This window comes from Pseudomonas sp. P1.8 (genome assembly GCF_001269805.1).
In the GTDB taxonomy this organism is placed as follows: Bacteria; Pseudomonadota; Gammaproteobacteria; order Pseudomonadales; family Pseudomonadaceae; genus Aquipseudomonas.
In genome coordinates, this window is record NZ_LHVM01000006.1 from 57,672 (window position 1) to 115,342 (window position 57,671).

The 57,671-nt window shown below is 57.5% G+C and carries 47 protein-coding genes, 3 tRNA genes, 1 other RNA gene and 3 pseudogenes (2 of these 54 cut by a window edge); 33 read left to right on the forward strand and 21 right to left on the reverse strand.

Annotated elements, in window-relative coordinates; translation table 11 throughout:
- Positions 1–1,598, forward strand: partial view of a BREX-1 system phosphatase PglZ type B gene (pglZ, locus tag AD668_RS02735; protein ID WP_053154305.1) — the 3' portion only. The gene continues 724 nt to the left of window position 1, outside the view; only the last 1,598 of its 2,322 coding nucleotides appear in the window; the start codon falls outside the window, past its left edge; the stop codon is at positions 1,596–1,598.
- On the forward strand, positions 1,595–3,646 hold the full coding sequence (brxL, locus tag AD668_RS02740) for a protease Lon-related BREX system protein BrxL (protein WP_218187249.1): 2,052 nt from the start codon (positions 1,595–1,597) through the stop codon (positions 3,644–3,646). Before pglZ ends, brxL begins: the two co-directional genes overlap by 4 nt.
- Positions 3,647–3,707: 61 nt before the next feature.
- Here the strand turns inward: brxL and AD668_RS28505 are convergent.
- From AD668_RS28505 to AD668_RS02800, 16 genes and pseudogenes are all read right to left on the reverse strand, one after another.
- Positions 3,708–3,950: pseudogene (locus AD668_RS28505) on the reverse strand (JAB domain-containing protein); the annotation flags it as partial.
- Between the two features lie 105 nt (positions 3,951–4,055).
- The gene (locus AD668_RS29825; RefSeq protein ID WP_082344414.1) at positions 4,056–4,325 is read right to left on the reverse strand and encodes a hypothetical protein; all 270 of its coding nucleotides are present in this window, start codon (positions 4,323–4,325) and stop codon (positions 4,056–4,058) included.
- Positions 4,322–5,302, reverse strand: a complete 981-nt coding sequence (locus AD668_RS02745; protein ID WP_053154903.1) for an integrase domain-containing protein — start codon at positions 5,300–5,302, stop codon at positions 4,322–4,324. The genes AD668_RS29825 and AD668_RS02745 overlap by 4 nt, the downstream gene beginning before the upstream one ends.
- Positions 5,280–5,639: a hypothetical protein gene (locus AD668_RS02750; RefSeq protein WP_053154308.1), complete on the reverse strand. Its 360-nt coding sequence runs from the start codon at positions 5,637–5,639 to the stop codon at positions 5,280–5,282. Before AD668_RS02750 ends, AD668_RS02745 begins: the two co-directional genes overlap by 23 nt.
- Positions 5,623–7,023 carry a YfjI family protein gene (locus tag AD668_RS02755; RefSeq protein WP_053154311.1) on the reverse strand — a complete coding sequence of 467 codons (1,401 nt, stop codon included), beginning with the start codon at positions 7,021–7,023 and terminating at the stop codon, positions 5,623–5,625. The genes AD668_RS02750 and AD668_RS02755 overlap by 17 nt, the downstream gene beginning before the upstream one ends.
- A 1,033-nt stretch (positions 7,024–8,056) precedes the next feature.
- Positions 8,057–8,376: pseudogene (locus tag AD668_RS28520) on the reverse strand (tyrosine-type recombinase/integrase); the annotation flags it as partial.
- Between the two features lie 19 nt (positions 8,377–8,395).
- The gene (locus AD668_RS02760; protein ID WP_053154315.1) at positions 8,396–9,751 is read right to left on the reverse strand and encodes an McrC family protein; all 1,356 of its coding nucleotides are present in this window, start codon (positions 9,749–9,751) and stop codon (positions 8,396–8,398) included.
- A 14-nt stretch (positions 9,752–9,765) separates the two neighbouring features.
- A complete protein-coding gene (locus AD668_RS02765) occupies positions 9,766–12,147 on the reverse strand; it encodes an McrB family protein (RefSeq protein WP_053154316.1) in 2,382 nt (793 codons plus the stop codon).
- A 402-nt stretch (positions 12,148–12,549) separates the two neighbouring features.
- Positions 12,550–13,806, reverse strand: coding sequence for an integrase domain-containing protein (locus AD668_RS02770; RefSeq protein ID WP_053154319.1), 1,257 nt, complete (start codon positions 13,804–13,806; stop codon positions 12,550–12,552).
- A 187-nt stretch (positions 13,807–13,993) separates the two neighbouring features.
- Positions 13,994–14,387, reverse strand: a transfer-messenger RNA (tmRNA) gene (gene ssrA / locus AD668_RS28525).
- Positions 14,388–14,484: 97 nt separating this feature from the next.
- On the reverse strand, positions 14,485–14,757 hold the full coding sequence (locus AD668_RS02775) for a hypothetical protein (protein WP_053154905.1): 273 nt from the start codon (positions 14,755–14,757) through the stop codon (positions 14,485–14,487).
- 200 nt (positions 14,758–14,957) lie between these two features.
- Positions 14,958–17,768: an FAD-binding and (Fe-S)-binding domain-containing protein gene (locus AD668_RS02780; RefSeq protein ID WP_053154323.1), complete on the reverse strand. Its 2,811-nt coding sequence runs from the start codon at positions 17,766–17,768 to the stop codon at positions 14,958–14,960.
- The gene (locus tag AD668_RS02785; protein WP_053154326.1) at positions 17,765–18,436 is read right to left on the reverse strand and encodes a lactate utilization protein; all 672 of its coding nucleotides are present in this window, start codon (positions 18,434–18,436) and stop codon (positions 17,765–17,767) included. The genes AD668_RS02780 and AD668_RS02785 overlap by 4 nt, the downstream gene beginning before the upstream one ends.
- Positions 18,436–19,890 (reverse strand): LutB/LldF family L-lactate oxidation iron-sulfur protein, encoded by a 1,455-nt coding sequence (locus AD668_RS02790; protein WP_053154329.1) that lies wholly within the window; start codon positions 19,888–19,890, stop codon positions 18,436–18,438. Before AD668_RS02790 ends, AD668_RS02785 begins: the two co-directional genes overlap by 1 nt.
- Positions 19,887–20,711, reverse strand: coding sequence for a (Fe-S)-binding protein (locus tag AD668_RS02795; RefSeq protein ID WP_053154332.1), 825 nt, complete (start codon positions 20,709–20,711; stop codon positions 19,887–19,889). The genes AD668_RS02790 and AD668_RS02795 overlap by 4 nt, the downstream gene beginning before the upstream one ends.
- A gap of 150 nt (positions 20,712–20,861) precedes the next feature.
- Positions 20,862–22,556 carry a lactate permease LctP family transporter gene (locus AD668_RS02800; RefSeq protein WP_053154335.1) on the reverse strand — a complete coding sequence of 565 codons (1,695 nt, stop codon included), beginning with the start codon at positions 22,554–22,556 and terminating at the stop codon, positions 20,862–20,864.
- 263 nt (positions 22,557–22,819) lie between these two features.
- Between AD668_RS02800 and AD668_RS02805 the strand changes: the two genes are divergently transcribed.
- The gene (locus AD668_RS02805; protein ID WP_053154340.1) at positions 22,820–23,587 is read left to right on the forward strand and encodes a GntR family transcriptional regulator; all 768 of its coding nucleotides are present in this window, start codon (positions 22,820–22,822) and stop codon (positions 23,585–23,587) included.
- Positions 23,588–23,702: 115 nt separating this feature from the next.
- Here the strand turns inward: AD668_RS02805 and smpB are convergent, their stop codons facing one another.
- A complete protein-coding gene (gene smpB, locus AD668_RS02810) occupies positions 23,703–24,185 on the reverse strand; it encodes an SsrA-binding protein SmpB (protein ID WP_007973144.1) in 483 nt (160 codons plus the stop codon).
- Between the two features lie 118 nt (positions 24,186–24,303).
- Between smpB and AD668_RS02815 the strand changes: the two genes are divergently transcribed.
- From AD668_RS02815 to AD668_RS02825, 3 genes are read left to right on the forward strand one after another with little or no spacing between them, the layout of a single operon-like run.
- Positions 24,304–25,707, forward strand: coding sequence for a sodium-dependent transporter (locus AD668_RS02815; protein WP_053154342.1), 1,404 nt, complete (start codon positions 24,304–24,306; stop codon positions 25,705–25,707).
- A 7-nt stretch (positions 25,708–25,714) separates the two neighbouring features.
- Positions 25,715–26,149: a type II toxin-antitoxin system RatA family toxin gene (locus AD668_RS02820; protein ID WP_053154345.1), complete on the forward strand. Its 435-nt coding sequence runs from the start codon at positions 25,715–25,717 to the stop codon at positions 26,147–26,149.
- The gene (locus AD668_RS02825) at positions 26,142–26,456 is read left to right on the forward strand and encodes an RnfH family protein (protein ID WP_053154348.1); all 315 of its coding nucleotides are present in this window, start codon (positions 26,142–26,144) and stop codon (positions 26,454–26,456) included. The genes AD668_RS02820 and AD668_RS02825 overlap by 8 nt, the downstream gene beginning before the upstream one ends.
- Positions 26,457–26,516: 60 nt before the next feature.
- Here AD668_RS02825 and AD668_RS02830 read toward each other — a convergent pair whose 3' ends face one another.
- Positions 26,517–27,044 (reverse strand): outer membrane protein assembly factor BamE, encoded by a 528-nt coding sequence (locus AD668_RS02830; RefSeq protein ID WP_053154352.1) that lies wholly within the window; start codon positions 27,042–27,044, stop codon positions 26,517–26,519.
- A 97-nt stretch (positions 27,045–27,141) separates the two neighbouring features.
- On the opposite strand from AD668_RS02830, the gene fur reads away from it, so the two are divergent.
- Complete coding sequence (fur, locus tag AD668_RS02835) at positions 27,142–27,546, forward strand: ferric iron uptake transcriptional regulator (RefSeq protein WP_003197684.1); 405 nt, start codon at positions 27,142–27,144, stop codon at positions 27,544–27,546.
- A 99-nt stretch (positions 27,547–27,645) separates the two neighbouring features.
- Here fur and recN read toward each other — a convergent pair whose 3' ends face one another.
- Positions 27,646–29,319, reverse strand: a complete 1,674-nt coding sequence (gene recN, locus AD668_RS02840) for a DNA repair protein RecN (protein ID WP_053154357.1) — start codon at positions 29,317–29,319, stop codon at positions 27,646–27,648.
- A 240-nt stretch (positions 29,320–29,559) separates the two neighbouring features.
- Between recN and grpE the strand changes: the two genes are divergently transcribed.
- The 8 genes and pseudogenes from grpE to AD668_RS29830 all read left to right on the forward strand — a co-directional run.
- Positions 29,560–30,126 (forward strand): nucleotide exchange factor GrpE, encoded by a 567-nt coding sequence (gene grpE, locus AD668_RS02845; RefSeq protein WP_053154361.1) that lies wholly within the window; start codon positions 29,560–29,562, stop codon positions 30,124–30,126.
- A 102-nt stretch (positions 30,127–30,228) separates the two neighbouring features.
- Complete coding sequence (dnaK, locus tag AD668_RS02850; RefSeq protein ID WP_053154364.1) at positions 30,229–32,145, forward strand: molecular chaperone DnaK; 1,917 nt, start codon at positions 30,229–30,231, stop codon at positions 32,143–32,145.
- Between the two features lie 295 nt (positions 32,146–32,440).
- Positions 32,441–33,565, forward strand: a complete 1,125-nt coding sequence (gene dnaJ, locus AD668_RS02855; RefSeq protein ID WP_053154367.1) for a molecular chaperone DnaJ — start codon at positions 32,441–32,443, stop codon at positions 33,563–33,565.
- A 10-nt stretch (positions 33,566–33,575) separates the two neighbouring features.
- Complete coding sequence (dapB, locus tag AD668_RS02860; RefSeq protein ID WP_053154370.1) at positions 33,576–34,379, forward strand: 4-hydroxy-tetrahydrodipicolinate reductase; 804 nt, start codon at positions 33,576–33,578, stop codon at positions 34,377–34,379.
- A 259-nt stretch (positions 34,380–34,638) separates the two neighbouring features.
- A complete protein-coding gene (gene carA / locus AD668_RS02865; protein WP_007988689.1) occupies positions 34,639–35,775 on the forward strand; it encodes a glutamine-hydrolyzing carbamoyl-phosphate synthase small subunit in 1,137 nt (378 codons plus the stop codon).
- 117 nt (positions 35,776–35,892) lie between these two features.
- Positions 35,893–39,114: a carbamoyl-phosphate synthase large subunit gene (gene carB / locus AD668_RS02870; protein WP_053154374.1), complete on the forward strand. Its 3,222-nt coding sequence runs from the start codon at positions 35,893–35,895 to the stop codon at positions 39,112–39,114.
- Between the two features lie 2 nt (positions 39,115–39,116).
- The gene (gene greA, locus AD668_RS02875) at positions 39,117–39,593 is read left to right on the forward strand and encodes a transcription elongation factor GreA (protein WP_053154907.1); all 477 of its coding nucleotides are present in this window, start codon (positions 39,117–39,119) and stop codon (positions 39,591–39,593) included.
- Between the two features lie 48 nt (positions 39,594–39,641).
- Positions 39,642–39,847 (forward strand): annotated as a pseudogene (locus tag AD668_RS29830) (MFS transporter); the annotation flags it as partial.
- Positions 39,848–39,889: 42 nt separating this feature from the next.
- Here AD668_RS29830 and AD668_RS02880 read toward each other — a convergent pair.
- A complete protein-coding gene (locus tag AD668_RS02880) occupies positions 39,890–40,198 on the reverse strand; it encodes a YhbY family RNA-binding protein (RefSeq protein ID WP_007942889.1) in 309 nt (102 codons plus the stop codon).
- A gap of 101 nt (positions 40,199–40,299) precedes the next feature.
- Here AD668_RS02880 and rlmE point away from each other — a divergent pair, with 101 nt between their 5' ends.
- The 17 genes from rlmE (at position 40,300) to AD668_RS02965 (ending at position 56,307) form a co-directional block, all read left to right on the forward strand.
- Positions 40,300–40,929, forward strand: a complete 630-nt coding sequence (gene rlmE / locus AD668_RS02885; RefSeq protein ID WP_053154377.1) for a 23S rRNA (uridine(2552)-2'-O)-methyltransferase RlmE — start codon at positions 40,300–40,302, stop codon at positions 40,927–40,929.
- A gap of 201 nt (positions 40,930–41,130) precedes the next feature.
- Positions 41,131–43,041, forward strand: a complete 1,911-nt coding sequence (gene ftsH / locus AD668_RS02890) for an ATP-dependent zinc metalloprotease FtsH (protein WP_053154380.1) — start codon at positions 41,131–41,133, stop codon at positions 43,039–43,041.
- A gap of 8 nt (positions 43,042–43,049) precedes the next feature.
- Positions 43,050–43,901, forward strand: coding sequence for a dihydropteroate synthase (gene folP / locus AD668_RS02895; RefSeq protein WP_053154383.1), 852 nt, complete (start codon positions 43,050–43,052; stop codon positions 43,899–43,901).
- A 16-nt stretch (positions 43,902–43,917) separates the two neighbouring features.
- Complete coding sequence (gene glmM, locus AD668_RS02900) at positions 43,918–45,255, forward strand: phosphoglucosamine mutase (RefSeq protein WP_053154386.1); 1,338 nt, start codon at positions 43,918–43,920, stop codon at positions 45,253–45,255.
- A gap of 66 nt (positions 45,256–45,321) precedes the next feature.
- Positions 45,322–46,077, forward strand: coding sequence for a triose-phosphate isomerase (gene tpiA, locus AD668_RS02905; protein ID WP_053154389.1), 756 nt, complete (start codon positions 45,322–45,324; stop codon positions 46,075–46,077).
- 4 nt (positions 46,078–46,081) lie between these two features.
- Positions 46,082–46,465 carry a preprotein translocase subunit SecG gene (gene secG / locus AD668_RS02910; protein WP_017336473.1) on the forward strand — a complete coding sequence of 128 codons (384 nt, stop codon included), beginning with the start codon at positions 46,082–46,084 and terminating at the stop codon, positions 46,463–46,465.
- A 22-nt stretch (positions 46,466–46,487) separates the two neighbouring features.
- A tRNA-Leu gene (locus tag AD668_RS02915) sits at positions 46,488–46,573 on the forward strand.
- Positions 46,574–46,670: 97 nt separating this feature from the next.
- Positions 46,671–46,747, forward strand: a tRNA-Met gene (locus AD668_RS02920).
- A 138-nt stretch (positions 46,748–46,885) separates the two neighbouring features.
- Complete coding sequence (gene rimP / locus AD668_RS02925; protein WP_038843818.1) at positions 46,886–47,344, forward strand: ribosome maturation factor RimP; 459 nt, start codon at positions 46,886–46,888, stop codon at positions 47,342–47,344.
- Positions 47,345–47,403: 59 nt separating this feature from the next.
- A complete protein-coding gene (gene nusA, locus AD668_RS02930; RefSeq protein WP_020796534.1) occupies positions 47,404–48,885 on the forward strand; it encodes a transcription termination factor NusA in 1,482 nt (493 codons plus the stop codon).
- Positions 48,886–48,912: 27 nt separating this feature from the next.
- Positions 48,913–51,438: a translation initiation factor IF-2 gene (gene infB / locus AD668_RS02935; RefSeq protein ID WP_053154392.1), complete on the forward strand. Its 2,526-nt coding sequence runs from the start codon at positions 48,913–48,915 to the stop codon at positions 51,436–51,438.
- Positions 51,439–51,597: 159 nt separating this feature from the next.
- A complete protein-coding gene (rbfA, locus tag AD668_RS02940) occupies positions 51,598–51,999 on the forward strand; it encodes a 30S ribosome-binding factor RbfA (protein ID WP_053154395.1) in 402 nt (133 codons plus the stop codon).
- 3 nt (positions 52,000–52,002) lie between these two features.
- Entirely contained in the window at positions 52,003–52,920 is a 918-nt protein-coding gene (gene truB / locus AD668_RS02945; RefSeq protein WP_053154398.1) for a tRNA pseudouridine(55) synthase TruB, read from the forward strand.
- Positions 52,921–53,062: 142 nt separating this feature from the next.
- Positions 53,063–53,332 carry a 30S ribosomal protein S15 gene (gene rpsO, locus AD668_RS02950; protein WP_011332409.1) on the forward strand — a complete coding sequence of 90 codons (270 nt, stop codon included), beginning with the start codon at positions 53,063–53,065 and terminating at the stop codon, positions 53,330–53,332.
- A gap of 206 nt (positions 53,333–53,538) precedes the next feature.
- Positions 53,539–55,644: a polyribonucleotide nucleotidyltransferase gene (gene pnp / locus AD668_RS02955; protein ID WP_007915263.1), complete on the forward strand. Its 2,106-nt coding sequence runs from the start codon at positions 53,539–53,541 to the stop codon at positions 55,642–55,644.
- Positions 55,645–55,793: 149 nt separating this feature from the next.
- Positions 55,794–55,869 (forward strand) — tRNA-Thr (locus tag AD668_RS02960).
- Between the two features lie 132 nt (positions 55,870–56,001).
- Positions 56,002–56,307: a DUF6388 family protein gene (locus AD668_RS02965; protein ID WP_053154402.1), complete on the forward strand. Its 306-nt coding sequence runs from the start codon at positions 56,002–56,004 to the stop codon at positions 56,305–56,307.
- Positions 56,308–56,389: 82 nt separating this feature from the next.
- Here the strand turns inward: AD668_RS02965 and nadC are convergent, their stop codons facing one another.
- The gene (nadC, locus tag AD668_RS02970) at positions 56,390–57,238 is read right to left on the reverse strand and encodes a carboxylating nicotinate-nucleotide diphosphorylase (protein ID WP_053154405.1); all 849 of its coding nucleotides are present in this window, start codon (positions 57,236–57,238) and stop codon (positions 56,390–56,392) included.
- A gap of 222 nt (positions 57,239–57,460) precedes the next feature.
- Here nadC and ampD point away from each other — a divergent pair, with 222 nt between their 5' ends.
- Positions 57,461–57,671, forward strand: the 5' end (the start) of a protein-coding gene (gene ampD, locus AD668_RS02975) for a 1,6-anhydro-N-acetylmuramyl-L-alanine amidase AmpD (protein WP_053154408.1). Its footprint extends 350 nt past the window's final position; 211 of the gene's 561 nt are visible here — the first part of the coding sequence; the start codon lies at positions 57,461–57,463; its stop codon lies beyond the right edge, outside the window.

The window sequence follows — 57,671 nt, forward strand, 5'->3', positions numbered from 1 at the left end:
GTGGGCGGCTGGGGGCCTGGGCGAGGGTTTGGGAGCGCTTTGCCGAAAATACTGCGGCTTATTCTCGTTTGCCAACCTTATTAATGCGCTGTCAGCCTGATTTGGCAGCTGATGTGTCGAGTTTCCCAAACTATAACCACCAGCAAGAAGCTGAGTTGTTGAAACAGCTCAAGTCACTAGTTGGGCAAGGATCGTCTGTGTTACGTCAGCGTCTAATCACGCTTGAACAACATCATGGCGTGCGCCGGAGTTGGGTATGGGCAGAAATGGGGTTAGCGCCTGTGGCTCGGCTGCTTGAACCTCTGGTGTTGATTGCCGGGCTGGTTGGCGATAGCGGTCTTTCAGGAACAAGTCCTGAAGAGATGGCTGAGCATTACCGCCACCATTACTGGAAGGTTGATGATGCGTTGCTACGCGCCTTGGCAATGGCTCGTGAGCCTTCGTTGCAGGCTGTGGTGCAAGAGTTGCTGAATAACCTGTATACCCCTTGGTTGCATGAGACAGCGCTCAACTTTCAGCAATTAGTGAGGCTTAAAGGGTATCCCGGTAGTCGAGGGGTTAACGAAGCAGTTGCGGCCTACCAGACTGCTGGTGAGGTTGTGTTCTTCGTTGATGGTCTGCGCTACGACGTGGCACAGCGCTTTGCCTTGCAGTTACAGGCGCTGGGAGAGGTTAGGCACGGCTATAACTGGTCGGCATTGCCCTCGGTCACGGCTACAGCAAAAGCAGCGATCTTGCCAATTCACCAACAGCTTACAGGGCGAGACACTGACAGCGATTTTCAGCCCAGCCTGAAAAACGAAGACAAGCCCTTTAGTGGATATTACTTGCGCAAGCTTATGGAAGAGAGTGGTTGGCAGGTGCTTGCAGCTGATGAAAACGGTGATCCTAAAGGGCGTGCCTGGGTGCAGACTGGCAATATCGACGAAGCTGGACACACTGATAAACTACGTTTGGCTGGCCGCATTGATTCACTCCTGCAGGATGTGTACTTGCGGGTGCAGGAGTTGTTGCAAGCAGGTTGGCGAAAAGTACGAATCGTTACTGACCATGGGTGGTTGCTGACACCCCTGCCGATGAGCAAAGTTGACCTGCCCAAGCATCTCACCGAGATCCGCTGGGCACGTTGCGCGGAAATCAAAGATACCGTGCAGACAGGTCTGCCTACGGTCAATTGGTATTGGAGTCCTGCACAAACGATTGCAGTTGCGCCTGGCGCCAGTGCATTCCTGGCTGGTCGTTACTACGACCATGGCGGTCTGAGCCTACAGGAGTGTCTGACCCCGATTTTGGAAGTGATCAATACCGTAGCCCCAGCCAAGAACCTCGCTCTGGCGACGATTACCAAGGTTCAGTGGTTGGGACTGACTTGCCGAGTTGAAGTGCAGAGTAGCGCTGAAAATCTCCAAGTGGATTTGCGCAGCAGTCCCGCTGATGCGGCGAGCTCGATTGTGCGGTCCAAGGCTCTGAAGGGGGGTAAATGCAGCTTACTGGTGGAGGACGATGAGCAGGTAGGTGCAGCATCTGTGGTGGTGGTTCTGGATGAGGCCGGTAATGTATTGGCACGACAGGCGACTTTGGTGGGAGATGAAGCGTGATTGAACTAGATGTCCTCGACTCGAAGGCCGCGACAGCTTTCGAGGGTTATATCGTGCGCAAAGACCTCGTCCGTACCTTTGCCCGCCAATTTCCGGTGCCTACTTACGTGGTTGAATTTCTGCTGGGGCGTTATTGCGCCAGTACTGATCCGGAGGAGATCGAGGAAGGCATCGAAATCGTTGAACGGCAACTCTCCTCGCGTACCGTCAAGGCTGGCGAAGAGGAGCTGTTCAAAGCTCGTGCCTATAAGAATGGAACGGTTAAGCTGATTGACTTGGTCAGTGCCCGCTTTAGTCAGAAGGACAATGGCTATCTGGTGAGTCTGCCCAGCGTACAACTTAACAATGTGCGTATCGCAGACAAGCTTGTGGATGACAATGAGCGTCTGTTGACCGGTGGCTTTTACGCTGAAATCACGCTGGAGTATGACGCAGCCATTGCAGAAGAGCGAGGCAATCCATTCGGTGTTCAGGATCTGCGGCCAATTCAACTCTCCAAGCGTGATGTGTTGGACAGCCTGGGTGAGGCGCGCAAGGTATTCAGCAGTGCTGAGTGGAAAGATTTCCTTTTACGCTCCATTGGTCTTGAGCCGGATAATCTGAATCCGCGGGCGAAAGATGCTTTGTTATTGCGCATGGTTCCTTTTGTAGAGCGCAATTACAACTTGGTTGAGCTGGGTCCTCGTGGAACGGGTAAAAGCCACCTATTTCAACAAGTTTCGCCTTACGCTCACCTGATCTCTGGGGGGAAGGCGACCATTGCCAAAATGTTCGTCAACAATGCTAGCGGCCAGCGCGGCCTGGTTTGCCAATACGACGTAGTCTGCTTTGACGAGATCAGCGGTATTTCCTTCGACTCGAAGGAAGGTATCAATATCATGAAGGGCTATATGGAGTCTGGTGAGTTCAGCCGCGGCAAGGAAAGCATTCGCGCTAATGGTTCACTGGTGTTCGTGGGCAACTTCGATGTCGATGTCGAGCATCAGCAACGTGTCGGACATCTGTTCGGCCCGTTGCCTCCGGAGATGCGTGACGATACCGCCTGGATGGACCGGATTCATTGCTTTCTGCCAGGTTGGGACGTACCAAAGATGAATCGTGAGTTGACCACCGATCATTTCGGCCTGGTCAGCGATTTCTTCTCCGAGTGCCTGAGCCGTTTGCGCTATGAGAGCCGGGTCAGTGTCATGCAAAACCGAGTGCACTTGGGCGGGGCGCTTAGCGGCCGCGACACCAATGCAGTGAACAAGACGGTCTCCGGTCTGCTCAAGCTGCTCTATCCTGATGCCTCCTTGGAGGTTTCGGATGAAGATCTTGAGTGGGCCGTTCGGCTGGCGCTTGAGGTGCGTCGCCGGGTCAAGGAGCAGCAAAAACGTATAGGTTCGGCCGAATTTAGGAACACCCACTTCAGCTATTTCATCGGTGACGATGGTGTAGAGAAATTTGTGGCCACTCCAGAACTGCGCGCCGATAACGAGATTGGCGGTGATCCCCTAGAGCCTGGTCAGATCTGGACCATCAGCGAAGGTGGTGCCGACGTTGACGATAACGTCGGACTCTATCGAATTGAAGTCAATGAAGGGCCAGGTTCAGGAGTAAAAATTCTCAATAACCCGGTGCCCGCGTCCTTTAAGGAGTCGGTACGTTACGCAGAGCAGAACTTGTACGCTAGGGCTGGTCAGTTAATAGGTGATCGTGATCCTCGTGCTCACGAGTTCACCATCCAGCTACGTGCCTTCGATGCTGCAAAGCGCGGATCAAAGTTGGGCATCGCGGCACTGATTGCCATGTGTAGCGGACTGCTGAAAAAGTCCGTGCGCGGCGGGCTTATTGTGGTTGGCGAGATCAATCTGGGTGGATCCATCGAGCCTGTCCATAACCCGGTGACTATTGCTGAGTTGGCGGTTGAAAAGGGCGCAAGCACACTGCTTATGCCTGTCACCTGTCGTCGCCAACTGCACGATCTTTCTGATGATATGGCGACCAAAATCGACATTCAGTTTTATCAGGACGCGCGAGATGCTTTCTTAAAGGCCATAGTCGAGTAATTGCGTGGATGGACGAGTTTGCTCTCTCAAATAAAAAGGAAGTTTTGGTGATTTTTAATCCCTATAGATAACCTCGCTCTGCCAGCGATACGCAGCCGTCACTTCCCACCATCACATGATCCAATATTTGGGTGCCGACCATGTTGAGGGCATTCTTGAGGGTTGAGGTCAGCGTGCGGTCGGCATGGCTGGGTTCGGGGTCTCCGGAGGGGTGGTTGTGCATTAAGATCACGGCTGCTGCGTTATGTTCCAGTGCTATCTTGACCACTTCCCGTGGGTACACGTTGGCACCATCCAATATACCTGGCGTATTTTTACCTTCAAAACTAATCCAAAGGGATGGAGGGGATGACCGCCCGGAAATTGTTGAGATAGATGAAGTCTGCCTACTCACGATTCGAGCGTCAGATCAGCAACTGCTTTTTTTCCCTAATCGCTTCCAGACCAATGAAGCGGTGAGTCGATAGTAATACCGGGTGGCGGCGGAATGGTCTTTCAAGTGCTGAGTGAGAAACCAACGCACATGCTTGAGCCGCCAACTCCAGGGATTATCTCGTTGCCATCGCTTTTGAATGGCCGCTTGCATGACTCGAGCTTGCCGTAGGTGACGATGCTGCGTGACCTTCGAACCAGTCAGAACGCCGCTCAGGAAAAGCGCCATATCGAAGGGAGTGGTCACGCTCGACCTCCAATGTATGCCGAAACGACATTGATCCGGTTATGCCCGAGCTCAAGGCTGATTTGTAGGCGCGCCTGTCGATCCAGGTCGGGGTCAATGCGATAGCAGTGGCCACCATTGACCGGTGCAGCGTGGCCGGTGAGTTGTTCGTAACGCTCGCAGGCGTAAGCTGCTCGCAGTTCATGAAAGCCCTTCAGTCCTTGTTCAAAGAGTATTCCGCGGGCGGGACGCACGGTCTGTTGCAGGAACGCGGCGTAGCTTTCGTCTCGGGCCAGCAAGTTACGACTATGGGGCGGCGACGCATGACGAGCCAACTGCAGCGCCGCCTTGAACTCTTCATTGGCCACAACCCATCGCGGGGCTGATGCCCCTGAGCGGCCGCCTTTGGTGCCGTCCTGGATGTTGATGCGACCTAAGTGTTCGGCTTCTCGTTGCAGTCGTGGCAGGTCAGCCAGGATCGCTTCGCGCAGGCGCATACCGGTTGTTCGGGCCAACATCACAATCGCGGCCACCCGTTCGTATTGCTGTTCGCCGAGCACCTCGAGTACTCGCTGCATTTGTTGGTGGTCTTGGCCATCCGGTGCACGGGTGCGTACGTTCGAGCGCTGTTGTCCCAACGCCTGACTCGGGCTGGCGATCCTCACGTCCTGATCACCACGCAGCGCAGCGAGGGTGCGGTTGACGCTGCTCAGGCGGTTCTGCGCGGTGGCGATGCAGAGTTCACCTTGCTGGATCTGCTGGTGCAGGTAAGCGGCGTAGTCTTGCAGCGTCCGGTGATCGATCCGGCGCGCATCGTTGTAACCGGGGCCGTCCTCTGACCGACACCAACGCACAAACGCTTGCCAGCGATCGCTATGCGCTCTGACCGTGGCAAAGTGGCCACCGGCAAACAGATCCTTGAGCGCTTGTGGGCCGGCGTAGCTCAGCTGGCGGCCATAGCCAAAGTTGCGACCATCACGCCGACCGACCAGTGCCATCGTCATCACCGTTTTCGTTTGTTTGCAGAAAGAGCAGCAGGGCTTTCCAGTGGGGGCTGAGCCTGTCCACCTGCTGCCAGTGTGTCGGGCGGACCAGGAGGGCGTTCTCCTGGTGTTCCAGCAGTGCCCCTTCCTCACGCAGTTGTTCGATCAGCAGGGCTATGTCGGCGGGAGCAATTGGTGGTGTGGCGACAGCGGCGACAGTGGCGACAACCCGCGCCATTCCTGGCCTGGCGTGTGGCGACAAGGTGGCGACAGAAGCGGCGACACGCCGTGTTTCTGATTGCGATTGATGTTGCGCCTGGTAGCAGCGCACCGCGTCATTGAGGCGAAACATGGCGGACCTCGAACGTTTTGGCATCGCGACTGTTCAGCCAGTTATGCGTGATCAGCTCGACGAGCAGTGTGGCGGTGTGATGGCTGCTCTTGCGGGCAAAGCGAGGGCCGTTGCGATTCAGGTCGCGGATGGTGAATTGGGTCCAGCCTTTTTGCGTCAGCCAGCGCAGCAGTCGATCCGCTTCCTCACGTAAAGTGTTGATTGGCTCTTGTTCGGTCAGGCGTTGGATTTCCGCCAGGTAGTAATCCATCAGTGTTGAGGCGCGTTGAATATGGGCCTCACTCACTACATTCGCATCTTCAATTACCGCGAGCACACCGGCGATGCGCAGCACATTGGCCGCCGCTTTTCCTGCGACGGATTGGACTCCTGCCAGCTCACCGAATTCGCCAGACTGGCATTCGATGGTGTCGTGAATATCAATCCAGGCAGTGCGAGCGCTGGGCGTCAGTTCCAGCCTGGCGGGGTTAAGTGAACCGTCTTTGTACAGCGACAGTGGCTTATCCAGCAGGGCGGTGATGCGCGTTTGGTAGCGCTGGACTTTGGCATCTCGCGTCAGGTCGACTGCCTTGTACAAGCGCTGACCGACCAGACGTTCGGGCCAGCTGATCAGGCAGCGGCCCAGGATGCCTTGGCCTTTGATCACCGAGTCTTTGAGTAGCTGGTTGGCCAAGTAAGGCTGCAACATCAAATGCAGGCTGAGGCGGCGGTCGTAGGCGCGGAGGCTTTCTCCGGCCATAGAGCGCGCCCGGTCGATCGGACTGCCATCCCACAGTGTCGACAAGGTGGTGATCGCCTTGAGCAGATTCTCTTTGCTCATGGTGCTGCTGCCCAAGAACTGGCCACCTTCATCATTGAACAAGCCCATGCTGGGCAAGCCATTGCACAGACTTTTGACCAGGGCCTCAATGGTGGGCTCGGCAATGATTAGTCTCGGCGGTACGGGCTCGGACAGCTCACCGCCTTTCGCCTCTGCACGCTCCGTTGAGGTTTTGGGTTTGGCCATGAGGCTGGTAGCGGCGCGATAGGCTTTGAGCTTTTCCGCATACAGGGTCCACTGCTGTCGTTCCCAGTCGCGCGCCGCCTTCAGTGCCAGATGATCCACCGCGCTTTTGCGATCACCCGAGGACGCCACCGTCAGTAGGTAGAGGGACAATGGATAGGTTCGGCCATCGAGTTCGACATTGGCATGACCCTGACTCACCAGGGCAGCGCTGGCCAGCACCGATTGCGCGGCCATGGCGCAGGGCACGCCGATCACCTCGGCCAGTCGTTCGACCGCAGGGCCCAACAATTCCCCCAGTGCTTCGACCGGGTAGGACAGTGGCGCCTGCTGATATTCCAGCAACGGTTGTGGTGGCTCGAACGCTTCGCACAGTTGCATCGCAACTCTCCTGAGATTATCGACTTCGTCCTCACTCATCCCGCCACGGTTGTTGAGTGTTATCAGGGATCTAGGCCCCTGCGACCTGTGAGGGTTGTCCACTAACGCGGGACTGGCGGCTCCTTACGACCGGGAGCTTGGGCATCTCATGATCTGGCCTCCTGGGCACTTCCGAAGAAGTGGGCGGGTGGAGGCTGCACTGGCTGACGAAACCGGTGCCGCGAGATCCTGAGTCAGGTGAAGGCAGTGAGGCGATGATTGGGGCATGCCTGACTGTCAGTCAGGTGCAGTCCATTCCGTGGGCTGCGGCACCATCATCGGCATCGCTGTGGCGAGTGAGCATTCGTTCGGTGTTTGTCACGCCGATTGTCACGAGGGGGAAAGCCGCAAAGCCCCATGCGAGCGGGGCTGCAGCAGTGGTAGGAGCGCCCGTCTCTTTAGGGGGCAAAGAGACGGGCAACAGGTTGGCGCAAGAAATGGCCAAGCGGATAAGTTGCTGCAGAGCAGCCAGGGAGAGTATGAGCTGCCGCAGTGGGCATTCTGGAAGAAGTGGCATCCATCACATCGCTGTGACCGTGCGAGCCGCCGGACGCTAATCGCACTTGGGGGGAACCACCACGATGTGGCGTAGCCTCAAAGGTTCTGGCTACCTGGGTGCTGTCGAGGACAGCGCTGGTACGGTTTTGGTTTAGCGCTCGTTCTGCTAGCGGTCAACAGTATTTTGGGGGTGACTCTTGCGCCATTTGGTAGCGCTGGAAGACCTTGGAGGCCGGTGGTTTTCCATGGCCGGGTGGTCGTTGGTCGGTTTTTAATGTGAGCCCATGCGAGTGGGAATGCGGAGCCTTCCCGCTCGCGTGGGCTTGGCCGAGAAAGTCCCAAGAGAGAGGCTTGCAGCGGCGACAGTCGCCACCTCTGTCGCCATGTTGCAGACCACGTATTACGCGGGCTGTCGCCAGTGTCGCCGCTGTCGCCAAATAAACCATCACTCCATCTGGGGTGTCATTTTCGGTCACCGGCGGCGTTCGGTGAGCGCTCACCGTATCGGCACGACATTGCAGTTCCTGGTGTCATTGATGGCGGCTGTCGACAGACTGCCCGTTGCTGCTTTTTGGATGTGCTCACTACACCAAGCCATCATCGGACGCCGACGTTCAATTTAGTCAGCTCGGCTGTAAGCGCTTTGGACTTCGTCCTTGTCGACATGCGCCAGCGCGACCTCGATCAGCTCCGGATCCCACCCATGCTCGTTCAGGATGGTGCTGGCCATGGAGCGTATGTCGAGGCTGAACAACCGGCCTCGAAGCCCATGCGTTTCACGGCCATGTTGGCGGTCTGGCTATTGCTGCTCTGGCGATCTACGAGTGGACAGTTGTCAGTCTAATACCGGCAGCTCAAGTCCGGAGGTAATTTCCCTTTGCGTGCCCTTGAAAACTGCAGTAAACGGAGCACTGCCCGGAACCAAAAGCTGGCGTGACTTCAGGCAAAAGGGTAGTACCCACAGCCGCAGACCGTCTACCTTGGGGAACTCGAATACTGAGAGCGGCAGGTCGAATGCGGCCGTCTTAGGGTAAATCAGCACCACATCCCCCTTTCCGTTCAGATAGCTCTGTCCGTAGGCCTGTAATTGGTAGAAATCGCCTTGCGCGAGGCCGTATTTGTTCGTGCCATTCGCTTTCAGCCCATCCAAAAGTTTCCATTTTGTGTCGAGAACCAGCAGATCCTTGTTGGTATCCCGAATCAACAGGTCTGGCTTTAGGCAAAACCAGTTCTGCTCTCGATGGCGAACCAGGTGATGACTGCGTGCTTGGGTTTTCAAGACAAGCGGTCGCGCCAGTTGTTTCGCGAGATGCTTGGAGACGAACGCTTCGAACACTGCCTCCATTGGAAACAGGAGTGATGGAGCATTGTGACCGCCGCCGCCAGTCAAGGGCGACTGCTCTTCTAGAATCAATCTCGCCCAAGCCAGCGCATCGCTGTAGTAGCCCATGCCCCGGTCAAGCCGCACCCGCTGGAAATCGATCCGTGGCTGCATTGACATCGGGACCTCTGCAAACACGAACTCCAACTCACAGGCCAATTGCTGATGAGTCTGAGAGGCCGACAGCATTAGTACTCGTCGCAATGCGGTGTGCAGCAAGCGGTTTTCCGGGCGATCGATCGAAAACTCGTCGTGCTCTGTGAAGAAACGGTCTGCCCGATATAGGTTTTGCCGCAGATGCGATGCCATCATCAGCTTGCCGCGAAGTGCAAACAGGTTGTCCTGCCGACAGGAATAGTTGCTGCGTAACCCTCGTTTGACGATGTGCTCAACCGAGCGCAAAAACTCGGCAATAAAAACTTCTAGCAAGGGCATTCGTGTCGCCGAGAGCTTGGCGCTGTCGGTTTGAACGTGGCGGAAGCCTTGAAGACAGCAGAGCATCTCAATTAGAAGCTGACGCGCCTCCATCGCGCCTCCGCCTATTGCTTTGCCGACTTTGGGTAGCACTTCGATCTGGTAACCGTCCGGTGCACGGATCACTCCGACAAAACTGGTGACCTGAACGACACGATACCCACGCCGCTGAGTCAGACGCAGCCATTGTGAACCACTTTCGTTGGCTGTCCGTAGGCACTGGCGTTCGAGCCATTCGTAGACCTTGTCCGGGACCCTGTGCAAACCCTCGGAATGCGCATCACTCGACGTCGCAGCTGTTAGCACGTCAAATTCGTAGATCGAGATGCCGCTCACGCGCCCCTCACCATTCAAGTCGACAATGTCAGGTAGATGCCGATGTAGGCATCCGGATTTGAGAACGCAGCCTCCTGCACAGCGTAGTGGCGCTTAGTGGAGTAGCTATCCATGCCATGGTCGCTGCCGAACAGTCGAGCCAAATCGTCCTCCTGATCCTGCCCCTCAACAACAAAACTTGCGGTGGGAGATTTCTGGTTGTCCGCCAATACAAGACGGATCTTTTGCCAGTCTTCAAAAAAGTACTCTTCGAGCAGGGGCAAAATGCGAGTACTGAACACCTGTTGCAATGCTACAAATCGTTCATCCCCATCAGGAACATGCGCTAACGGTGTGAAGTATGCGTGGCCGATACAATGATCACGGTCGTAGAGCATCTCAATGCGCTGGTTTATGGCATCAAGCATGCGAGGCACATCTACCAGTTGCTCGCCCATACTGACCCGAAGGCCTGCGAGTGGTGCACCCGGCTCATCGCGAGCGTCCGGCATCACTGGCACAAATTCGAATCGACGGCGCAGCGCAGTATCCAGCAACGCAAGCGATCGGTCTGCCGTGTTCATTGTGCCAATAATGTCGATGTTGGCTGGCACCGAAAAACTTTCGCCGGAATACGGCAACGTCACCGAAATGGCGTTTGCTGCTCCTTCGCGCTTATCAGCTTCAATCAGGGTGATCAACTCGCCGAAGATCTTGCTGATGTTGCCTCGGTTGATCTCGTCGATCACCATCGCGAATTGTTGATCCGGTGCCATTCGTGCCTTCCGGCACAGATCCTTGAAAGCCCCCGCGCGGATCTCGTAATGGATTTCACCGGTCTCTGTATCGCCGTCGAGAACCGGTCGGAGGCCCTCTACGAATTCCTCGTAACCATAGGATTGGTGGAAGGTAACGAAACTGTAGCGTTTGATGTATTCGGCTGAGGGTGGGCCGGCATCGTACTCATCCACGAGCTTTTTCAGGTCAGCGGCTGCGTCCTCCCAGTCCCCTGCAAGTATCCAGGACGAATCCGGTAGCTTGTCAAATACAGCCGGTGCCATCCGCTTGCTCATTTTGACAGTTTCAGATGCCTCAATCGTGTGGTACTGAAGGGCACCCCAAATAGTGTTTCGTACATTCTTGTTCGCACTCTTGGCGACGGCAATAGCTTTCATAAAAGGGTGGTTGAGCAGTGTGTCGACGCTCGCTTTCCCGCCCAGATGGTAGAGAGCCGCTGCAGCTGCCTCCCACCAGGTGAGGCCCACTGCCTTCTCGCCGACAAATTGATTTTGCCACTCTTCCTTGGATACGGAGGTCATGGCCTGCTCATACTCTCGCTTAAGCAGCTTCGACAACTCGTAGGTCTTCCCCGTGCCGGGAGGGCCGTAGTAGATACGGTTGATGGGAAACCTCGCTGCATCAGAGTCGGCTACTTCGTCTTCGTCGGCATCATCACCTTGCTCCACTGGATCATCCCGCAGTTGATCCGGCCACAGTCCCGGCCGCTCCGTTTCAAGCGCCAGCCAGTCGTCGAGTGATTCACGCTCGGCAGTAATGGCTGTTTCGATCTTCGAGACTAATTCCTCAGTCAGCGGTTCGCGGTTGAGCTTGGTTAACACACCCATCTCCCGCGTCCATGAGAGCTTCCGCGTCCGTGTGCCCCGAATCACGCCAAGCACACCAACCGCGCGCTCGCTTCCGGGATTCTTGCGGCCAAACCGCACTTGGACGCCCTTATTCATGTGCCACCAGTCCAGACCTGCCGTATGGACAGCCCGCGCCAATCGACAGAACAGCGCTTTGTCAGGTGGTGACCACGAGGCACGGAAAGTCTGGAATGCGGGTTTACTGTCGAAGTGCTTGAGCAGGTCCTCGTCGCTCAGTGTCTTACCGAGGTTCAATTTGGTAACCACTTCGTCGTAGCGCAGCTTGAAGCTACGGATCGCTTCGATACTCCACGAAACGAGCTGGTCCAGTGATTTCTCCAGACCATCGCCTGAAGGCATTTTGGTGACAAAGGGGGATGAGTTGTTATAGGGGCCGCGCAACGCTAAATAGGCTTTTCGCAGCGCACCGGACTCATCTAGTCCCACGGTATCGATCTTGACCACGAAGCCGTCATCGGCATCGATGCCTACGGTGTAGGCCAACTCCTTCGGCGCCTCGGACGAGGGGTAGATTTTTGCCCAGTTGTAGCCAGCGAAATTATTACCTTGGTTGGTAGGGCGCTTGCGAATCTCCACGCGGCCCATTGGAAACAACTCAGTCTTTAGCTTTTTCGCCCACGTTTCTGTTACCTCGTAGGCCTTCTTCAGATCATCGTAGGCCTGGTTTTGTTCAGGTTTTGATTCGTCACGCTTTTGCCCTATCCACTTGTTCAGCAACTCGAAGTGTTCGGTGGTGAAATAGTCCGCCATGGTTCTCAGATCCCTTCGACATCAATTCCGTGTTAAGCCAGCCAAGTCTTTCGCTGCGCGAAATCATGTGTGGCGCGCTCTACGCGTAAACAGAACGCGGGAGTATGGTACGGCTCGCGCAGTTGAGCTACCTCCTGAACTACCTCGAATTGAGCGCTACGTGTCGGTATTAGGATTGCCTTCCAGTGGGGGTACAGCCAGTCGCCCTTAGTACATGGGTCAAACGACAATCCAGGTCCTACACCTTCACGCCCCACTGGCCGCATCTCCATCCGCATTTGGCAGTCGGCCACTTGGCTCGATATCTAGGTCTTCGCACGTGAGCTGTACCAGCGGATGAAGCGCGCGCGGTGGGTAGGAGCGCCAGTTGTACCCGGAAGGCAGTTTATCGGCAGTGAATGCTCAGTGTATCGGCACGACATTGCAGTTCCTGGTGTCATTGATGGCAGCTGCGGACAGACTGCCTGTTGCTGCTTTTTGGATATGCTCGCTCCACCAAGCCATCATCGGACGCCGGCGTTCGATGTAATCCGCCCGGTTGTAGGCACTACGGACTTCATCCTTGTCGACATGCGCCAGCGCAACTTCGATCAGCTCCGGATCCCACCCATGCTCGTTCAGGATGGTGCTGGCCATGGAGCGCATGCCGTGGCTGACCAAGCGGTCCTGGAAGCCCATGCGTTTCAACGCCATGTTGGCGGTCTGGCTGTTGGCGTGGGTGCGCGGGTTTCTATCTGCTGGGAACACGTATTCCCTGTGGCCGCTATGGGGCTTGAGTGTCTCCAGTAAGGCGAGTGCCTGTTCTGTCAGCGGGATGGTGTGCGGACGACGCTTCTTCATGCGCTCCGGCGGGATGGTCCAGATGCGTTTGTCGAAGTCGATGTCTGCCCATCGGGTGGTAGCCGCTTCGGCAGGACGGGTCATGGTGTGCAGTTGCCATTCGATCAGGCAGCGGGTGATCCGCTTGATGCTGGCGTTTGCGATTTCGATCATGAGCTCGGAAAGCTCATCGGGTCGTAGCGCGGCCATGTTCTGTTTCTTGGGTTTTTTAAATACTGCGCGAATGCCACTGAGGGGGTTCGCAAAGATCAGTCCTGAATTGACCCCGTAGGTCATGATCTCGTTGAGCCGTTGGCTCAATCGCTTCACTGTCTCGAGGCTGCCTTTGGCCTCGATTGGGCGAAGCAGTTCGATGATCATTGGGGCGCTGATTTTTGAAAGCGGCGTTGTTTTCAGGTCTGGAAATACATGCAGTGTGAGCGAGCGCCAAATATCTTCGGCGTATGCCGGTGTGACGGAGTCCTTCTTCAGCTCGAACCAGGCGGTGGCCACGTTCTCGAAGGTGTGTTCCGTTTCTGCGCGCTTGGCCTCACTCAGCGTATCGCGCTGCACCTTCGGATCGATGCCTTGGGCGAGCAGCTCGCGTGCTTCGACCGCCATCTTTCGGGCGTTCGCCAGTGACAGTTCGGGGTAGGTGCCCAAGCCCATGTTGATGCGGTTCTTGGTCACCGGTTCACGGTAATTGAAATTCCACAGCAGAGAGCCATTGCTGCGTACACGGAGCTGCAAACCGTCACCGTCGGTGAGGACATAATCCTTGGACGCGGGTTTGACTCCCTTGAGCTGCCGATCGGAGAGGCGGAGGGTTTGAGCAGGCATGAGATTTTCCTCAGGCTCTGATTTGGTATTCCAAAGATTAGCACCGGATGGCCTGGAATACCGTTTGGAATACCCGAATGGCTGGAACTCAAAAAATCTCAGAAGACCGCAAAAGCGCTGGAAGCCGCGTGTTTACTGGATTCCAGGCACAAAAAAAGACGTCCGTGGACGTCTTTAGATGATGAAATGGTGGAGCCGGGGGGATTTGAACCCCCGTCCGCCAGTACTCCGCTGTCGGTACTACATGCGTAGCCGTGTCTATTAAGTTAACCCTCAGCGACCCGACGGGCAGGGTGCATTGGGCGAGTTGTGTAAGTTTTAGCCGCTTCGTCCACAACGTACTGCACGGCGATTCTGTTCTATATGACAATCACTTTGGGTTTACAGACATCCCCTGGTGATTGCTGGACCCGAAGGTACCAGAAGGGAAGGGCTAAGGCTGCTTACGCAGCGAGAGCGTATTCCCCGTAGGTTTCGTCATTGGCAACTATAAGAAGTTGCAACAGTGGATTTACGAGTTCTGTTACCAACTCGGCATGCACCTAAAGTTTCGCAACCGGCGTCGAATCCTAAACGGCCCCGAGCCTGGTGCTCTGTGAATCAAAGTGAGCAACAGGCCTGCGCAGTGTACGCCAACGGGACCCAGAAGGCCAACCCGAAGGTTGACCTTGAGCCAGGTTACTTACCGCCTTTTTTCGCGTTCGTGATGTCCTGGATGGTTTGAGTGGTCTCGGCGATGCAATCATCAGTACCTTCTTTGGTGCCCTTTGCCTGGTCGGCTCTGGCTTTCTCAAGGGAAGCGTCTACCTGCTTGGCTACATCCGGAGGAATCTGTGCCTTGCCGTTTTCAATGGTTTTGATGTTGACCGCGCAAAGGTCTTCTGCGGCGAACGAAGGGGAAGCCATGATGGAAGCAGTAACGAACAGACCTAACAGAACAGAACGATTCATGTATTTCTCCTTGAGCTGAAAGACCAGGCGTCGCTGGCCGTCAGGACGGGCTGCCGGGTTTTGGAGGTCCCACGTTTGCAGGACTTGATCAGTGGACTGCGGCGGCACGTCAGGGTTCTGTTTGTCTGCTGTAAAACTGTCGATTCCGGCAAGACGCATTAAGGGAGGTGCCTTAATGCGTCTTCCTTGAGATCCTGCTATCAGGGCACCCTAGCCTGGGTAACGCGGTCCACCAGATAGACTAGTCCGTGGTAGTCAATGCCGCCATGTTGGGTCAGACCGATCTCACAGGTGCGGCTGGTAGAGATCCCCTCGCTGCATTGTTGTACCGCATCCTTGAGCGTGCGCAGCGAGTGGGCGTTCAACTCCGGCGTGGTGAAACCCTTGTCGCCGGCAAAGCCGCAGCAGTGGATGCCTTCGGGAATGACCACGTTTTTACTGCACTTGCGCGCCAGATCGATCAGCGCCTGGCTTTCGCCGAGGTGCTGTGTACTGCACGTCACGTGCACGGCGATCGGGGCGTCCTGCGGTGTGAACGTCAGGCGATCCATCAGGTGAGTACGGATGAAGCGCACCGGGTCGTACAGGTCCAGGCGGGCTTCACCCAGGTCCTGGACCAGGCGTAAGGTGCAGGGGCTGGTGTCGCAGTAGATCGGGTCGAGCCCGCCACGGCTGGCGTGAAGCAGGGCGCCGATCAATTCCTGTCGTTTGTGCTCGGCTTGTTCGGCATAGCCTTTGGAGGCAAATGGCTGGCCGCAGCAAAGGCTGTCCAGGTTGTCCGGGAACACCACTTGGTAACCGGCCTTTTCCAGCAGGCCACGGGTTTTGTCGTGCAGCGACATTTGCTCTGTGTCTCCCGCCGCCGGGCCCATGGCGCGGGATACGCAGGCGGCCAGATAGACCACGCGGGGGCGTGCGTCGGTCACTGGCGGACTGAAGCGAATGGCTTTTTCCGGTTGCGGCATCGCGTTGGTCCACTGCGGGACCTGGCCTTTTGAAAGGCGCGTCAACGTTGCCGACAACTTCGTCAGTCTGGGTGCGCCCAGCAACATCCGCGCACCGTTGGCCACGTGCAGGGTGAAACGTGCACCTTGCAGTGCCGCGGCGAAATTGCCTTCCAGCCAATTGGCGGTTTTCGTATGCGTTGCTTTGCGGCTGCGGAGCTTTTTCACCAGCTCGCCGGTATTGATCCCTACGGGGCAACGTTGTGCGCAGAGGCCGGTCGCGGCGCAGGTGTCGATGCCCTGGTATTCGTAGGCCGCTTCAAGTTCGCGGGTATCGACCCCAGCGCGGTTCTTCGCCTGGATGTCACGCCAGATCACGATGCGCTGGCGTGGGCTCAGGGTCAGGCCCTTCGACGGGCATACCGGTTCGCAGAAACCGCATTCGATGCATTTATCCACAATCTCGTCGGCGGCCGGCAGGGGCTTTAGGTGCTTGAGATGGATCTGCGGGTCTTCACTGAGCACCACATCAGGATTGAGAATACCGTTGGGGTCGAGCAGGCGTTTGAGCTGCCACATCAGTTGGTAGGCGTCGCTGCCCCATTCCAGCTCAACGAAGGGCGCCATGTTTCGCCCGGTGCCGTGTTCGGCCTTCAGCGAACCGCCGAACTCCACTGCCACCAGTTGCGCCACGTCGTCCATGAACGCCTGATAGCGTGCGACTTCTTGCGGGTTGTTGAAGCCTTGGGTAAAGACAAAGTGCAGATTGCCTTCCAAAGCGTGTCCGAAAAGGATCGCTTCGTCGTAGTGATGTTTGTCGAACAACTCGATCAGTCGATTCACACCAATGGCCAGTTGCTCGACTGGAAAGGTTACGTCTTCAATGATCACCGTGGTGCCGGTTTTTCGCACTGCACCAACGGCGGGGAAGGTGTCCTTTCGGATCGCCCAGAGACGGGCGTTTTCCTGCGGATCCTCTGTGAAGTCGACTTGCTTCTCCACGGTGAACGACGCCAGTGATGCCATGATCTGCGCCAGCTGTTCGTGTAGCAATGTGGACGTCGCGGCGCGGGATTCGATCAGCAACGCGCAGGCATTTTCCGATAGATGCTGTACGAAAGCAGGCATGCCGGGTTTGTGCTGCACCGAGCGCAAGCTGCGGCGGTCCAGCAGCTCAACGGCCGACACCGGCTGGCCCTTCAACACAGTGACCGCGTTGCAACAGGATTCCACGTCCGGGAATACGATCAGCGCCGAGGCTTTGTTCGGGTGGTCGATCACGGTGTCGTAGGTCACCGCGCTGATGAAGCCGAGCGTACCTTCGGAACCGACCAGCAGATGGCTCAAGATATCCACAGGCTCGTGGAAATCCACCAAGGCATTGAGCGACAGTCCGGTGGTATTTTTCAGGCGGTATTTGTGGCGAATTTTTGCAGCCAGTTCGGCGTTTGCGCGGGTCTCGCGCCCCAAAGTTGCCAGACGCTCCAGCAACGTGGCATGGCTTTGGCGAAACGCTGCAACACTATCGGCGTCCTCTGTATCGAGACGGCTGCCGTCAGCCAGGACCAAGCGAATTCCGGCCAGGGTGTGATAGGTGTTTTGCGCTGTGCCGCAGCACATGCCGCTGGCATTGTTGGCAACGATTCCGCCGATTTTGCAGGCGTTGATCGATGCCGGATCCGGGCCTATCTTGCGCCCGAAGGGTGCCAGCCACGCATTGGCTTGCGCGCCGATCACGCCCGGTTGCAGACGGATTTGCGTGCCATGGCCGCGGATCTCGCGACCGTTCCAGTTATCCCCCAGCACGATCAGCACCGAGTCGCTGATGGCCTGGCCGGACAGGCTGGTGCCGGCCGCGCGAAAGGTCACCGGAACCTGATCGCGCTGGGCGAGTTTCAGCAGGGCTGCCACTTCATCTTCAGATTCGACGCGAATGACCAGCTTTGGAATCAGCCGGTAGAAACTCGCGTCGGTGCCGAAGGCCAGTGTCGACAACGGATCGTCAAAACGTCGCGCCTGGGGGATCAGCTGCTGCACATCTCGAAGGAAAGCGGCCGGTAGATTCATTGGTCCTCCAGGATCAACACCACCAGGTCTTTGGGGCCGTGGGCACCATAAGCGAGAACCTGCTCGATATCGGCGGTCTTCGACGGGCCGGACACCAGCAACGCGTTGGTCGGCATGCCCTGGGCCCATTCGAATTCTTGCTGCACCTGATAGAAATTGTCGCGGATTTCACTGGCCTTGAGCAGGGCGAAATGCACCGGTGGCACCAGACTCATCAAGCGGGGTTCTTCCCGGGTCGGCCAGAGAATCAGGCTGCCCGTGGCAGCGATGGCACCGAGCGTGCCGGTCAGGCTCGCCGGAGTGTCGCCGAACAACTCGGCTTTCCATTCTTCAACCGGACGGTCGTAGGCTTTTAACATTGGCAGGCCGGGATTATTCGCCCAGTGCTGCGTGATCCGTTGACCGTGGTGCGTTGTCGGTGCGATCAGCAGGCTTGGCAACTGGCGGTCCCGCAGCAATTGCGCGAGCAACGCTGGCCAGCCTTCGCCCGACGTCAGATGGATTTCCGTGTGCACGGCTTCCATCAACTTGCGCAACTGCGGGATACGTTGTTCTGGCGTGTAGGTGTAAGGCTGGGTCACCAGTTCGACATCGAAGTTGTCCGCCACCGGTGTGGTGCCTGTCAGACTTTTGCGCAATTTGGTGAGGATATTTTGCTTGGCGCTCATCAACGGTCTCCCTGTTCGGCCAAATGTTCGCGGGCCATGTCATGCAGCGAGCGGGCAGCGGGTTTCGGTGCACTGTGGTTTTGCGTCCACGGGCCGACATTGCTTGGCGTGAGCGCACGCAGGCGCGTGGCGAAGAATCCGAACAGGCGATAGAGCATCGGCGAGCTGTTGAGTTTCGCCCAGGCATTCCAGATGAAGCGCTCCTTGCGCGAGTACTTGCTGCCTTGGCCTCGCATCACTTGATGGGGGCTGTCCGGGGCTTTGACGTTTTCTTCGCGCAGGCGCCGCAACAGAGCAGGGATCGGGATTTTCACCGGGCAAACTTCACCGCAGGCACCGCACAGCGACGATGCACTTGGATGATCAGGCACTTTCGCCAGGCCGACCATGTGCGGGGTGATGATTTTTCCGATAGGCCCAGGGTAAACCTCCCCATAGGCGTGACCGCCGATTCGGGTGTACACCGGGCAATGATTCATACAGGCGCCGCAACGAATGCAGTTCAGGGTCTGGCGCAGTTCGCTGTCGGCAAAGGCCTGGCTGCGGCCGTTATCGAGCAGTACGAGGTGCACTTCCTGCGGGCCGTCGAGTTCATGCTCCTTGCGTGGGCCGGAGATCATGTTGACGTAGGTGGTGATTGGAATGCCCAGGGCGGAGCGGGTCAGCAATGACAGCAATGGCACCACGTCGCGCAGGTTTTCCACGACTTTTTCGATGCCCGTAACGGCGATGTGCACCGGCGGCACAGTGGTGGTCATGCGGCCGTTGCCTTCGTTTTCAACCAACAGCAGGGTGCCCGTTTCGGCCACGGCGAAGTTGACACCGGAGACGCCGATGTCTGCTTCAAAGAATTTCTGCCGCAGGACTCTGCGGCCGATCTGAATGAGTTGGTCTACGTCCTTGGTGTATTCCACGCCAAGTTTGTCGTGGAACAAGGACGCGACCTGACCGGCGTTCTTGTGGATTGCCGGCATGATTATGTGTGAAGGCTTTTCGTGGTCGAGCTGGACGATGTACTCGCCCATGTCCGATTCCAGGCATTCAATGCCCTGTTCAGCGAGGACATGGTTCATCTCCATTTCTTCGCTGACCATCGATTTACCCTTGATCACTTGCCGCCCCTCGTGAGCGCGGATGATCGAGAGGACGATGCCATTGGCTTCGTCCACCGTTTCCGCCCAGTGCACTGTCACACCGTTGCGGGTCAGGTTCTGTTCCAGTTGTTCGAGCAGCTCGGGCAACTTCGATAACGCACGGGCGCGGACAGCATTGCCCAGTGCGCGTAAGTGTTCTCTTTCATGGGCATCGCTGAAAGCGGCTGCCCGTTTGCTCATCAGTGAATCCATGGCCTTGCGAAAGTTGCCTCGCAATTGCGCATCACCCAGCGCGTTGTGGGCGCGGGTGCGGAAGTCTTCTTCTACGGCGACCGTAGGAATAATCTCGGAAGTGCTCATTGGGCACCTCCGGTTCGCTGCCAGAGGAAACTGGCCAGGTGCTGACCGCGCAACGCTTCATTTTGCTTTTCCAGCGAGCCGTTGATGTTCATCAGGCAGCCACAGTCGGCACTCAGTACCTTGTGCGCGCCCGATTCCTTCAACGACCTTGTCTTGTCAGCCACCATCGCGCCGGAAATGTCTGGCATACGGACGCTGAAAGTCCCACCGAAGCCACAGCATTCACTTTCGTGACTGTGGTCGACGCGTTCCACGTTGCCCAACTGCGACAACAACTCGCGACCGTGCAGGTGGGTGTTCATTTCGCGGCGTGCCGAGCACGACGTGTGCAACGCCACTTTTACCGGTTCGCCTCCGTCCTTGAGCTGCACCTTGCAGACCAACAGGAGGAACTCGGCCAATTCGTAGGTTCTGGCCGCGAGGGACTGAACCTGTTTCAACGTGTCCGGCTCGTCCTTGAACAAGTCGGCGTAATGCTCGCGGAGCATGCCTGCGCAAGAACCTGACGGCACCACCACCGGATAGTCCCCGGCAAACAGCGCCAATTGCGAGCGCGCCACGGTCCTTGCCTGCTCGGTGTAACCCGAGGTGTAAGCCGGTTGGCCGCAGCAGCTTTGCCCTTGCGGGTACTCGACACGAATGCCTTCGCGCTCCAGCAAGTGGATCGCGTCCATCCCGGCTTGCGGGTAGAACAGATCGACCACGCAGGTCCCGAAGAGGTAGACCCGGGACGGTTTTTCGCTGGGGTATTGCCGAGGCTCGGGCAGTGGCGGGGCGACACGGGTCGCATTCGGCACGGCGTTGTAAAAAAGCTCGCTCATCAGGCGGTCTCCGGGTGGTCCCGGTTATTCGTCTGTCGAGGCTGCTGAATATAAAGCCGGAAGCTTTCAGCAGCCTTACAGACCGGGGTGTGAATAGCTGACGCCGGGGTCGTGGCCCGGCGTCGGTTTTTTCTGTGTTTCTTGTAGTCCTTAGTGCACCAGCATGCCGGTGAACCAATAGGCCTGGGCCAGCGTGATCAGGCCGACGATCGTTGCAAAGAATAGGCTGTGCTTGAGGGTGAAGCGGAACAGGTCCGATTCTTTGCCCACAAGGCCGGTCGCGGCGCAGGCGACGGCGATCGACTGTGGCGAAATCATCTTGCCGGTCACGCCGCCGCTGGTGTTGGCCGCTACCAGCAAGGTGTCGTTGACGCCGATCTGGTGTGCAGTGGTCGCTTGCAGGGAGCTGAACAGCGCGTTGGACGAGGTGTCGGAACCGGTGAGGAACACACCCAGCCAGCCAAGGAATGGCGAGAAGAACGGGAACGCCGCCCCCGTGCCTGCCAGTACCAGCGCCATGGTCGAGGACATGCCCGAGTAGTTGGTAACGAAAGCGAAGGCCAGCACCATGCCGATGGAAAGGATCGGCCAACGCAGTTCGTAGAAGGTCTCTTTCAAAGTGGTCAGACCAGTTTTTACATTGATCTTCAGTACCAGCATCGAGATCAGCGCCGAGAAGAAAATCGCCGTGCCGGTCGCGGAAATCGGGTCAAGCTTGAACACAGCGGGAATGGCAGTCGGTGCAGCTACGATCGGCGCCACCTTGATCACCATCTGATCCAGGTGCGGGATGGCGAAGTTGAACACCCAGCTGTACATCGAACCGCCGGCGGCAAACATGGCCTTGAACGGTTTCAGGGTCCAGATGGTGACCAGCACGGTGAGAATCAGGAACGGCGACCAGGCCTTGAAAATTTCCCCGAGGCTGTAAGGCGAAGCCACGGTGGTGCGCTTCTGACCGAAACCGCCGACGCTGGCGGTTACCACAGAGGCGGAGACGGCACCGGCGATGTGCTGGCCGGCGGCGCGCTTCGGTTGCCAGACTTTCAGGAACAGGGTCAGGGATATCAGGCTGGCCAGGGCCGAGGTGATGTCCGGCAGTTCCGGGCCGATGAAGTTCGAGGTGAAGTATTGAGTGACGGCAAAGCTCAAGCCCGCGACCAGAGCCGCCGGCCAGGTTTCACGCACTCCGCGCAGGCCATCCATCATGAACACCAGCCAGAACGGTACGAACAATGACAGCAGCGGAAGTTGGCGGCCAGTCATGGCGCCAATCTTGAACGCGTCGATGCCAGTGACTTGTCCGGCAACAATGATCGGAATGCCCAAGGCGCCGAAGGCTACTGGCGCGGTGTTCGCAATCAGGCACAGACCGGCAGCGTACAGTGGATTGAAGCCCAGCCCGACAAGCAAAGCGGCGGTAATCGCTACCGGTGCGCCGAAGCCGGCCGCACCTTCAAGGAAGGCACCAAAGCAGAAGCCGATCAACAGCACTTGCAGGCGCTGGTCGTCGGTGATCGACAGTACCGAGCTGCGGATGACCTCGAATTGACCGCTCTTGACCGTCAATTTGTAGAGGAACACCGCTGCCACGATGATCCACGCAATCGGCCACAGGCCATAGGCGAAGCCATATCCGGCAGCGGCGAACGCCATGTCGACCGGCATCTGGAAGGCAAAGATCGCCACCAGGATCGACAGGGCCAGCGTGATACTGCCGGCCACGTGACCTTTCAGGCGGAACACCGCCAAAGCCAGAAAGAAAAATACGATGGGGATAACAGCCGCGAGTGCGGACAAGCCAAGGCTGCCGAGCGGGCTATAGAGCTGTTGCCAGGTTTGCATATGGGGTGGCCCCTAATTGTTGTTGGTCAGGCGCTGATCAGCGTTCTTGGATAATTGGTAATACCAATTTACAATCGCTGTTCGCTAGGGTAAAAGCCTAGTAGGCGGTGTGTCAATTTGCCGCCCTAAAACTTTTGTCGAATGCGAGTGACTGCCGGGCCTTTCATCGTGTTCGATCAAATGGTGCCTGGCAGGTGCTGACGCACCGCCGATAGGCCAAAATAGAGCGCCGGCGAGCCGTCGGATCGTGGAGAAGTCGAGTTATGGGGTTTGATCAGATTCGTCAGCGCCGTTTGTCTGACGATATTGTCGAGCGGCTTGAGGGCATGATCCTCGAGGGCACGCTGAAGGCGGGTGAGCGTTTGCCGGCGGAGCGTGCTCTGGCCGAGCAATTCGGGGTGTCGCGCCCTTCGCTGCGTGAAGCCATTCAAAAGCTGACGGCCAAAGGCTTGCTGATCAGTCGCCAGGGCGGCGGTAATTACGTGGTGGAATCGTTGGGCACGACCTTCAGTGATCCGCTGCTGCATCTGCTGGAAAGCAATCCGGAAGCTCAGCGCGATTTGCTGGAGTTTCGCCACACGCTGGAAGCGTCATGCGCCTATTACGCAGCGTTGCGTGCCACGGATGTCGATCGCGAGCGGCTGACTTCAGCGTTCAACGAATTGCAGGACTGCTATTCGCGCCACGATGAGGTGAATCGGGCGGAAGAGGGTGCAGCGGACGCGAAATTCCATCTGGCAATCGCCGAGGCCAGCCACAATGCGGTGCTCCTGCACACGATTCGCGGGCTGTTCGACCTGCTCAAACGCAACGTGGTCACCAACATCGGCGGCATGTACAAGCAGCGCACCGAAACCCGCGACATGCTGATCGCGCAGCATCGGGAGTTGTATCAGGCGATTATCGAAGGGCGGGCGGAGCAGGCGCGGGAAGTTTCCAGTCGGCATATTTTGTATGTGCAGGAGGTGCTGGAAGAAGTGCGTCAGGAAGTGCAGCGCGTGGCCCGGGCGGAGCGGCGCAAGGGGATGTGACCGTTTAACGCAAAAGATCGCAGCCTTCGGCAGCTCCTACATTGGGATGCGTTCCTGTAGGAGCTGCCGAAGGCTGCGATCTTTTTATTCGCGCCACAAATCGCAGGCAGAAGAATCAGTCTTCCTTGCCCTTGTTGCGAACCGCGCGTTGCAGCTCGCGACCGGCATCACGTTCGCGCTCGGTATCGCGCTTGTCGTATTCCTTCTTGCCCTTGCCCAAAGCAATCTCACACTTGACCATGTGCTTGCTCCAGTACCAGGACAGGCATACGCAGGCGTAACCCTTTTGCTGTACAGCAGCGGACAGCTTGTCCAGCTCCCGTCGGTTGAGCAGCAACTTGCGGCTACGCACCGGATCAGCGATGACGTGGGTGCTGGCCGTCGTCAGAGGCGTGATGTGACTGCCGAGCAGCCAGGCTTCGCCATCCTTGAGCAGTACATAACTGTCAACCAGCTGTAGCTTGCTTGCCCGCAGACTTTTTACTTCCCAGCCGGCCAGGACCAGACCAGCCTCGAACTTATGCTCGATGAAGTAATCGTGTCGCGCCTTTTTATTTTGCGCGATGGTCCCTGTTGGGTGTTTCTTCTGTTTAGCCATAGGGGCGGCATTATAGGGAGTTGCACGCCAGTCGGCTACGGTATCGCTACGTGCTTGAGCAGGTTGATTGAATCCCGGACAATGCGGCCTCTTTTTTGAACGCTTGGGCGTGATAACGATGTCGACAGACAAGGTTTCTGTCCACGGCAGTTGGGCTAGCCGCTGGGTCTTCATACTCGCCGCGACCGGTTCGGCCGTGGGGCTGGGTAGTATCTGGAAATTCCCCTACATGGTCGGTGTCTATGGCGGCGGCGCTTTTGTGCTGATGTTCCTGGTCTGCATTGCGTTGATCGGCGTGCCGGTCATGCTGGCAGAAACCCTGATCGGCCGGCGTGCCCGGCAGAGCCCGGCCAACGCCTTGAAGATCCTGGCGACCGAGGCTGGGCATTGCGCGAAGTGGTCGTGGGGGGCTTTTGCCGGGATGATCACGGCGTTGCTGATCCTGTCTTTTTATAGTGTGGTTGGCGGCTGGTCGCTGGACTACATCATCGACATGGGGCGGGGCGACTTTCAGGGTGCGACGCCTGATCAGGTGGGAGCCTATTTCGGTAATGTCATCGCCGATCCGTGGCGCCTGACACTTTGGCATACGATTTTCATGCTGCTTTCGGCCGTGGTGATTGCCAAGGGTGTGGTCGCCGGACTTGAACGAAGTTTGCGCATCATGATGCCGCTATTGTTCGTGATGATTCTTGTCTTGCTGGGCTACAGCATGACTACCGGACACTTCATGGCGGGCGTGCACTTCATGTTCGACTTCCATCCGGAAAAGGTCATGGACGGCTTGCTGCCCGCGATGGGGCACGCCTTCTTCTCCCTGAGCGTGGGTGTTGGCTCGATCATGATCTATGGCGCTTACATGCCGAAGAACTCTTCAATTTCCGGTACTGTCGTCGGTGTGGCGTTACTCGATACCTTTGTTTCTTTGGTCGCTGGCCTGGCATTGTTTCCGATTGTGTTCGCTGCCGGCCTGAATCCGAGTGAAGGGCCGGGCCTGATGTTTGTCAGCCTGCCTTTTGCCTTCGGCAACGTCGCGTTCGGCCAGTTGATGGGCGTGGTGTTCTTCGTACTGGTGGCGGTGGCGGCCTGGAGTTCGGCGATTTCCCTGCTCGAACCCATGGTGGCTTACCTGGTTGAGCGCACGAAAGTCAGTCGTGCCTGGGTGACGTTCTGGCTGGCGTTCAGTTGCTGGTTTGTGGGTTTGGGCACGGTGTTCTCCTTCAATATCTGGAAGGAAGCCAAGTTTTTCGTGAACGAAGGCGGGATGTTTCATCTCTACCAATGGGGAGCGGCCGGTGGTCTGGATTTCTTTGGTGTGATCGATTTCTTCACTTCGCGACTCATGTTGCCACTCGGTGGCCTGTGTTTCGTGGTGTTTGCGGGCTGGATCATGGGGCGTGAAGCGGTGCGCGATGAGCTGTCGATTCGCAACCCTGCACTGTTTGCCCTGTCCTTGTTCTTGATGCGCTATGTGGCGCCCATCGGCATTCTCGTAGTGTTTGCCGCCCAGCTGTGGAAATGACGCTGACATGACGACACATATTTCGCGTTCGGCCTTGCTGCCGTACCCGGCGCAAGCGCTGTATGACCTGGTCAACGACGTGGCGCGCTATCCGGAGTTTCTACCGTGGTGCTCGACTTCAGAGGTTTTGGAAAGCACTCCCGAACACATGCGCGCCAGTGTCGGTGTAGCGAAAGGCGGGCTTAGCCAGCATTTTGTTACCCGCAACACGCTGGTGCCGGGGCAGTCGATAGAAATGAATCTTGAGGAAGGTCCGTTTACCCAGTTGCATGGTGTGTGGGTGTTCAAGCCTTTAGGTGAAAAGGCCTGCAAGATCAGCCTGGATCTATCGTTCGACTACGCGGGGCCGTTGGTTCGCGCCACTTTGGGGCCGTTGTTCAATCAGGCGGCCAATACCCTGGTGGATGCGTTCTGCCAGCGAGCCAAACAGATTCATGGTTGATTCCATGGTCGAGGTCGAGGTGGTGTATGCCGCTGTTGACCGGCAGGCACTTATTACCGTGGAAGTGCCGGCTGGAACGACGCTGCGGGCGGCATTGCTCAAGTCCAGAGTAGGTGACGAGTTTCCAGAGCTGGATCTGACCGATTGCCCTATAGGGATTTTTGGCAAAGTGGTTTCAGACCCGGATAATCGTGTCGTTCAAGCGGGGGATCGCATCGAGATCTATCGGCCGTTATTGGCTGATCCCAAGGAAGTTCGTCGGCTGCGCGCTGCCAAGGCTGCCGAGGCCAAAGCCCGGAATCAGTGATTGGCTGAGTAGCAGGCAATAAAAAACCCGGATAAACCGGGTTTTTTATTGCGTTGCAAATTATTGCGGTGTGGTGTCCAGCGGTTCTGGCGACGGGACTGGAACGGTTTCTACACCGTCGACGTCCTTCTGAATCTGATCCAGCAACGAACCTGGCTTGACCGGTTTTTCCGGCTTCGGCTTCTCGACGTTTTCTGCTGGCGCAGCGACCGTGGTGCCAGTGTCCTTGCCGAGAATGGCCTCGTCGCGGCTCATGCCCGGCATGAAGTCGCCAGAAAGGCTGACAAGCTGATCATTTGGGTTGAAAATAACGCTGATGCGTTCCTGTTGGCGTTCACCGCCACCCGGTTGCAGGCTGTACAGATAATCCCAGCGATCGGCATGGAACGTGTCAGTCAGCAGAGGGTTACCCATGATAAACCGTACTTGCTTGCGGGTCATTCCCGGGCGTAACTGGTCTATCATGTCCTGTGTGACGACATTGCCCTGCTGGATGTCGATTTTGTAAACCCCGGGGAATGAACAACCGGCGAGTGCGAGCAGTCCCACAAGGGTGAAACTGGTTAGCAAGAGCTTGGTGTTTTGCATCGGTGGGCGACTTCCACTATCTTGGCTGGGACAACGTAAACGCCGATCATACCCGCATTAAGAGAAGCTGCGAAGCAGCATCGCGAGAAAGCTGACCATGGTTGAAAATAGCGAACTACGCAAAGCCGGCCTCAAAGTGACCCTGCCACGGGTCAAAATTCTGCAAATGCTCGATTCCGCCGAGCAACGCCACATGAGTGCCGAGGATGTTTACAAGGCCCTTATGGAGGCTGGTGAGGACGTCGGTCTGGCCACGGTTTACCGTGTGCTGACCCAGTTCGAGGCAGCTGGCCTTGTGGTGCGGCATAACTTCGACGGAGGCCATGCGGTCTTCGAACTGGATGACGGCAAGCATCACGACCATATGGTCAACGTCGAAACCAGCGAAGTGATCGAATTCTTCGACGAAGAAATCGAGCGGCTGCAGAAAGCAATCGTCGACAAGTATGGCTTCGAGATGGTTGATCACAATTTGGTGCTGTACGTACGCAAGAAAAAGTAAGCATGTCGCGCGAGCTTGAGGTTCGCGAAACGAACGAAGGCGACCCCAGGGTCGCCTTCGTGCTTTCTGCGGCATGCACGGATTTGCATATGGTCCGCATTATGCTTTTGCGGTAACGACCATCTTTTTCGCGTGAGCCAGGGATTCCTTGGTGAGGTCGATGCCTCCCAGCATCCGCGCGACTTCTTCGATGCGATCGTTCTTGCTCAACTTGGAAACAGCCGTGCGGGTGGCATCCTCGCCGCGAACCTTGTGCACAAACAAATGTTGATGGCCCTGCGCCGCCACTTGCGGCAAGTGGGTTACGGTCAGCACCTGTCCGCGCTCGCCGAGCCGACGCAGCAATTGACCGACGATCTCCGCCGTCGGGCCGCCAATACCGACGTCCACTTCGTCGAACACCAGGGTTGGTACACGGGACGTTTGAGCCGTGATCACCTGAATTGCCAGGCTGATCCGCGACAGTTCGCCGCCGGATGCCACTTTCGCCAAGGCCTTCAGTGGCTGGCCAGGGTTGGCGCTGACCAGTAGTTCTACCTGCTCAAGACCGTTCGGAAGCAGCTCATCGCTGGTGTTGGGGCGAAGCTCGATGGTGAAGCGACCACCTGGCATGCCCAGTCTTTGGATTTCCTGCTCCACGGCACTGGCCAGGCTGCTTGAGGCGTGATGGCGCAGATCGCTCAGTTCCCGAGCCTTCTCCTGATAATGACGGGCATAGGAGGACAGTTCGTCGCTCAGTCGCTCGATGGATTCGTCATTGGCATTCAGGGTTTCGATTTCATCCAGCAGTTTCTGCTGCATTTCGGCGAGTTCGGTCGGCTGGATACGATGCTTGCGGGCCAGGGTATAGATCGCGTCGAGCCGCTCCTCAAGGTACTGAAGGCGCGACGGATCGGCGTCGAAATTGTCCAGGAAGCGGTTCAGTTCCCCAACGGCCTCTTCTACCTGGATTTGCGCGCTGGTCAGCAAGCTACTGGCTTCGCCCAGTGCGCCGATGGAGTTGTTCACGCTCGACAGTCGATTGAGGCTGGCAGTAAGGGCGTTCAGCACATTTCCTGAATCACTTTCGCTGCATTGCTCGACAACTTGGCGGCAGATTCCCAGCAGGGTTTCCGCATTGGTCAGGTTCTTGTGTTCCTGTTCCAGGTTCTCCAGTTCATTGTCGCCTAGGCCAAGGTTTTCCAGCTCTTCGAGCTGATAACTCAAGAGTTGATGGCGGGCGCGCTGTTCGTCACCGGAATTGGAGAGGCGCTCCAGTTCCTGGCGGGTTTGGCGCCAGCGTTGGGCGGCGAGCTGAACCTGTCGTGCAAGGTCCGTAGCGCCGGCGTACTCGTCGAGCAGGCGACGGTGGGTGTCGGTCTTGAGCAGGGATTGGTGTTCGTGCTGGCTGTGGATGTCGATCAGCAGCTCGCCCAGCGCCTTGAGGTCGCCCAGGGGGCAGGGCGTGCCATTGATGTAGCCGCGAGAGCGCCCTTCGGAGGTGATGACCCGGCGCAGGATGCACGGGCCGTCGTTCTCGAGATCGCGCTCGGCCAGCCAGGCGCTGGCTTCCGGAATGTCGGCCAGATCGAACGTGGCCAGGATGTCGGCCTTGTCGGCGCCGGGACGCACCACGCCGCTGTCGGCACGATCACCCAGGGTCAGGCCCAATGCATCGAGCATGATCGACTTGCCCGCGCCGGTTTCCCCGGTAATCACGCTCATTCCGCGATCGAGTTCGAGGTCGAGATGTTCAACGATGGCGTAGTTGTGTACGGACAGGTGCACCAGCATGTGGGCCGCTCCCAGGTGTTAGGTCTGGTTATTTATACAGTGTTTTGTTTCTGGCTGACAATGCCCCTCGTCAGCTCTATTTGATTGATCCGACGAAAGCCTTGGTGCGCCAGGGAATGACAATGCAGTTATTTTTTGTGGGGTTAATGATAGGTACCCCTTGAAGCCGGTTTTTGCGGCCCCATATAGCTGGGCAGAAGCGCGAGTTGAGCTCGCGGACGAAATTGAAAGGAGAAATCTATGGCTGACGAACAGACAGTGGATACGCAAAACCCAGACGCCAACCAGGCGCCCGAGACTTCGGGTGATGACCTGGCGGCTCGTGTACAAGTGCTCGAAGAGCAACTGGCAGGCGCTCAGGATCAGGCTTTGCGTGTAGCCGCCGATCTGCAGAACGTCCGCCGTCGCGCCGAGCAGGATGTTGAGAAGGCTCACAAGTTCGCGCTGGAAAAATTCGCCAGCGACCTGCTGCCGATCGTCGACAGCCTGGAGCGTGGCCTGGAATTGTCCAGCCCGGACGACGAAAGCATCCGTCCAATGCGCGAAGGCATCGAGCTGACCCTGAAAATGTTCCACGACACCCTCAAGCGTTATCAGCTTGAAGCGATCGATCCGCATGGCGAACCGTTCAATGCCGTTCACCATCAGGCAATGGCCATGCAGGAAAGCGCTGACGTCGAGCCGAACAGTGTTCTGAAGGTGTTCCAGAAGGGCTATCAGCTCAATGGTCGCCTGCTACGCCCGGCGATGGTCGTGGTCAGCAAGGCGCCTGCGCCGGTTTCGCCTTCGATTGACGAGCAGGCTTGAAATCCGCCGCAAGGCCCCCATTTATAAGTCAAGCGTTTAAGTGCTACCGCAGTTAGCCACCACTGCTGCGGCAACCAAATCCAAAGTTTCGGGAGAGTGAACATGGGCAAAATTATCGGTATCGACCTGGGGACTACCAACTCCTGCGTCTCCGTGCTGGAAAATGGCAAGGCAAAAGTTATTGAAAACGCTGAAGGCGCGCGTACCACGCCGTCGATCATCGCTTACGCCAACGATGGCGAAATTCTGGTTGGCCAGTCGGCCAAGCGTCAGGCTGTGACCAATCCGCATAACACCCTGTACGCGGTGAAGCGTCTGATCGGTCGTCGTTTCGACGAAGAAGTCGTACAGAAAGACATTCAGATGGTCCCTTACAAGATCGTCAAGGCTGACAACAGCGACGCCTGGGTTGAAGTGAACGGCCAGAAAATGGCTCCGCCACAAATCTCGGCTGAAATCCTGAAGAAAATGAAGAAGACCGCCGAAGACTACCTCGGCGAGACCGTGACTGAAGCGGTGATCACCGTTCCGGCCTACTTCAACGACAGTCAGCGTCAGGCGACCAAAGACGCCGGCCGCATCGCCGGTCTGGACGTAAAACGTATCATCAACGAACCAACCGCAGCCGCTCTGGCTTACGGTATGGACAAGGCCAAGGGCGATCACACCGTGATCGTTTACGACCTGGGCGGTGGTACGTTCGACGTTTCCGTGATCGAGATCGCTGAAGTCGATGGCGAGCACCAGTTCGAAGTACTGGCCACCAACGGTGACACGTTCCTGGGCGGTGAAGACTTTGACATTCGTCTGATCGACTACCTCGTCGACGAATTCAAGAAAGAAAGCGGCATGAACCTCAAAGGTGATCCGCTGGCCATGCAGCGCCTGAAAGAAGCCGCTGAAAAAGCCAAGATCGAGCTGTCTTCCGCTCAGTCGACCGACGTGAATCTGCCGTACATCACTGCAGACGCCACCGGTCCTAAGCACTTGAACGTGAAAATCTCGCGTGCCAAGCTCGAAGCACTGGTTGAAGACCTGGTTCAGCGCACCATCGAACCTTGCCGCATCGCTCTGAAAGATTCCGGTATCGACGTTGGCGCAATCAACGACGTGATCCTGGTAGGCGGTCAGACCCGTATGCCACTGGTTCAGAAGCTGGTAACCGAGTTCTTCGGCAAAGAAGCTCGTAAAGACGTTAACCCGGACGAAGCCGTTGCCATGGGTGCTGCTATCCAGGGCGCCGTACTGGCTGGCGACGTGAAAGACGTTCTGCTGCTGGACGTTAGCCCGCTGACCCTGGGTATCGAAACCATGGGTGGCGTGATGACCGCGCTGATCGAGAAAAACACCACGATTCCTACCAAGAAATCGCAAGTGTTCTCGACTGCCGACGACAACCAGGGCGCCGTGACCATTCACGTGCTGCAAGGTGAGCGTAAGCAAGCGGCGCAGAACAAGTCCCTGGGCAAGTTCGACCTGGCCGAGATTCCACCAGCACCACGTGGCGTGCCACAAATCGAAGTGACCTTCGACATCGACGCCAACGGCATTCTGCACGTAGGCGCCAAAGACAAGGCCACCGGCAAGACCCAGTCGATCGTGATCAAGGCCAACTCCGGTCTGTCCGACGAAGAAATCGAGCGCATGGTGCGTGATGCCGAGGCGAACGCCGAGGAAGACCGCAAGTTCGAAGAACTGGCCGCTGCCCGTAACCAGGGTGATGCACTGGTTCACTCGACGCGCAAAATGGTTGCCGATGCGGGCGATAAAGTGACTGCCGAAGAGAAGACTGCAATCGAAGCGGCTGTAGTTGCCCTGGAAGCCGCCGTCAAAGGCGACGACAAGGCTGCCATCGACGCCAAGGTTGAAGAACTCTCGAAAGTCTCCGCTCCAGTGGCGCAGAAGATGTACGCCGAACAGGCTCAGCCTGCTGAAGGCGCTGCACCGCAGGGCGAATCGGCTGAAAAGGCTGACGACGTTGTCGATGCCGAGTTCGAAGAAGTCAAAGACCACAAGTAAGTTGTTGGTCGGCCGGTTGACTGCCTTTGGGCGGTGACTGGTAGGATGTCGCCGCGCGGGAGCTTGCTCCCGCGTTGGCGTATCTGGAATACGCGAATTTTTACAGCATGCGACAGCGTTCGCGTGTTGGCGGTATGGCCGGGAATGCTCCTGCTTTTCGAGTCGCAAGTACCGCAAGAATCTAAGACCAGGATCGTTGAATTGACGTGAGTTGGGTCCGGGCCTGTATTGGGGCTCAACGAGTTCGGCAAACTCAGGAGGGTTTTGTCGGACGTCCTCAAGAGTGCAAAGACTTATGGCAAAGCGTGACTATTACGAAGTGTTGGGTGTTGAGCGCGGCTCAAGCGAAGCGGACCTGAAGAAGGCCTACCGTCGCCTGGCGATGAAGCATCACCCGGACCGTAATCCCGATGACAAAGCGTCGGAAGAAATGTTCAAGGAGGCCAACGAGGCCTACGAAGTGCTGTCCGATTCCGGCAAGCGTGCGGCGTACGACCAGTATGGCCATGCCGGTGTCGACCCGAGCATGGGTGGCGGCGGTGCCGGTTTCGGCGGTCAGAACTTCTCCGACATCTTTGGTGATGTGTTCAGTGACTTCTTCGGTGGCGGTCGCGGCGGTTCCCGTGGCGGCGCTCAGCGCGGCAGTGACTTGCGCTACACCCTGGAACTGGACTTGGAAGAGGCGGTGCGCGGTACGACCGTGAACATCCGGGTTCCGACGCTTACCAATTGCAAGCCTTGCGATGGTTCGGGTGCCAAGAAGGGTTCCGCGCCGGTAACCTGCCCGACTTGCGGCGGTATTGGCCAGGTGCGCATGCAGCAAGGTTTCTTCTCGGTGCAGCAAACCTGTCCGCGCTGCCATGGCCAGGGCAAGATCATTTCCGATCCGTGCGATTCCTGCCACGGCGAAGGTCGTGTCGAAGAGTACAAAACCCTGTCGGTGAAAGTGCCGGCCGGTGTCGATACCGGTGATCGCATTCGCCTGTCCGGCGAAGGTGAAGCGGGCGCTCAAGGTGGCCCGACGGGCGACCTGTACGTGGTGATCAACGTGCGTGAGCACTCGATCTTCCAGCGTGATGGCAAGCACCTGTTCTGCGAAGTGCCGATCAGCTTCGTCGATGCGGCGCTGGGTGGCGAGTTGGAGATTCCGACCCTTGATGGTCGGGTCAAGTTGAAGATCCCCGAGGGGACTCAGACCGGCAAGCAGTTTCGCGTACGTGGCAAGGGTGTCGCGCCTGTGCGTGGCGGTGGAGCTGGCGACTTGATGTGTCGCGTGGCGGTCGAGACTCCAGTCAATCTGAGTCGTCGCCAGCGTGAAATGCTCGAGGAGTTCCGTAGTTCGCTGGCGGATGACAACAGCCATTCGCCAAAAACCACCGGTTGGTTCGAAGGCGTGAAGCGCTTCTTCGGCGATTTGTAAGGAGGCAGGCATGCGACGTATTGCAGTGATGGGCGCCGCCGGGCGCATGGGCAAGACCCTGATTGAAGCTGTGCAGCAAGCCGCAGGTGCGGGTCTGACAGCGGCGGTAGATCGCCCTGACAGCACGCTGGTTGGTGCGGATGCTGGTGAGCTGGCGGCTATCGGTCGCATCGGCGTGCCGTTGTCTGGTGATCTGGATCGGGTGGTCGACGAGTTCGACGTGCTGATCGACTTCACTCACCCGACGGTCACCCTGAAGAACCTCGCATTCTGCCGCAAGCATGGCAAGGCGATGATCATCGGCACCACGGGTTTCAGTGTTGAAGAGAAGCAACTGCTGGCAGAAGCAGGCAAGGACATTCCGATTGTTTTTGCAGCCAACTTCAGCGTGGGTGTGAACCTTTGTCTGAAGTTGCTCGACACGGCTGCTCGCGTTTTGGGCGACGATGTTGATATCGAAATCACCGAAGCTCACCATCGTCACAAGGTCGATGCACCGTCCGGCACTGCCGTGCGTATGGGTGAAGTGATTGCCGATGCGTTGGGTCGTGATCTGAAGAAAGTGGCCGTCTATGGTCGCGAAGGGCAGACCGGCGCTCGCGAGCGCGAGACCATTGGTTTCGCTACGGTACGTGCCGGCGACATCGTCGGTGATCACACCGTGCTGTTCGCCGCTGACGGTGAGCGCGTCGAAATCACGCACAAGGCGTCCAGTCGCATGACTTTCGCCAAGGGTGCGGTACGTGCTGCATTGTGGCTGGACGGGCGCGAGCCTGGCCTTTACGACATGCAAGACGTGCTCGATCTGCGTTAAGATGCACCCGAAATCGGGCTCGCGCACAGCGTTTGAGCCCGGTTTTATTTCGCCAAGCGACGTCCTGTCGCATTCTCCAGCCTTTAAGGCTCATTGGCGGTAGACCAAAAAGGCCTTTTTCTGTAAGCTACAGCTTTAGTGTGTCCACTAAAAGCGCGCAGAATAATTCAGTGAAGAAGCGGGGTGACGTGTCCATACGTCACTCCGCTTTTTTACAACCTGCGATCGCCCTTTCAGGCTTTATTTACGGGAGGTCTTCTTGACTAAGCCAGCCATACTCGCCCTTGCTGATGGCAGCATTTTTCGCGGCGAAGCCATTGGAGCCGACGGTCAAACCGTTGGTGAGGTGGTGTTCAACACCGCAATGACCGGCTATCAGGAAATCCTTACCGATCCTTCCTACGCCCAACAGATCGTTACCCTGACTTACCCGCACATCGGCAACACCGGCACCACGCCGGAAGACGCTGAGTCCAACCGCGTCTGGTCTGCCGGCCTGGTCATTCGCGACCTGCCACTGGTTGCGAGCAACTGGCGTAACACGATGTCTCTGTCCGACTACCTGAAGGCCAACAACGTTGTGGCCATCGCCGGTATCGACACTCGCCGCCTGACGCGCATTCTGCGTGAAAAAGGCGCGCAGAACGGCTGCATCATGGCCGGTGACAACATTTCCGAAGAAGCTGCTATTGCGGCCGCCCAAGGTTTCCCTGGTCTCAAAGGCATGGACCTGGCGAAAGTGGTCAGCACCAAGGAAAGCTACGAGTGGCGCTCGACTGTCTGGGATCTGAAAACCGACAGCCACGCGACCATCGAAGCCTCCGAGCTGCCGTACCACGTGGTGGCCTACGACTACGGTGTCAAGGTGAACATCCTGCGCATGCTGGTCGAGCGCGGTTGCCGCGTGACCGTCGTGCCGGCGCAAACCCCTGCCGCCGATGTGCTGGCGCTGAAGCCGGACGGCGTGTTCCTGTCCAACGGCCCTGGCGATCCGGAGCCTTGCGACTACGCGATCCAGGCGATCAAGGACGTGCTGGAAACCGAGATTCCGGTCTTCGGTATCTGCCTCGGTCACCAGCTGCTGGCCTTGGCCTCCGGCGCCAAGACCCTGAAAATGGGTCACGGCCACCACGGTGCCAACCACCCCGTCCAGGACCTGGACAGCGGCGTGGTGATGATCACCAGCCAGAACCACGGTTTTGCCGTGGACGAAGCGACCCTGCCGGCCAACGTTCGCGCGATCCACAAATCGCTATTCGACGGCACCCTGCAAGGGATCGAGCGTACCGACAAGAGCGCCTTCAGCTTCCAGGGTCACCCGGAAGCCAGCCCTGGCCCGAACGACGTAGCGCCATTGTTTGATCGCTTCATCAACGAGATGGCCAAGCGGCGCTGATCCCTCGCCCTGATGTAGCAAAGCTTGAGGGTGGCCCCGCACTGGCGGCCCCCTCAAGGCTTCAGAGATTGAACAAGACGGCTTGCCGACTGACCTGCGGATTTGAGTGACAAACCCATGCCAAAACGTACAGACATTAAAAGCATCCTGATTCTTGGCGCTGGCCCGATCGTGATCGGCCAGGCTTGCGAATTCGACTACTCCGGCGCCCAGGCCTGCAAAGCCCTGCGCGAAGAGGGCTACCGCGTCATCCTGGTGAACTCCAACCCGGCCACCATCATGACCGACCCGGCCATGGCCGACGCGACCTACATCGAGCCGATCAAGTGGCAGACCGTTGCCAAGATCATCGAGAAAGAGCGTCCGGACGCGCTGCTGCCGACCATGGGTGGCCAGACAGCGCTGAACTGTGCGCTGGATCTGGAGCGTGAAGGCGTTCTGGAGAAGTTCGGCGTAGAGATGATCGGTGCCAATGCCGACACCATCGACAAGGCGGAAGACCGTTCGCGTTTTGACAAGGCGATGAAATCCATCGGCCTGGCGTGCCCGCGTTCCGGTATCGCCCACAGCATGGAAGAGGCCAATGCGGTCCTCGAGAAGCTCGGCTTCCCGTGCATCATCCGTCCGTCCTTCACCATGGGTGGCACCGGCGGCGGTATCGCTTACAACCGTGAAGAGTTCGAAGAAATCTGCGCCCGTGGTCTGGACCTGTCGCCGACCAAAGAGCTGCTGATCGACGAATCGCTGATCGGCTGGAAAGAATACGAAATGGAGGTTGTCCGCGATAAGAAGGACAACTGCATCATCGTCTGCTCCATCGAAAACTTCGACCCGATGGGCGTGCACACCGGTGACTCGATCACCGTGGCTCCTGCACAGACCCTGACCGACAAGGAATACCAGATCCTGCGTAACGCCTCCCTGGCGGTATTGCGCGAGATCGGCGTGGAAACCGGCGGTTCCAACGTGCAGTTCGGCATCTGCCCGGACACGGGCCGCATGGTCGTCATCGAGATGAACCCGCGGGTGTCCCGTTCCTCGGCACTGGCCTCCAAGGCGACCGGGTTCCCGATCGCCAAGGTCGCGGCCAAGCTGGCAGTTGGCTACACCCTCGACGAACTGTCGAACGACATCACCGGCGGCAAGACCCCTGCGTCCTTCGAGCCGTCCATCGACTACGTCGTCACCAAGCTGCCACGCTTCGCTTTCGAGAAGTTCCCCAAGGCTGACGCGCGCCTGACCACTCAGATGAAGTCTGTGGGTGAAGTCATGGCCATCGGCCGTACCTTCCAGGAATCCCTGCAGAAAGCCCTGCGGGGTCTGGAAGTGGGCGTTTGCGGCCTGGACGAGAAGGTTGACCTGAACAACCCGGAAAGCATGAGCGTGCTCAAGCGCGAGCTGACCGTGCCGGGCGCCGAGCGTATCTGGTACGTGGCGGATGCAATGCGCGCCGGCATGAGTGTTGATGACATCTTCAGCATGACCATGATCGATCGTTGGTTCCTGGTGCAGATGGAAGACCTGATCAAGGACGAAGAGAAGGTCAAGACCCTGGGTCTGACCAGCATCGACCGCGACCTGATGTTCCGTCTCAAGCGCAAAGGCTTCTCCGACATGCGCCTGGCCAAGCTGCTGGGTGTGACCGAGAAGGCCCTGCGCCGTCACCGTCACAAGCTCGAGGTGTACCCGGTCTACAAGCGCGTCGACACCTGCGCGGCCGAGTTCGCCACCGACACCGCCTACCTGTACTCGACCTACGAGGAGGAGTGCGAGGCTGCGCCATCGGGTCGCGACAAGATCATGATCCTGGGCGGCGGTCCAAACCGTATCGGCCAGGGCATCGAGTTCGACTACTGCTGCGTTCACGCGGCACTGGCACTGCGCGACGACGGGTACGAGACCATCATGGTCAACTGCAACCCGGAAACCGTTTCCACTGACTACGACACTTCCGATCGCCTGTACTTCGAGCCAGTGACCCTGGAAGACGTGCTGGAAATCGTCCGCGTCGAGAAGCCTAAAGGCGTGATCGTCCAGTACGGCGGCCAGACCCCGCTGAAACTGGCGCGTGCCCTTGAAGAGGCCGGCGTACCGATCATCGGCACCAGCCCTGACGCCATCGACCGCGCTGAAGACCGTGAGCGCTTCCAGCAGATGGTCGAGCGCCTGAACCTGCGTCAGCCGCCTAACGCCACGGTGCGCAGCGAAGACGAAGCGATTCGTGCCGCCGCCAAGATCGGTTACCCGCTGGTGGTGCGTCCGTCCTACGTACTGGGCGGTCGTGCGATGGAAATCGTCTACGAAGAAGAGGAACTCAAGCGCTACCTGCGTGATGCGGTGAAAGTGTCCAACGACAGCCCGGTGCTGCTTGACCACTTCCTCAACTGCGCCATCGAAATGGACGTGGATGCGGTCTGCGACGGCACCGACGTGGTGATCGGCGCGATCATGCAGCACATCGAGCAGGCCGGCGTTCACTCCGGTGACTCCGCGTGCTCGCTGCCGCCGTACTCGCTGCCGGCGCACATCCAGGACGAGATGCGTGAGCAGGTCAAGAAAATGGCCCTGGAACTGGGTGTGATCGGCCTGATGAACGTACAGTTGGCCCTGCAAGGCGACGACATCTACGTCATCGAAGTCAACCCGCGTGCTTCCCGTACCGTGCCGTTCGTATCCAAGTGCATCGGTGTTTCCCTGGCAATGATCGCCGCTCGTGTCATGGCCGGTAAGACCCTGAAGGAAATCGGCTTCACCAAGGAAATCATTCCGAACTTCTACAGCGTGAAAGAGGCGGTATTCCCATTCGCCAAATTCCCTGGCGTTGACCCGATCCTCGGCCCAGAGATGAAGTCGACCGGCGAAGTGATGGGCGTGGGCGACACTTTCGGTGAAGCATTCGCCAAGGCCCAGATGGGTGCCAGCGAAGTACTGCCAACCGGCGGCACTGCGTTCATCAGCGTACGTGATGACGACAAGCCACTGGTTGCAGGCGTAGCCCGTGATCTGATCAACTTGGGTTTCGAAGTGGTTGCCACTGCCGGTACTGCCAAGCTGATCGAAGCCGCAGGCCTGAAAGTGCGTCGTGTGAACAAGGTGACCGAAGGCCGTCCGCACGTGGTCGACATGATCAAGAATGACGAAGTCACGCTGATCATCAACACCACCGAAGGTCGTCAGTCGATCGCTGATTCGTACTCCATTCGTCGAAATGCCCTGCAGCACAAGATTTACTGCACCACCACCATTGCTGCTGGCGAAGCCATCTGTGAAGCGCTCAAGTTCGGTCCAGAGAAGACCGTGCGTCGCTTGCAGGATCTACACGCAGGATTGAAGGCATGAGCATAACCAAGTACCCGATGACAGTTCAGGGCGCTCGCGCCCTGGAAGAAGAACATGCTCACCTGACCAAGGTCGTTCGTCCCAAGCTTAGCCAGGACATCGGTACGGCCCGCGAGTTGGGTGACTTGAAGGAAAACGCCGAATACCACGCTGCTCGCGAGCAGCAGGGTATGGTCGAGGCGCGGATCCGTGATATCGAAGGCCGGATTCAGAATCAGGTGGTAATCGATGTCACGACCATTCCTCACACCGGCAAAGTGATTTTCGGCACAACCGTCGAGATCGCCAACGTCGAGACTGATGAGCGCGTCACTTACCACATCGTGGGTGAGGACGAGGCTGACTTCAAACTCGGCAAGATTTCGGTCGGTTCGCCATTGGCCCGCGCCTTGATTGCCAAGGAAGAGGGCGATGTCGTGGCGGTCAAGACGCCTGGTGGCGTTATCGAGTACGAGATTGTAGAAGTTCGCCACATCTGAAGGCCGGCATCCGTTTCGTGCGGGTGCCCTGCTTTGAGGCTGATCCTGATGTTGTGGGTCGGCTGGTTGTGGTTGTTACACTTTTGGTTTGCTGCCGGTGCTGGGCCGAATTGGCCTGGCGCCGGTGCTGATCGACGATTTTACGGCATGCTGAAGGCGCTGATGCTGAGGTTAGTCGCAGCGTGCGTGATTTTCAGGCTTTGGTGCTGATTGAGGCCGAGGGCCTTGTCAGTCTATGGCGGGATTTTCGTGGGTGGAGCGGCAGGGTGCGCGAAGCACACCCTTGACCCTTGTCATCACTTGAAGCGATGGACGTTTGACAGCTGCTTGTTGACGCTGAAGTTCTTGCGGTAAATCAGTGCCATCTTGCCGATGACTTGAACCAGATCCGCTTTGCCGACCTTGCACAGTTCTGCAATGGACGCCAGACGCGATTCACGATCGAGGATGTTGAGCTTGATTTTAATCAGCTCGTGATCCGCCAATGCGCGTTCTAGTTCGGCTAAAACACCTTCAGTCAAACCGTTGTCAGCCACAATCAAAACTGGTTTCAGATGGTGGCCAATGGATTTGTACTGTTTCTTCTGCTCTTGAGTGAGCGGCATAATCTGACCCTTTCGTCTGGATTCTGTAAAATGGCGGCCATTTTACCCGAGGGCTCGTGGATCCGCCCAATTAATCACGACCCTTATCATCGAGGTGCCCAATGGCGCGTTCCAAGACAAGCCTTGGTTGGCTGAAAAGACATGTCAATGATCCTTATGTGAAGCAGGCGCAGAAGGATGGCTACCGCTCGCGTGCGAGTTACAAGCTCCTGGAGGTCCAGGAGAAATACAAGCTGATCCGTCCAGGCATGAGCGTTGTCGACCTGGGTGCGGCCCCTGGTGGCTGGTCGCAGGTCACTAGCCGGCTGATTGGTGGGCAGGGGCGCTTGATCGCCTCGGACATACTGGAAATGGACAGCATTCCGGACGTAACTTTCATCCAGGGTGACTTCACCCAGGACGAAGTGCTCGCCCGGATCCTGGAGGCCGTGGGTAATTCGCAGGTGGACCTTGTGATTTCCGATATGGCCCCCAATATGAGTGGTACGCCTGCCGTAGACATGCCAAAAGCCATGTTCCTTTGCGAGCTGGCGCTTGATCTGGCGGAGAGGATACTCAAGCCGGGTGGTAATTTCGTGATCAAGGTTTTTCAGGGTGAAGGGTTTGATGCTTACGTGAAGGACGCTCGTCAGAAATTCGACAAGGTCCAGATGATCAAGCCGGACTCTTCCCGTGGCAGCTCCCGCGAGCAATACATGCTGGCTTGGGGTTACCGCGGTAGTAGCGAGTAAACGAGGTTTTTCGACCGGGGCGATAGGATTTTCGTATTTCGCCTTGTAAGAATTAGCGAATATTGTGTAGGAAGTGTTTCACAAAGGGTTACAGACGGCGCCTGCCAAGTTGTAGGTAATGTAGTAAGTTAGGCCGGTGAATATCATGCGAAGCGCGCGCCACCAGCGGCGCTTGCTTCAGAGGGTAGTTAATTGAACGATATGGCAAAGAATCTGATCCTGTGGTTGATCATCGCGGCTGTCCTGGTGACAGTGATGAACAACTTCTCCAGCCCTAATGAGCCGCAGACCCTCAACTATTCCGACTTCATCCAGCAGGTCAAGGATGGCAAGGTCGAGCGCGTAGCGGTTGATGGCTACGTGATTACCGGCAAGCGCAACGATGGCGACAGCTTCAAGACCATTCGTCCGGCGATCCAGGACAATGGCCTGATCGGCGATCTGGTGGATAACCACGTCGTGGTCGAAGGCAAACAGCCTGAGCAGCAAAGCATCTGGACTCAGCTCCTGGTCGCAAGCTTTCCGATCCTGGTGATCATCGCCGTGTTCATGTTCTTCATGCGCCAGATGCAGGGTGGCGCTGGCGGCAAGGGAGGACCGATGAGCTTCGGCAAGAGCAAGGCGCGCCTGCTCTCCGAAGATCAGGTGAAGACCACCCTGGCTGACGTTGCCGGTTGCGACGAAGCCAAGGAAGAAGTTGGCGAGCTGGTCGAGTTTCTCCGTGATCCGGGCAAGTTCCAGCGTCTGGGCGGCCGGATTCCTCGCGGTGTGCTGATGGTCGGTCCTCCTGGTACCGGTAAAACCTTGCTCGCCAAGGCGATTGCCGGTGAAGCCAAGGTGCCGTTCTTTACCATTTCCGGTTCTGACTTCGTCGAAATGTTCGTCGGTGTCGGCGCCAGTCGTGTTCGCGACATGTTCGAACAGGCGAAGAAACACGCTCCATGCATCATCTTCATCGACGAAATCGATGCTGTTGGTCGCCATCGTGGCGCTGGCATGGGTGGTGGTCACGACGAACGTGAGCAGACTCTCAACCAGTTGCTGGTGGAGATGGACGGCTTCGAAATGAATGACGGCATCATCGTGATTGCAGCGACCAACCGACCTGACGTACTGGACCCGGCGTTGCTGCGTCCGGGCCGTTTCGACCGCCAGGTCGTGGTTGGTCTGCCGGATATTCGTGGTCGTGAACAGATTCTCAAGGTCCACATGCGCAAAGTGCCAATGGGCGACGACGTTGCTCCGGCAGTGATCGCTCGTGGTACGCCTGGGTTCTCTGGTGCCGATCTGGCCAACCTGGTCAACGAAGCCTCGTTGTTTGCTGCGCGTGCCGGCAAGCGCATCGTCGAAATGAAAGAATTCGAGTTGGCCAAAGACAAGATCATGATGGGTGCCGAGCGCAAGTCCATGGTCATGTCCGAGAAAGAAAAGCAGAACACCGCTTATCACGAGGCGGGCCACGCTATCGTGGGTCGCGTCGTTCCCGAGCATGATCCGGTTTACAAGGTCTCGATCATCCCGCGCGGTCGCGCTCTGGGTGTGACCATGTTCCTGCCGGAAGAAGATCGCTACAGCCTGTCCAAGCGCGCATTGATCAGCCAGATCTGTTCGCTGTACGGTGGTCGTATTGCTGAAGAAATGACCTTGGGTGTCGATGGTGTGACCACCGGCGCTTCCAACGACATCATGCGTGCCAGCCAGATTGCGCGGAACATGGTGACCAAGTGGGGTCTTTCGGAAAAACTCGGCCCATTGATGTACGCCGAAGAAGAAGGCGAGGTGTTCCTGGGTCGCGGCGGTGGTGGTCAGAGCGCGAGTTTCTCCGGGGAGACAGCCAAACTGATCGACTCCGAAGTGCGCAGCATCATCGATCAGTGCTATGGCACGGCCAAGCAGATCCTCACGGACAACCGTGACAAGCTCGACGCCATGGCTGATGCCCTGATGAAGTACGAGACGATCGACGCCGAACAGATCAACGACATCATGGCAGGTCGACCGCCCCGCGAGCCGCGCGACTGGTCGGGTGGCACTGGCACTTCCGGAACCCCTCCGGTTGTGCAGGACGAGCGTCCGGAAACACCCATTGGTGGTCCGGCTGCTGACGTTTAAGGTTTGAAATGACTTCTGTTCTGTCCTCGACCCGGTTGCCTTGCGGCAGCCGGGTTCTTGATTTGGCCCAGACGCATGTCATGGGCATTCTCAATGTCACTCCTGATTCTTTCTCTGATGGTGGCCAGTACAGCCAGCTTGACGCGGCCATGCGCCACGCCGAAGCCATGGTCGCGGCCGGCGCAACCCTCATTGATGTCGGTGGCGAGTCCACGCGCCCCGGTGCGAGGGCTGTATCGCCGCTGGAGGAGTTGGAGCGCGTAGCGCCTATAGTGGAGCGCATCAGTCGCGAGTTGGACGTGATCATTTCGGTCGATACGTCTACGCCATCGGTGATGCGCGAAACTGCGCGTCTAGGCGCTGGTTTGATCAACGATGTGCGCTCGTTGCGCCGTGATGGCGCCCTGGATGCGGCCGCCGCCACCGGACTGCCAGTTTGCCTTATGCATATGCTCGGCGAGCCCGGCGATATGCAGGACAATCCTCAGTATCAGGACGTTACGAAAGAAGTCGGCGAGTTTCTCGCTGAGCGCATGGTTCAGTGTTCTCTGGCGGGTATTTCTCCTGAGCGGGTCATCCTCGATCCTGGCTTTGGCTTCGCCAAAACCTTGCAGCACAATCTAAGCTTGTTCAAGCATATGGAAGCTCTGCATGCCTTGGGGCGACCCCTTTTGGTTGGGGTTTCGCGCAAGAGCATGATTGGGCAGGCTTTGGGTCGTCCGGTTGGTGAGCGACTGTTTGGTGGCCTGGCGCTCGCAGCTCTGGCTTCGGTGAAAGGGGCGTGTATATTGCGCGTCCATGATGTCGCCGAAACAGTGGATGTGGTGCGGATGATAGCCGCGGTGGGATCAGCCGAATAAGAATTGTGGAGTACTTATGAGCAAAAAATACTTTGGCACCGATGGTATTCGTGGCCGTGTCGGAGAGTATCCGATTACTCCTGATTTTATGCTTAAGCTCGGCTGGGCGGCGGGCATGGCATTCCGAAAAATGGGTGCCTGCAAAGTGCTGGTGGGTAAAGACACCCGGATCTCCGGCTACATGTTCGAGTCGGCGCTTGAAGCGGGTCTCACTTCGGCCGGTGCTGATGTAATGTTGCTGGGTCCGATGCCGACGCCTGCAATTGCGTATCTGACGCGCACCTTTCATGCCGAAGCCGGCATCGTGATCAGTGCATCGCACAATCCCCATGATGACAACGGCATCAAGTTTTTCTCCGGCAAGGGCACCAAGCTGCCAGACGAAGTCGAGCTCATGATCGAGGAATTGCTCGATACCCCGATGACCGTGGTTGAGTCGAGCAAGATCGGCAAGGTATCGCGAATCAACGACGCATCGGGCCGATACATCGAGTTCTGCAAGAGCAGCGTGCCGACCGGTACCAATTTCACCGGCCTGAAAATCGTGATCGATTGCGCGCACGGTGCCACTTACAAAGTGGCGCCGAGTGTGTTTCGTGAGCTGGGGGCCGACGTTGTCGTGCTGTCCGCACAACCGAATGGCCTGAACATCAATGACAACTGCGGGTCGACCCATATGGGTCAGTTACAGGCCGCTGTGGTGGCTGAGCATGCTGATCTGGGAATCGCCTTCGATGGTGATGGCGACCGGGTTCAGATGGTTGATCACACGGGCGCAGTAGTGGATGGTGATGAGCTGCTGTTCATCATTGCCCGGGATCTGCATGAGCGTGACAAGCTGCAAGGCGGTGTGGTCGGAACCCTGATGAGTAATCTGGGGTTGGAACTGGCCCTGGCGGATCTGGGTATTCCGTTCGTGCGTGCGAATGTCGGTGACCGATATGTGATTGCCGAGCTGCTTGAGCGTGACTGGATCGTGGGTGGTGAAAATTCGGGGCATGTTGTGTGCTTCAGTCATACCACTACCGGTGATGCGATCATTGCGGCTCTGCAGGTATTGATGGCATTGAAGATACGTAATGAAAGCTTGGCGCAATCGCGTCAGACGCTACGCAAGTGCCCTCAGGTACTGATCAACGTGCGCTTCGGCGGCGGCGCAAATCCCATTGAGCACCCGTCCGTGAAAGAGGCTAGCGAGCGCGTTACGAAGTCGATGGCGGGGCGCGGACGAGTGCTGTTGCGTAAGTCCGGGACCGAGCCGTTGGTGCGTGTCATGGTTGAAGGTGAAGACGAAGCAGTGGTTCGTGGATACGCCGAAGAGCTGGCTAAACTGGTAACTGAAGTTTCTGCCTGAATTCGGCTTGCCAGCCTCGATTGTGTTGGGTAACATCTGCGCCCACTTTGACCGACGAGGTACAGCATGCGTCGCCCTATGGTAGCTGGTAACTGGAAGATGCACGGTACCCGCGCCAGCGTCGCTGAGCTGATCAACGGCCTTCGTGAGTTGGCCTTGCCGAGCGGTGTTGATGTCGTGGTATTCCCACCTTTGCTGCATATCAATCAAGTGATTGATGGTCTGGAAGGGAAGTCGATTTCGGTCGGCGCGCAGAATTCTGCGGTGGAATCCGGGCAAGGTGCGTTGACCGGTGAAGTTGCGCCGAGTCAGTTGGTGGATGCAGGTTGTTCCCTGGTGCTTGTTGGGCATTCCGAGCGCCGCCAGATTATGGGCGAGCAGGACGCAATGCTGATTCGCAAGTTCGCAGCGGCACAGGCAAGTGGCTTGATTCCGGTGTTGTGCATAGGGGAGACCCTGGAGCAGCGCGAAGCCGGTAAAACTCTTGAGGTTGTCTCGCGTCAGCTTGGCAGTATCATCGAGGAGCTGGGTGTCGGTGTATTTGCAAAGGCGGTAATTGCTTACGAGCCGGTCTGGGCCATTGGTACCGGGCTGACTGCTTCGCCGCAACAGGCGCAGGATGTGCATGCAGCCATCCGCGGTCAGTTGGCGGCAGAGAATTCTGAAGTCGCGCAAGGTGTGCGGCTTCTATACGGCGGCAGCGTGAAGGCGGCCAATGCGGTCGAACTGTTCGGCATGCCGGATATCGATGGGGGTCTCATTGGTGGGGCTTCCCTGAATGCAGATGAGTTCGGTGCGATCTGTCGCGCCGCGGGAAACTGAAAAAATGCTGGAAACAGTCGTAGTCGTTTTTCATCTGCTGGGTGCATTGGGCGTAGTTGCTCTGGTTTTGCTGCAGCAGGGTAAAGGTGCGGACGCTGGCGCGTCTTTCGGAGCAGGTGCTTCAAATACTGTGTTCGGAAGCCAAGGTTCCTCTACCTTTCTTAGTAAGTTTACTGCTATACTTGCCGCAGGTTTTTTCATAACCAGCTTAGGGTTAGGTTACTTTGCTAAAGAGAAGGCTCACCAGCTGACTCAAGTAGGTCTCCCAAATCCAGCGGTGCTGGAAGTTCCAAAGCAACAACCGGCTTCTGATGATGTCCCGGTGCTTCAAGAGCAAAAGTCGGCTACTCCAGCGACTGACGTACCTCCAGCTCAAGAGCAAAAGTAAGAAGAGCTTCACATGTAGTTTTGCCGAGGTGGTGGAATTGGTAGACACGCAACCTTGAGGTGGTTGTGCCCATAGGGTGTAGGGGTTCGAGTCCCCTTCTCGGTACCAATTAGTCAGGAGAGCCCGCTGTTGCGGGCTTTCTTGCAGGTGGAAGGTTACATTGACCCTGTAGGGGATCGGTCGTATACTTCCGCCCCAGCTTTGTCGCGGGGTGGAGCAGTCTGGTAGCTCGTCGGGCTCATAACCCGAAGGTCGTCGGTTCAAATCCGGCCCCCGCAACCAGTTTAAGGAGCCCCTTTTAAGGGGCTTTTTGTTAGCTGGACACTTTCAACGCCGCTGTTCGACGGCGTTTCAAGGATGGGCGTTTCGCCCATTTTTTTATTTTGCATAGCATGCACATACATGCACTAGGGGGTTCAGGTGTCGAGCAAGCTAGAAGAGTTGCAGGCCTTGCTGGCCCCGGTGGTCGTGGCCCTAGGCTATGAATGCTGGGGTATCGAGTTTTCGGCTCAGGGTCGTCACTCGATGTTGCGCGTTTATATCGATAAAGAAGGCGGTGTGCTGGTGGACGATTGCGCCATTGTCAGCCGTCAGATCAGCGGTGTGCTGGATGTGGAAGATCCAATCTCCGTTGAGTACACCCTTGAAGTTTCCTCGCCTGGCATGGAACGCCCTCTGTTCACTATTGAGCAGTTTGCAAAATTTGCCGGTGAACAAGTGAAGATCAAGCTGCGCTCGCCTTTTGAAGGACGACGCAACTTTCAGGGCCTTCTGCGCGGCGTAGAAGAGCAGGATGTTGTGGTGCAGGTGGAAGACCATGAGTTCCTGTTGCCGATCGATATGATCGACAAGGCCAACATTATTCCCAGTTTTGACTGAGGCGTGCCAGATACTGCGGATCCCGCGGATCCAATGGCTTGCGAAAGGCGAGGCGTACGATGAGCAAAGAAGTACTGCTGGTTGTTGAGTCGGTATCCAACGAAAAGGGTGTACCGGCAAACGTGATTTTTGAAGCGCTGGAGCTGGCTCTGGCCACTGCGACCAAAAAACGTTTTGAGGACGAAGTCGATCTGCGTGTGGAAATCAATCGCCACACCGGTGCTTATGAGACTTTTCGTCGCTGGACAGTCGTCGAAGAAGACGACCTGGACGATCCGGCCATCGAAACCTGGCCGAGCAAGGTTGCTGAAACGCACCCTGGCGCCAAGGTGGGTGATGTAGTCGAAGAGAAAATCGAGTCTATTGAATTCGGTCGCATCGCTGCGCAGACTGCAAAGCAAGTCATTGTGCAGAAAGTTCGCGAAGCCGAGCGCGCTCAGGTTGTTGATGCTTACCGCGAGCGCCTGGGTGAAATCATCTCCGGCACCGTGAAAAAAGTCACCCGCGACAACGTGATCGTTGATCTGGGCAACAACGCTGAAGCGTTGCTGGCCCGTGAAGACATCATTTCTCGCGAAACTTTCCGGGTTGGCGTGCGTCTGCGTGCGCTGCTCAAGGAAATCCGCACCGAGAACCGCGGCCCGCAGTTGATCCTGTCGCGCACCGCGCCGGAAATGCTGATCGAGTTGTTCCGCATCGAAGTGCCGGAAATTGCTGAAGGCCTGATCGAAGTAATGGCCGCCTCCCGTGATCCGGGTTCGCGTGCCAAGATCGCCGTTCGTTCCAAGGACAAACGCATCGACCCGCAAGGCGCTTGCATCGGTATGCGCGGTTCGCGCGTCCAGGCAGTGTCGGGCGAGTTGGGCGGTGAGCGTGTTGACATCGTTCTGTGGGACGACAACCCGGCTCAGTTCGTAATCAACGCCATGTCCCCGGCCGAGGTTGCGGCAATTATCGTTGACGAAGATGCCCATGCAATGGACATCGCCGTCGGCGCAGACAATCTGGCTCAGGCCATCGGTCGCGGTGGTCAGAACGTGCGTCTGGCCAGCCAGTTGACTGGCTGGACCCTGAACGTGATGACCGAATCGGACATCCAGGCTAAACAGCAGGCGGAAACCGGCGACATCCTGCGCAACTTCATCGACGAGCTGGAAGTCGACGAAGATCTGGCACAGGTGCTGGTGGACGAAGGCTTTACCAGCCTGGAAGAGATTGCCTACGTACCGTTGGAAGAAATGCTCAACATCGACGGCTTTGACGAAGACACCGTCAACGAGCTTCGCGCTCGGGCCAAGGATCGCTTGTTGACTAAAGCCATCGCTACTGAGGAAAAGCTGGCAGACGCCCATCCGGCCGAAGACCTGCTCTCGCTTGAGGGTATGGACAAGGATTTGGCGATGGAACTGGCGGTGCGCGGCGTAATTACCCGCGAAGACCTGGCCGAGCAGTCTATTGACGACCTGCTCGACATCGACGGCATTGACGATGATCGTGCCGGCAAGTTGATCATGGCCGCCCGAGCCCACTGGTTCGAGTAATTAGGCGCGGCCTGAGGAGAGAAGTGCATGACGCAAGTCACGGTGAAACAACTGGCCGATGAGGTCAAAACACCGGTAGAGCGCCTGTTGCAGCAGATGCGTGAGGCAGGTCTGCCGCACACCGCCGCCGAAGAAAATGTGACTGACAGTGAGAAGCAATCGTTGCTGACTCACTTGAAAAGCAGCCACAAGGCGAAAGTGGAAGAACCACGCAAGATTACGCTGCAGCGTAAAACCACCAGCACCCTGCGTGTTGCTGGAAGCAAGAGCATCAGCGTTGAAGTACGCAAGAAGAAAGTCTTCGTACAGCGCAGCCCGGAAGAAATCGAAGCCGAGCGCAAGCGTGAACTGGACGAACGTCGCGCAGTAGAAAATGCTGCACGTCAGAAGGCTGAAGAAGAAGCCAAGCGTCGCGCCGAAGAAGAAGCGCGTCGCCAGCCTGCTGCTGCGTCTACCGCTCAAGCCGAACCTGTTGCAGCGCCAGCTGCGGTCGCCGAACCCGTGCGTGAAAGCGCTCCGGTTGTGGCAGCCGCTCCGGCACCTGCGGCCGATACCCGCAAGCGTGACGAACAGCGTCGTCCAGACAAGCCACGTGCTGACGACAACAGTCGTCGCGGTAGCGGCGATGGCGAGCGCAAAAACGCTCCGCATCGTGCTTCGGTCAAGGAAAAGGCCCCGGCTCCACGCGTTGCCCCACGTACTACCGACGAAGAAAGCGATGGCTTCCGTCGTGGTGGTCGCGGCAAGGCCAAGCTGAAGAAGCGCAACGCCCACGGTTTCCAGAGCCCAACCGGCCCTGTCGTGCGCGAAGTGAAGATCGGCGAGACCATCACTGTGGGCGACCTCGCTCAGCAGATGTCGGTCAAGGCTGCTGAAATCATCAAGTTCATGTTCAAACTGGGTACTCCAGCGACCATCAACCAGGTACTGGATCAGGAAACTGCCCAGCTTGTGGCTGAGGAACTGGGCCACAAAGTGACCCTGGTCAGCGACACCGCCCTGGAAGATTCCCTGGCTGAGTCCTTGAAGTTTGAAGGCGAGGCCGTTTCCCGTGCGCCAGTCGTGACCGTAATGGGCCACGTTGACCATGGTAAGACTTCCCTGCTCGACTACATCCGTCGTGCCAAGGTTGCTGCTGGCGAAGCCGGTGGCATCACCCAGCACATCGGTGCATACCACGTTGAAACCGACCGTGGCATGGTGACGTTCCTCGACACCCCGGGTCACGCCGCGTTTACCGCAATGCGTGCCCGTGGTGCCAAGGCGACCGACATCGTGATCCTGGTGGTTGCAGCGGACGACGGCGTGATGCCGCAGACCATTGAAGCTGTCCAGCACGCCGTAGCGGCTGGTGTTCCACTGGTTGTTGCAGTGAACAAGATCGACAAGCCGGGCGCCGATCTCGATCGCATCCGTAGCGAACTGTCGGTTCACGGCGTGACATCGGAAGAATGGGGTGGTGACACGCCGTTCGTACCGGTTTCGGCGAAGATGGGTACTGGCGTCGACGAACTGCTCGAAGCTGTATTGCTGCAAGCCGAAGTACTGGAACTGACTGCAACTCCATCGGCTCCTGGCCGTGGTGTCGTGGTTGAATCCCGTCTGGACAAGGGCCGTGGCCCGGTGGCTACCGTTCTGGTTCAAGACGGTACCCTGCGCCAGGGTGACATGGTCCTGGTCGGTTCGAACTATGGCCGTGTACGTGCCATGCTCGACGAGAACGGCAAGCCAATCAAGGAAGCCGGTCCGGCCATCCCTGTCGAGATTCTCGGCCTGGACGGTACTCCGGATGCTGGCGACGAGATGAGCGTGGTTGCCGACGAGAAGAAAGCCCGTGAAGTGGCTCTGTTCCGTCAAGGCAAGTTCCGCGAAGTCAAGCTGGCCCGTGCTCACGCAGGCAAGCTGGAAAACATCTTCGAAAACATGGGTCAGGAAGAGAAGAAGACGCTCAACATCGTCCTCAAATCCGACGTCCGTGGTTCGTTGGAAGCGTTGAACGGTGCCTTGAACGGCCTGGGTAACGACGAAGTGCAAGTGCGTGTGGTCGGTGGCGGTGTCGGTGGTATCACCGAATCCGACGCCAACCTGGCACTGGCCTCCAACGCTGTACTGTTCGGCTTCAACGTGCGTGCCGATGCCGGTGCGCGCAAGATCGTCGAGCAGGAAGGTCTGGATATGCGTTACTACAACGTGATCTACGACATCATCGAAGACGTCAAGAAAGCCCTGACCGGTATGCTCGGCAGCGATGTTCGCGAGAACATCCTGGGTATCGCCGAAGTGCGTGACGTGTTCCGTTCGCCGAAGTTTGGCGCGATCGCCGGTTGCATGGTTATCGAAGGTGTTGTGCACCGTAACCGTCCAATCCGTGTACTGCGTGAAGACATCGTTATCTTCGAAGGCGAGCTGGAATCCCTGCGCCGCTTCAAGGATGACGCTTCCGAAGTACGTGCCGGCATGGAATGCGGTATCGGCGTGAAGAGCTACAACGACGTCAAAGTCGGTGACAAGATCGAAGTCTTCGAGAAGGTGCAGGTTGCTCGCAGCCTCTAACTCGCGCACTTCAAGAGCCGTGATGGGCTGCCGCATGCAAATGCGCAGTTCGTCACCCGGACTCTAAACGCAACGCCCGGTCTGGCTTCTGTCAGGCCGGGCGTTTGCCGCTTTCAGACCACACGGGTTTCACCGTGGGGCAGTAACAGGTAACAAGACATGGCAAAAGAATATAGCCGTACCCAACGTATCGGCGATCAGATGCAGCGCGAGCTGGCACAACTGATCCGTCGTGAAGTCAAAGACCCGCGCGTCGGCCTGGTCACCATTACCGCTGTTGAAGTCAGCCGTGACGTCGGTCACGCCAAGATTTTCATTACCGTGATGGGGCAGGACAGCGCCGAAGAGATCGCTCAAAGCATCAAGGTGCTCAACTCCGCCGCCGGTTTCCTGCGCATGCAGTTGGCCCGTGAGATGAAGCTGCGAAGCGTTCCACAGTTGCACTTCCACTACGACGAAAGCGTCGTGCGTGGTGCGCATCTGTCGGCGTTGATCGAGCGCGCAGTGGCTGAAGACAACCAGAACCTGGTTGCCGCAGAACCCGAAGACACCAAGGAGTAATCGGTGGCTCAGGTCAAACGTATCCGTCGTAACGTCAGCGGCATCATCCTGCTCGACAAGCCGCTGGGGTTTACCTCCAACGCGGCCTTGCAGAAGGTTCGCTGGCTGCTCAATGCCGAGAAGGCCGGGCACACCGGCAGTCTCGACCCCTTGGCCACCGGCGTGCTGCCATTGTGCTTCGGCGAGGCCACCAAGTTCTCGCAGTACCTGCTTGATTCCGACAAGGGGTACGAAACCCTGGCGCAACTGGGCAAGACCACGACCACGGCGGATGCCGAGGGCGAAGTTTTGCAGGAGCGCCCGGTGACCGTTGGTCGCACCGATATCGAAGCTGTATTGCCGAAATTTCGTGGGCAAATCAGTCAGATACCGCCGATGTACTCGGCGCTCAAGCGTGACGGTCAGCCGCTGTACAAGCTGGCTCGTGCAGGCGAAGTAGTGGAGCGCGAACCGCGTTCTGTTACTATTACGCGCTTGGAATTGCTGGCCTTCGAAGGTGATACTGCGCGGCTGTCGGTGGATTGCACTAAAGGCACCTATATCCGCACCCTGGTGGAGGATATCGGTGAGCAACTCGGTTGTGGCGCTTACGTTGCAGAACTGCGACGTACCCAGGCCGGGCCATTCACCCTGGCGCAGACGGTCACTCTCGAAGAGCTGGAAGCGGTACATGCCGAAGGCGGTAATGAAGCGGTCGATCGCTTCCTGATGCCATCGGACAGCGGCCTGCTGGATTGGCCGCTGCTGCAGTTCTCGGAAGCGAGCGCGTTCTACTGGCTAAACGGCCAGCCAGTACGTGCCCCGGATGCTCCGAAGTTCGGCATGGTACGGGTACAGGATCACAATGGTCGCTTCATCGGTATCGGTGAAGTGAGCGAAGACGGGCGCATCGCGCCACGTCGACTGATTCGGTCAGAATGACCGGAACCAGCCCGTGTAACAGCGGGCTGGCGAGGGTGGCTGTTAACAGGCACGGTCACTACTCATTTTTAGATACAGGGATTTGTCCCTGGCCTGTTGAAACTGTTTTTCTGAAACAGTTTCCTGATAAAAGGATTGCCTCATGGCTCTCGACGTTCAAGAAAAAGCTCAAATCGTAGCTGACTACCAGCAAGCTGTTGGTGACACTGGTTCGCCAGAAGTGCAAGTTGCACTGCTGACCGCCAACATCAACAAACTGCAAGGTCACTTCAAGGCCAACGGTAAAGATCACCACTCCCGTCGTGGTCTGATCCGCATGGTAAACCAGCGTCGTAAGCTGCTGGACTACCTGAAAGGCAAGGACGTGAGCCGTTACAGCGCTCTGATCGCTCGCCTGGGTCTGCGTCGCTAATAAGCGATTGCGCTAGAGGTTGGTTGTCTGTCGTGCTCCAGTGGGTTTCCCGCTGGCGCATGGCAGGCTCCCAGCCTCAAGTTTTATCTGGATACCTGCTTTACCTGAGTGACACCTGGACAATCCAGTCGGGCCGATTCCCGGCGTTGCCCAAGAATTTCGCAAGAAACCAGTTCCCCCAAGAGCCACAAAGAAGGTAGGACACCGTGAACCCGGTAATCAAAAAATTCCAGTTCGGTCAGTCGACCGTTACCCTCGAGACTGGCCGTATCGCCCGTCAGGCCTCCGGCGCAGTATTGGTCACCGTTGACGACGACGTCAGCGTGTTGGTGACTGTAGTCGGTGCAAAACAAGCGGATCCAGGCAAGGGCTTCTTCCCTCTGTCTGTTCACTACCAGGAAAAGACTTACGCTGCCGGTAAGATCCCTGGTGGTTTCTTCAAGCGTGAAGGCCGTCCTTCCGAAAAAGAAACCCTGACTTCCCGACTGATCGACCGTCCGATCCGTCCGCTGTTCCCGGAAGGCTTCATGAACGAAGTGCAGGTAGTCTGCACCGTCGTTTCGACCAGCAAAAAGACCGATCCGGACATCGCTGCGATGATCGGTACCTCGGCTGCCCTGGCCATCTCCGGCATTCCTTTCGATGGCCCGATCGGCGCTGCCCGCGTTGCGTTCCACGAAAGCACCGGTTACCTGCTGAACCCGACTTACGAGCAACAAGCAGCTTCGAGCCTGGACATGGTCGTTGCCGGTACTTCGGACGCAGTGCTGATGGTTGAATCGGAAGCCAAAGAGCTGACCGAAGACCAGATGCTGGGCGCGGTACTGTTTGCTCACGACGAGTTCCAGGTTGTGATCAACGCTGTTAAAGAACTGGCCGCCGAAGCTGCCAAGCCAACCTGGACCTGGGCTCCTGCGCCAGAAGCCACCGAGCTGCTGGGCGCTATCCGTGCCGAATTCGGCGAAGCGATCTCCCAGGCCTACACCATCACTGTCAAGGCCGACCGTTATGCTCGCCTGGGCGAGTTGAAGGACCAGGTCGTTGCCAAGTTGTCCGGTGAAGAAGGCCAGCCTTCTTCCAGCGAAGTCAAAGCGGCTTTCGGCGAAATCGAATACCGCACCGTTCGCGAAAACATCGTAAATGGCAAGCCACGTATCGACGGTCGCGACACCAAGACTGTCCGTCCGTTGAACATCGAAGTCGGCGTTCTGCCGAAGACCCACGGTTCGGCTCTGTTCACCCGTGGCGAAACCCAGGCGCTGGTCGTTGCAACACTGGGCACCGCCCGTGACGCACAACTGCTGGACACCCTGGAAGGCGAGAAAAAAGACCCGTTCATGCTGCACTACAACTTCCCTCCGTTCTCGGTAGGCGAGTGTGGTCGCATGGGTGGTGCTGGTCGTCGTGAAATCGGTCACGGCCGTCTGGCCCGTCGTTCGGTTTCGGCCATGCTGCCTGCCGCCGACGTGTTCCCGTACACCATCCGCGTTGTTTCGGAAATCACCGAATCCAACGGTTCGAGCTCGATGGCTTCCGTTTGCGGCGCTTCCCTGGCCCTGATGGACGCTGGTGTGCCGATGAAGGCGCCGGTTGCCGGTATCGCCATGGGTCTGGTTAAAGAAGGCGAGAAATTCGCTGTCCTGACCGACATCCTGGGTGACGAAGATCACCTGGGCGACATGGACTTCAAGGTAGCCGGTACCGCCAAAGGTGTTACCGCGCTGCAGATGGACATCAAGATCAAGGGCATCACCGAAGAAATCATGGAGATCGCTCTGGGCCAAGCCCTGGAAGCGCGCCTTAACATCCTCGGTCAGATGAACCAGATTATTGGCCAGTCGCGTACCGAACTGTCGGCCAACGCACCGACCATGATTGCGATGAAGATCGATACCGACAAAATTCGTGATGTCATCGGTAAAGGCGGCGCGACCATTCGTGCGATCTGTGAAGAAACCAAGGCTTCGATCGACATCGAAGACGACGGTTCGATCAAGATCTTCGGCGAAACCAAGGAAGCGGCAGAAGCTGCTCGTCAGCGCGTTCTGGGCATTACCGCCGAGGCCGAGATCGGCAAGATCTACGTCGGTAAGGTTGAGCGCATCGTCGATTTCGGCGCATTCGTCAACATCCTGCCGGGCAAGGACGGTCTGGTTCACATCTCCATGCTGAGCGACGCTCGCGTTGAGAAAGTGACCGACATCCTTAAAGAAGGCCAGGAAGTGGAAGTGCTGGTACTGGACGTGGACAACCGCGGCCGTATCAAACTGTCCATCAAAGACGTGGCAGCAGCCAAGGCTTCGGGCGTTTAATCGACCCCCCAGCCTGACCGCTTCAACGTTGTAGAAAATGCCCCGCAGTGAAAGCTGCGGGGCATTTTTTTATGTGTGCGGGAAGATCTTTTGCTTTTGTGGTGTAGTCAGTTGCCTGGTCCCATAGTCGGTGCTAGGTTTAGCCCACCGCCCGTGTAGCTCAGCCGGTAGAGCAGCGCACTCGTAACGCGAAGGTCGCAGGTTCGATTCCTGTCTCGGGCACCAGCAACAATTGTTTTCAGATGATCCCCGAATGGTTCTGAAGGCCAGAAAACCGCGCTTTATAAGGTTTTTTGCGTCAGAGAGATCCTTGATGATCCAGATCCATCTTCCATTCCCCAGATCAGCGAGAACGCCATGACTGTTAAAGAATTGACCCAAGAAGCCCGTCACGAAGAAGCGCTGAAGAAGTACTTGCTGGAGTCGCCGCAGCTGGCCGAAGAGATCAAGGACTTGCCTGCCGACGATCAGAAAGATCAGATCCAGTGGGCGTTCGAGGATGAAGCCGACGCTCAAGGCTTGCAGCCGTGGGAGCTGACACTCAAGTACACCTCAACCCCTGAAGAGTTCGAGGCCAAACGACTTGAACTGCACAAGGAAGCAGCCGAAGTCTTGGGCGTCGAGTGGGAGGAGTACTGCGAGATGAACAATCTGGTGGTTTGACAGCAGCATCGAGCTTCAAGAGGCAAGCTGCAAGTCAAAGCAAATTCGCTTGAGGCTTGCAGCTTGTCGCTTGTAACCGCCCTCAGATACTCAGACGCATCGACAGGTCGACTGCCTTTACATCCTTGGTCATCGCACCAATCGAGATGTAATCCACCCCGGTCTGCGCAATCGGCAGCAGCGTGCTTTCATTGATCCCGCCGCTGGCCTCCAGTTTTGCCTTGCCGGCGTTCAGCCGTACGGCTTCGCGCATGTCATCCAGGCTCAGTTCGTCGAGCATGATGATGTCGGCACCAGCCGCCAGTGCTTCCTTCAATTCATCCAGACTTTCGACTTCGATTTCGACCGGCTTGCCCGGAGCGATCTTGTGCGCGGCGGCGATGGCCTCGGGGATGCCGCCGCTGGCAGCAATATGGTTTTCCTTGATCAGGAAGGCGTCGTAAAGGCCGATGCGGTGGTTGTGGCATCCGCCGCAGGTGACGGCATACTTTTGCGCCAGCCGCAGCCCCGGCAGGGTTTTGCGGGTGTCGAGCAATTTGACCTGAGTTTCGGCAACGAAATCTGCCAGGTATTGTGCGCGGGTGGCTACGCCCGAGAGCATTTGCAGGAAGTTCAGGGCGCTGCGTTCGCCCGTCAGCAGTGAGCGTGCCGGACCTTCTAGGTGGAAAAGCACCTGGTTGGGCACCACTCGTTCGCCATCAGCGACTTGCCAGTGCACCGCGACGCGGGGGTCCAGTTGCCGAAAAACGGCATCCACCCAGGCTGTGCCACTGATGACTGCCGCGTCCCGGGTAATGATGGTGGCTGTGGCCAGGCGTTCGGCCGGTATCAGCTGCGCAGTGATGTCGCCGCTGCCGATGTCTTCGCGCAACGCACGGCGTACGTTGGCTTCAATTTCAGCGTTCAGATCGGCGAGTCGTAGATTCGGCATAACGGGCTCCACAAACAAAGTGTTCCGATTATAGGGGCATGGCGCGGGCCAACCCAAGATGCGAAACGCCGCCGTCCTGTATTTGGTTGAATCCCCGACCAATCGCTTGTGAGAACGCGATATCCCCAACCCCTCAATCGCGGCAAGTGATCGCGCCCGGAGGGGCTATCGCGGCATACTGTTGCCAATACAGTCGTCATTGAAGTCATTGAAGGAACCGATATGCAGTTGGACCCCGCGAGCGGATGGTTTCAGGGCGTGCAAATATGCCCCTCACCCAACTTCAATGCGCGCCCCGAGGGCGAAGTTTCCCTGCTGGTGATCCATAACATCAGCCTGCCACCGGCGCAGTTTGCCACTGGCAAAGTGCAGGAGTTTTTCCAGAATCGCCTGGATGTCACGGAGCACCCCTATTTTGCAGGGATCGCTGACC

What these genes read in the sequence shown, in the direction of transcription:
- AD668_RS02745 (WP_053154903.1), bottom strand. Translation starts at nt 5,302, where the DNA reads ATGGCACTGGTCGGTCGGCGTGATGGTCGCAACTTTGGCTATGGCCGC.
- AD668_RS02750 (WP_053154308.1), bottom strand. Translation starts at nt 5,639, where the DNA reads ATGTTTCGCCTCAATGACGCGGTGCGCTGCTACCAGGCGCAACATCAA.
- AD668_RS02755 (WP_053154311.1), bottom strand. Translation starts at nt 7,023, where the DNA reads ATGCAACTGTGCGAAGCGTTCGAGCCACCACAACCGTTGCTGGAATAT.
- AD668_RS02765 (WP_053154316.1), bottom strand. Translation starts at nt 12,147, where the DNA reads ATGGCGGACTATTTCACCACCGAACACTTCGAGTTGCTGAACAAGTGG.
- AD668_RS02770 (WP_053154319.1), bottom strand. Translation starts at nt 13,806, where the DNA reads ATGCCTGCTCAAACCCTCCGCCTCTCCGATCGGCAGCTCAAGGGAGTC.
- AD668_RS02775 (WP_053154905.1), bottom strand. Translation starts at nt 14,757, where the DNA reads ATGAATCGTTCTGTTCTGTTAGGTCTGTTCGTTACTGCTTCCATCATG.
- AD668_RS02780 (WP_053154323.1), bottom strand. Translation starts at nt 17,768, where the DNA reads ATGAATCTACCGGCCGCTTTCCTTCGAGATGTGCAGCAGCTGATCCCC.
- AD668_RS02785 (WP_053154326.1), bottom strand. Translation starts at nt 18,436, where the DNA reads ATGAGCGCCAAGCAAAATATCCTCACCAAATTGCGCAAAAGTCTGACA.
- AD668_RS02790 (WP_053154329.1), bottom strand. Translation starts at nt 19,890, where the DNA reads ATGAGCACTTCCGAGATTATTCCTACGGTCGCCGTAGAAGAAGACTTC.
- AD668_RS02795 (WP_053154332.1), bottom strand. Translation starts at nt 20,711, where the DNA reads ATGAGCGAGCTTTTTTACAACGCCGTGCCGAATGCGACCCGTGTCGCC.
- AD668_RS02800 (WP_053154335.1), bottom strand. Translation starts at nt 22,556, where the DNA reads ATGCAAACCTGGCAACAGCTCTATAGCCCGCTCGGCAGCCTTGGCTTG.
- AD668_RS02805 (WP_053154340.1), top strand. Translation starts at nt 22,820, where the DNA reads ATGGGGTTTGATCAGATTCGTCAGCGCCGTTTGTCTGACGATATTGTC.
- smpB (WP_007973144.1), bottom strand. Translation starts at nt 24,185, where the DNA reads ATGGCTAAACAGAAGAAACACCCAACAGGGACCATCGCGCAAAATAAA.
- AD668_RS02815 (WP_053154342.1), top strand. Translation starts at nt 24,304, where the DNA reads ATGTCGACAGACAAGGTTTCTGTCCACGGCAGTTGGGCTAGCCGCTGG.
- AD668_RS02820 (WP_053154345.1), top strand. Translation starts at nt 25,715, where the DNA reads ATGACGACACATATTTCGCGTTCGGCCTTGCTGCCGTACCCGGCGCAA.
- AD668_RS02825 (WP_053154348.1), top strand. Translation starts at nt 26,142, where the DNA reads ATGGTTGATTCCATGGTCGAGGTCGAGGTGGTGTATGCCGCTGTTGAC.
- AD668_RS02830 (WP_053154352.1), bottom strand. Translation starts at nt 27,044, where the DNA reads ATGCAAAACACCAAGCTCTTGCTAACCAGTTTCACCCTTGTGGGACTG.
- fur (WP_003197684.1), top strand. Translation starts at nt 27,142, where the DNA reads ATGGTTGAAAATAGCGAACTACGCAAAGCCGGCCTCAAAGTGACCCTG.
- recN (WP_053154357.1), bottom strand. Translation starts at nt 29,319, where the DNA reads ATGCTGGTGCACCTGTCCGTACACAACTACGCCATCGTTGAACATCTC.
- grpE (WP_053154361.1), top strand. Translation starts at nt 29,560, where the DNA reads ATGGCTGACGAACAGACAGTGGATACGCAAAACCCAGACGCCAACCAG.
- dnaK (WP_053154364.1), top strand. Translation starts at nt 30,229, where the DNA reads ATGGGCAAAATTATCGGTATCGACCTGGGGACTACCAACTCCTGCGTC.
- dnaJ (WP_053154367.1), top strand. Translation starts at nt 32,441, where the DNA reads ATGGCAAAGCGTGACTATTACGAAGTGTTGGGTGTTGAGCGCGGCTCA.
- dapB (WP_053154370.1), top strand. Translation starts at nt 33,576, where the DNA reads ATGCGACGTATTGCAGTGATGGGCGCCGCCGGGCGCATGGGCAAGACC.
- carB (WP_053154374.1), top strand. Translation starts at nt 35,893, where the DNA reads ATGCCAAAACGTACAGACATTAAAAGCATCCTGATTCTTGGCGCTGGC.
- AD668_RS02880 (WP_007942889.1), bottom strand. Translation starts at nt 40,198, where the DNA reads ATGCCGCTCACTCAAGAGCAGAAGAAACAGTACAAATCCATTGGCCAC.
- rlmE (WP_053154377.1), top strand. Translation starts at nt 40,300, where the DNA reads ATGGCGCGTTCCAAGACAAGCCTTGGTTGGCTGAAAAGACATGTCAAT.
- ftsH (WP_053154380.1), top strand. Translation starts at nt 41,131, where the DNA reads ATGGCAAAGAATCTGATCCTGTGGTTGATCATCGCGGCTGTCCTGGTG.
- folP (WP_053154383.1), top strand. Translation starts at nt 43,050, where the DNA reads ATGACTTCTGTTCTGTCCTCGACCCGGTTGCCTTGCGGCAGCCGGGTT.
- glmM (WP_053154386.1), top strand. Translation starts at nt 43,918, where the DNA reads ATGAGCAAAAAATACTTTGGCACCGATGGTATTCGTGGCCGTGTCGGA.
- tpiA (WP_053154389.1), top strand. Translation starts at nt 45,322, where the DNA reads ATGCGTCGCCCTATGGTAGCTGGTAACTGGAAGATGCACGGTACCCGC.
- secG (WP_017336473.1), top strand. Translation starts at nt 46,082, where the DNA reads ATGCTGGAAACAGTCGTAGTCGTTTTTCATCTGCTGGGTGCATTGGGC.
- nusA (WP_020796534.1), top strand. Translation starts at nt 47,404, where the DNA reads ATGAGCAAAGAAGTACTGCTGGTTGTTGAGTCGGTATCCAACGAAAAG.
- infB (WP_053154392.1), top strand. Translation starts at nt 48,913, where the DNA reads ATGACGCAAGTCACGGTGAAACAACTGGCCGATGAGGTCAAAACACCG.
- rbfA (WP_053154395.1), top strand. Translation starts at nt 51,598, where the DNA reads ATGGCAAAAGAATATAGCCGTACCCAACGTATCGGCGATCAGATGCAG.
- rpsO (WP_011332409.1), top strand. Translation starts at nt 53,063, where the DNA reads ATGGCTCTCGACGTTCAAGAAAAAGCTCAAATCGTAGCTGACTACCAG.
- AD668_RS02965 (WP_053154402.1), top strand. Translation starts at nt 56,002, where the DNA reads ATGACTGTTAAAGAATTGACCCAAGAAGCCCGTCACGAAGAAGCGCTG.
- nadC (WP_053154405.1), bottom strand. Translation starts at nt 57,238, where the DNA reads ATGCCGAATCTACGACTCGCCGATCTGAACGCTGAAATTGAAGCCAAC.